This is a genomic window from Sporosarcina sp. NCCP-2716 (genome assembly GCF_023707985.1).
Classification (GTDB): domain Bacteria; phylum Bacillota; class Bacilli; order Bacillales_A; family Planococcaceae; genus Sporosarcina.
In genome coordinates, this window is record NZ_BRCF01000005.1 from 1 (window position 1) to 57671 (window position 57671).

General features: G+C 56.4%; 48 protein-coding genes (1 of these 48 running past the window's edge). 36 read left to right on the forward strand and 12 right to left on the reverse strand.

Annotated features, from left to right (window positions below; all coding sequences use genetic code 11):
• The 4 genes from NFU03_RS08615 to NFU03_RS08630 all read left to right on the forward strand — a co-directional run.
• Nucleotides 1–224 (forward strand): hypothetical protein (locus tag NFU03_RS08615; RefSeq protein WP_251637882.1); only part of this gene is annotated, 224 nt, incomplete at its 5' end.
• A 219-nt stretch (nucleotides 225–443) separates the two neighbouring features.
• Complete coding sequence (locus NFU03_RS08620; protein ID WP_251637884.1) at nucleotides 444–2111, forward strand: ATP-binding protein; 1668 nt, start codon at nucleotides 444–446, stop codon at nucleotides 2109–2111.
• On the forward strand, nucleotides 2104–2805 hold the full coding sequence (locus tag NFU03_RS08625; protein WP_251637885.1) for a response regulator: 702 nt from the start codon (nucleotides 2104–2106) through the stop codon (nucleotides 2803–2805). Before NFU03_RS08620 ends, NFU03_RS08625 begins: the two co-directional genes overlap by 8 nt.
• 180 nt (nucleotides 2806–2985) lie before the next feature.
• Nucleotides 2986–4320 (forward strand): CitMHS family transporter, encoded by a 1335-nt coding sequence (locus NFU03_RS08630; protein WP_251637887.1) that lies wholly within the window; start codon nucleotides 2986–2988, stop codon nucleotides 4318–4320.
• A 248-nt stretch (nucleotides 4321–4568) separates the two neighbouring features.
• On the opposite strand, the gene NFU03_RS08635 is transcribed toward NFU03_RS08630, so the two are convergent.
• Entirely contained in the window at nucleotides 4569–5243 is a 675-nt protein-coding gene (locus NFU03_RS08635; RefSeq protein ID WP_251637889.1) for a YoaK family protein, read from the reverse strand.
• Between the two features lie 264 nt (nucleotides 5244–5507).
• Between NFU03_RS08635 and NFU03_RS08640 the strand changes: the two genes are divergently transcribed.
• A complete protein-coding gene (locus tag NFU03_RS08640) occupies nucleotides 5508–6668 on the forward strand; it encodes an oxalate decarboxylase family bicupin (RefSeq protein ID WP_398290073.1) in 1161 nt (386 codons plus the stop codon).
• A 76-nt stretch (nucleotides 6669–6744) separates the two neighbouring features.
• Here the strand turns inward: NFU03_RS08640 and NFU03_RS08645 are convergent, their stop codons facing one another.
• Entirely contained in the window at nucleotides 6745–8229 is a 1485-nt protein-coding gene (locus tag NFU03_RS08645) for an FAD-dependent oxidoreductase (protein ID WP_251637891.1), read from the reverse strand.
• A gap of 292 nt (nucleotides 8230–8521) precedes the next feature.
• Here NFU03_RS08645 and NFU03_RS08650 point away from each other — a divergent pair, with 292 nt between their 5' ends.
• The gene (locus tag NFU03_RS08650) at nucleotides 8522–10216 is read left to right on the forward strand and encodes a methyl-accepting chemotaxis protein (protein WP_251637893.1); all 1695 of its coding nucleotides are present in this window, start codon (nucleotides 8522–8524) and stop codon (nucleotides 10214–10216) included.
• Between the two features lie 188 nt (nucleotides 10217–10404).
• Here NFU03_RS08650 and NFU03_RS08655 read toward each other — a convergent pair whose 3' ends face one another.
• Entirely contained in the window at nucleotides 10405–10947 is a 543-nt protein-coding gene (locus NFU03_RS08655) for a GbsR/MarR family transcriptional regulator (RefSeq protein ID WP_251637895.1), read from the reverse strand.
• 198 nt (nucleotides 10948–11145) lie between these two features.
• On the opposite strand from NFU03_RS08655, the gene NFU03_RS08660 reads away from it, so the two are divergent.
• The 5 genes from NFU03_RS08660 (at nucleotide 11146) to NFU03_RS08680 (ending at nucleotide 17739) form a co-directional block, all read left to right on the forward strand.
• Nucleotides 11146–12408, forward strand: a complete 1263-nt coding sequence (locus tag NFU03_RS08660; RefSeq protein ID WP_251637897.1) for a quaternary amine ABC transporter ATP-binding protein — start codon at nucleotides 11146–11148, stop codon at nucleotides 12406–12408.
• Nucleotides 12401–13252 carry an ABC transporter permease gene (locus tag NFU03_RS08665; RefSeq protein WP_251637899.1) on the forward strand — a complete coding sequence of 284 codons (852 nt, stop codon included), beginning with the start codon at nucleotides 12401–12403 and terminating at the stop codon, nucleotides 13250–13252. The genes NFU03_RS08660 and NFU03_RS08665 overlap by 8 nt, the downstream gene beginning before the upstream one ends.
• Entirely contained in the window at nucleotides 13249–14151 is a 903-nt protein-coding gene (locus NFU03_RS08670) for a glycine betaine ABC transporter substrate-binding protein (RefSeq protein ID WP_251637900.1), read from the forward strand. Before NFU03_RS08665 ends, NFU03_RS08670 begins: the two co-directional genes overlap by 4 nt.
• A 212-nt stretch (nucleotides 14152–14363) precedes the next feature.
• A complete protein-coding gene (locus tag NFU03_RS08675) occupies nucleotides 14364–16586 on the forward strand; it encodes a HelD family protein (RefSeq protein WP_251637902.1) in 2223 nt (740 codons plus the stop codon).
• Nucleotides 16587–16908: 322 nt separating this feature from the next.
• Nucleotides 16909–17739 carry a tryptophan-rich sensory protein gene (locus tag NFU03_RS08680; RefSeq protein ID WP_251637904.1) on the forward strand — a complete coding sequence of 277 codons (831 nt, stop codon included), beginning with the start codon at nucleotides 16909–16911 and terminating at the stop codon, nucleotides 17737–17739.
• Nucleotides 17740–17782: 43 nt separating this feature from the next.
• On the opposite strand, the gene NFU03_RS08685 is transcribed toward NFU03_RS08680, so the two are convergent.
• Entirely contained in the window at nucleotides 17783–18700 is a 918-nt protein-coding gene (locus NFU03_RS08685; protein WP_251637907.1) for an NAD(P)/FAD-dependent oxidoreductase, read from the reverse strand.
• A gap of 147 nt (nucleotides 18701–18847) precedes the next feature.
• Between NFU03_RS08685 and NFU03_RS08690 the strand changes: the two genes are divergently transcribed.
• Both NFU03_RS08690 and NFU03_RS08695 read left to right on the forward strand, forming a co-directional pair.
• Complete coding sequence (locus tag NFU03_RS08690; protein ID WP_251637909.1) at nucleotides 18848–19693, forward strand: STAS domain-containing protein; 846 nt, start codon at nucleotides 18848–18850, stop codon at nucleotides 19691–19693.
• A gap of 565 nt (nucleotides 19694–20258) precedes the next feature.
• Nucleotides 20259–21581: an S-layer homology domain-containing protein gene (locus NFU03_RS08695; RefSeq protein ID WP_251637911.1), complete on the forward strand. Its 1323-nt coding sequence runs from the start codon at nucleotides 20259–20261 to the stop codon at nucleotides 21579–21581.
• Between the two features lie 78 nt (nucleotides 21582–21659).
• Here NFU03_RS08695 and NFU03_RS08700 read toward each other — a convergent pair whose 3' ends face one another.
• Complete coding sequence (locus NFU03_RS08700; RefSeq protein WP_251637913.1) at nucleotides 21660–22229, reverse strand: manganese efflux pump; 570 nt, start codon at nucleotides 22227–22229, stop codon at nucleotides 21660–21662.
• Nucleotides 22230–22587: 358 nt separating this feature from the next.
• Between NFU03_RS08700 and rbsK the strand changes: the two genes are divergently transcribed.
• The 4 genes from rbsK to NFU03_RS08720 all read left to right on the forward strand — a co-directional run bounded on the left by rbsK (nucleotide 22588) and on the right by NFU03_RS08720 (nucleotide 27019).
• Nucleotides 22588–23490 carry a ribokinase gene (rbsK, locus tag NFU03_RS08705; protein ID WP_251637915.1) on the forward strand — a complete coding sequence of 301 codons (903 nt, stop codon included), beginning with the start codon at nucleotides 22588–22590 and terminating at the stop codon, nucleotides 23488–23490.
• Nucleotides 23491–23539: 49 nt separating this feature from the next.
• Nucleotides 23540–24739 (forward strand): M20 metallopeptidase family protein, encoded by a 1200-nt coding sequence (locus NFU03_RS08710; RefSeq protein ID WP_251637917.1) that lies wholly within the window; start codon nucleotides 23540–23542, stop codon nucleotides 24737–24739.
• Entirely contained in the window at nucleotides 24736–25656 is a 921-nt protein-coding gene (locus NFU03_RS08715) for a nucleoside hydrolase (protein ID WP_251637919.1), read from the forward strand. Before NFU03_RS08710 ends, NFU03_RS08715 begins: the two co-directional genes overlap by 4 nt.
• Nucleotides 25657–25735: 79 nt before the next feature.
• A complete protein-coding gene (locus tag NFU03_RS08720; RefSeq protein WP_251637921.1) occupies nucleotides 25736–27019 on the forward strand; it encodes a uracil/xanthine transporter in 1284 nt (427 codons plus the stop codon).
• Between the two features lie 24 nt (nucleotides 27020–27043).
• Here the strand turns inward: NFU03_RS08720 and NFU03_RS08725 are convergent, their stop codons facing one another.
• The gene (locus tag NFU03_RS08725; RefSeq protein ID WP_251637923.1) at nucleotides 27044–28033 is read right to left on the reverse strand and encodes a LacI family DNA-binding transcriptional regulator; all 990 of its coding nucleotides are present in this window, start codon (nucleotides 28031–28033) and stop codon (nucleotides 27044–27046) included.
• A 177-nt stretch (nucleotides 28034–28210) separates the two neighbouring features.
• On the opposite strand from NFU03_RS08725, the gene NFU03_RS08730 reads away from it, so the two are divergent.
• The 4 genes from NFU03_RS08730 (at nucleotide 28211) to NFU03_RS08745 (ending at nucleotide 31732) form a co-directional block, all read left to right on the forward strand.
• Complete coding sequence (locus tag NFU03_RS08730) at nucleotides 28211–29440, forward strand: NupC/NupG family nucleoside CNT transporter (protein ID WP_251637925.1); 1230 nt, start codon at nucleotides 28211–28213, stop codon at nucleotides 29438–29440.
• A gap of 319 nt (nucleotides 29441–29759) precedes the next feature.
• The gene (locus NFU03_RS08735; protein WP_251637928.1) at nucleotides 29760–30953 is read left to right on the forward strand and encodes a substrate-binding domain-containing protein; all 1194 of its coding nucleotides are present in this window, start codon (nucleotides 29760–29762) and stop codon (nucleotides 30951–30953) included.
• 27 nt (nucleotides 30954–30980) lie between these two features.
• Nucleotides 30981–31382 carry a hypothetical protein gene (locus NFU03_RS08740; protein ID WP_251637930.1) on the forward strand — a complete coding sequence of 134 codons (402 nt, stop codon included), beginning with the start codon at nucleotides 30981–30983 and terminating at the stop codon, nucleotides 31380–31382.
• Nucleotides 31379–31732 (forward strand): hypothetical protein, encoded by a 354-nt coding sequence (locus NFU03_RS08745; protein WP_251637932.1) that lies wholly within the window; start codon nucleotides 31379–31381, stop codon nucleotides 31730–31732. The genes NFU03_RS08740 and NFU03_RS08745 overlap by 4 nt, the downstream gene beginning before the upstream one ends.
• Before the next feature lie 103 nt (nucleotides 31733–31835).
• Here the strand turns inward: NFU03_RS08745 and NFU03_RS08750 are convergent, their stop codons facing one another.
• Entirely contained in the window at nucleotides 31836–32657 is an 822-nt protein-coding gene (locus NFU03_RS08750) for a GNAT family N-acetyltransferase (protein WP_251637934.1), read from the reverse strand.
• 152 nt (nucleotides 32658–32809) lie between these two features.
• Here NFU03_RS08750 and NFU03_RS08755 point away from each other — a divergent pair, with 152 nt between their 5' ends.
• The 3 genes from NFU03_RS08755 (at nucleotide 32810) to NFU03_RS08765 (ending at nucleotide 35763) form a co-directional block, all read left to right on the forward strand.
• Nucleotides 32810–33373: a hypothetical protein gene (locus NFU03_RS08755; protein WP_251637936.1), complete on the forward strand. Its 564-nt coding sequence runs from the start codon at nucleotides 32810–32812 to the stop codon at nucleotides 33371–33373.
• A gap of 125 nt (nucleotides 33374–33498) precedes the next feature.
• Nucleotides 33499–34236 (forward strand): sulfite exporter TauE/SafE family protein, encoded by a 738-nt coding sequence (locus NFU03_RS08760; RefSeq protein WP_251637938.1) that lies wholly within the window; start codon nucleotides 33499–33501, stop codon nucleotides 34234–34236.
• A 78-nt stretch (nucleotides 34237–34314) separates the two neighbouring features.
• Nucleotides 34315–35763, forward strand: a complete 1449-nt coding sequence (locus tag NFU03_RS08765) for an IS1096 element passenger TnpR family protein (protein WP_251637940.1) — start codon at nucleotides 34315–34317, stop codon at nucleotides 35761–35763.
• Between the two features lie 66 nt (nucleotides 35764–35829).
• Here the strand turns inward: NFU03_RS08765 and NFU03_RS08770 are convergent, their stop codons facing one another.
• On the reverse strand, nucleotides 35830–37131 hold the full coding sequence (locus NFU03_RS08770; protein WP_251637942.1) for an aminotransferase class V-fold PLP-dependent enzyme: 1302 nt from the start codon (nucleotides 37129–37131) through the stop codon (nucleotides 35830–35832).
• A gap of 130 nt (nucleotides 37132–37261) precedes the next feature.
• Here NFU03_RS08770 and NFU03_RS08775 point away from each other — a divergent pair, with 130 nt between their 5' ends.
• Complete coding sequence (locus NFU03_RS08775; protein ID WP_251637944.1) at nucleotides 37262–38422, forward strand: tetratricopeptide repeat protein; 1161 nt, start codon at nucleotides 37262–37264, stop codon at nucleotides 38420–38422.
• Entirely contained in the window at nucleotides 38419–39381 is a 963-nt protein-coding gene (locus NFU03_RS08780) for a carbohydrate kinase family protein (protein ID WP_251637946.1), read from the forward strand. Before NFU03_RS08775 ends, NFU03_RS08780 begins: the two co-directional genes overlap by 4 nt.
• 30 nt (nucleotides 39382–39411) lie before the next feature.
• On the opposite strand, the gene NFU03_RS08785 is transcribed toward NFU03_RS08780, so the two are convergent.
• The 4 genes from NFU03_RS08785 to hutG all read right to left on the reverse strand — a co-directional run bounded on the left by NFU03_RS08785 (nucleotide 39412) and on the right by hutG (nucleotide 44910).
• Entirely contained in the window at nucleotides 39412–41031 is a 1620-nt protein-coding gene (locus NFU03_RS08785) for a putative bifunctional diguanylate cyclase/phosphodiesterase (RefSeq protein ID WP_251637947.1), read from the reverse strand.
• A gap of 499 nt (nucleotides 41032–41530) precedes the next feature.
• Complete coding sequence (locus tag NFU03_RS08790) at nucleotides 41531–42637, reverse strand: M24 family metallopeptidase (RefSeq protein WP_251637949.1); 1107 nt, start codon at nucleotides 42635–42637, stop codon at nucleotides 41531–41533.
• Between the two features lie 120 nt (nucleotides 42638–42757).
• Entirely contained in the window at nucleotides 42758–43951 is a 1194-nt protein-coding gene (gene gltS, locus NFU03_RS08795; RefSeq protein ID WP_251637950.1) for a sodium/glutamate symporter, read from the reverse strand.
• Entirely contained in the window at nucleotides 43948–44910 is a 963-nt protein-coding gene (hutG, locus tag NFU03_RS08800; protein ID WP_251637953.1) for a formimidoylglutamase, read from the reverse strand. The genes gltS and hutG overlap by 4 nt, the downstream gene beginning before the upstream one ends.
• A 134-nt stretch (nucleotides 44911–45044) precedes the next feature.
• On the opposite strand from hutG, the gene NFU03_RS08805 reads away from it, so the two are divergent.
• The 10 genes from NFU03_RS08805 to NFU03_RS08850 all read left to right on the forward strand — a co-directional run.
• Nucleotides 45045–45923 (forward strand): LysR family transcriptional regulator, encoded by an 879-nt coding sequence (locus NFU03_RS08805; protein WP_251637954.1) that lies wholly within the window; start codon nucleotides 45045–45047, stop codon nucleotides 45921–45923.
• 149 nt (nucleotides 45924–46072) lie between these two features.
• The gene (locus NFU03_RS08810; RefSeq protein ID WP_251637956.1) at nucleotides 46073–47914 is read left to right on the forward strand and encodes a S8 family peptidase; all 1842 of its coding nucleotides are present in this window, start codon (nucleotides 46073–46075) and stop codon (nucleotides 47912–47914) included.
• A gap of 217 nt (nucleotides 47915–48131) precedes the next feature.
• Entirely contained in the window at nucleotides 48132–48860 is a 729-nt protein-coding gene (locus tag NFU03_RS08815) for a polysaccharide deacetylase family protein (protein WP_251637957.1), read from the forward strand.
• The gene (locus tag NFU03_RS08820; RefSeq protein ID WP_251637959.1) at nucleotides 48857–49453 is read left to right on the forward strand and encodes a DedA family protein; all 597 of its coding nucleotides are present in this window, start codon (nucleotides 48857–48859) and stop codon (nucleotides 49451–49453) included. Before NFU03_RS08815 ends, NFU03_RS08820 begins: the two co-directional genes overlap by 4 nt.
• Before the next feature lie 27 nt (nucleotides 49454–49480).
• Nucleotides 49481–50659 (forward strand): MGDG synthase family glycosyltransferase, encoded by a 1179-nt coding sequence (locus NFU03_RS08825; RefSeq protein WP_251637961.1) that lies wholly within the window; start codon nucleotides 49481–49483, stop codon nucleotides 50657–50659.
• Between the two features lie 611 nt (nucleotides 50660–51270).
• Entirely contained in the window at nucleotides 51271–52437 is a 1167-nt protein-coding gene (locus NFU03_RS08830; RefSeq protein WP_251637963.1) for a hypothetical protein, read from the forward strand.
• Between the two features lie 15 nt (nucleotides 52438–52452).
• A complete protein-coding gene (locus NFU03_RS08835; RefSeq protein WP_251637965.1) occupies nucleotides 52453–53694 on the forward strand; it encodes a metal-dependent hydrolase family protein in 1242 nt (413 codons plus the stop codon).
• Nucleotides 53695–54105: 411 nt separating this feature from the next.
• Nucleotides 54106–55533: an amidohydrolase gene (locus tag NFU03_RS08840; RefSeq protein ID WP_285835437.1), complete on the forward strand. Its 1428-nt coding sequence runs from the start codon at nucleotides 54106–54108 to the stop codon at nucleotides 55531–55533.
• Nucleotides 55534–55553: 20 nt separating this feature from the next.
• Nucleotides 55554–57077, forward strand: a complete 1524-nt coding sequence (locus NFU03_RS08845) for an AbgT family transporter (protein WP_251637966.1) — start codon at nucleotides 55554–55556, stop codon at nucleotides 57075–57077.
• Nucleotides 57078–57095: 18 nt separating this feature from the next.
• Nucleotides 57096–57671: the 5' end (the start) of an amidohydrolase gene (locus tag NFU03_RS08850; RefSeq protein WP_251637967.1), read on the forward strand. It continues 711 nt past the right edge of the window; only the first 576 of its 1287 coding nucleotides appear in the window; it begins with the start codon at nucleotides 57096–57098; its stop codon lies off the right edge, out of view.

The window sequence follows — 57671 nt, forward strand, 5'->3', positions numbered from 1 at the left end:
TAGGCACGTTGCAGGAGTACTTATTCAACACCCTCAGCAGGTTGGAAAAAGATTTCAACCGACCTTTGCGTAAGAGTAATGGCCGTCAGAAAATCCCTGATAAGGCGAGGAAATCGCGAGATTTCGGTGAGGATAATGCGATAGTCAGTCCAATCAACCGTCAGCACTTTATAGATTTAGAAAAAGAAAAAAAGAGAAAAAAAGCGCTTGAAAAAGAGAAGTAAATATATATCCAAAAAAAGGGAACTGGTTAGTCTATATAACCTTGTTCCCTTTTTTTGTTTGCATTCGCTATATCCGTTGGTAATTTAAAACAGTATTGTATAATTTTAAATTCCATGCAACGCTAGTGTGTGACGCACAGGTACCGTCTTTTCCGAATTCGGTCTTCCTGATGATGCGGCGCATGATATGATAACAGCAATAGAAGGCGGGGTGGAGGGATGATCCGGATCCGGAAAGAGGACTTGGCGGCGCATCGGCTGCCGAAGCGGACGTTTTTGAATCTGCATTTGAAGATGATCGGGCTGATCGGTGCACTGGTGGCGGCCATGGTTGTGCTGATCGGCGGATTTCTTAGTTATTTCATGGAGAAAACGCTGGAGGACCAGATCGGCGAGCGGGCGCTGAGTGTGGCGGTGAGTGTGGCGCAGATTCCGGAAGTGGAGGAGGCGTTCCGGTCCGATGATCCGACGAGCATCATCCAGCCGATCGTCGCGCGGATCCAGGATAAGACGGATGCAGAGTTCATCGTCGTCGGCAACATGGAGGAGATCCGGTATGCGCATCCGAACCCTGACCGGATCGGGAAGCGGATGGTCGGGGAGGATAATGAGCGGGCGCTGCAGAAGGGCGAGTCCTATGTGTCCGAATCGACGGGGACGCTCGGCAATTCGCTGCGGGCGAAAGTGCCTGTCTACTTGGACGGCGATATTGTCGGCGTCGTGTCCGTCGGCTTTCTGGCGGATAATATCCGGTCGGTGATCTGGTCGTACAGCAAGGAGATATGGATGGTGCTGTCTGCTGTGCTGGCGGCGGCGGTGCTCGGAGCAATCGGGATCTCGAATTATATTAAGAAAGCATTATTCGGGCTGGAGCCGGAGGAGATTTCCCATCTGCTCGTACAGAAGGAGACGATTCTGCACTCCATCCACGAAGGGATCGTCGCGGTGAATGAGGAAGGACGGATCACGATGATCAACCCGGCGGCCTTGCAGCTGCTGACGGGGAAAGAGAGCAATGGGGAACAATGGGTCGGTAAATCGGCGGACACGAGCTTTCCGGACTCCGATCTGCTCGGCGTGCTGGAAAGCGGGAAGGCGATGTATGATGTAGAGAAACAGGCGGGCGGTCATCTCATATACGTGAATACGGTGCCGATCGTCTATGAAAATCTGAACATGGGAGCGGTTTCGACGTTCCGCAACAAGACCGAAATCGAGCGGCTGACGAAGCGGCTTGCCGACGTCCAGCAGTATGCCGACGCCTTGCGGGCGCAGACTCACGAGTTTTCGAACAAGCTGTATACGATTCTCGGCCTGACCCGGCTCGGGAATTATGATGAAGTGCTTGAATTCATCGAATCCGAAACGGCTGTCCAGGATGGGTGGGTCCAGGCGGTGATCGATGATGTGGCGGATCCATACGTGAGCGGCCTTCTGATCGGCAAGCTGCATCAGGCCAGTGAGCTCCGGATCGCGGTGAACGTCCAGCCGGGCAGTCAGCTGACGTCCGAGCTGACGGGACGCACCCGGCAGGCACTCCTGACGGCCATCGGCAACTTGCTCGATAATGCGTTTGACGCTGTGTATGATGAACGTGCAGCTGATAAGGCGATCTCCCTCTTTTACACGGATGCAGGCCGCGATATCCTCTTTGAAGTGGATGACGCAGGACCGGGTCTCGCGGACTCCGTCGCGGAAAATCTGTTCGAGGAGGGCGTGTCGACGAAAGGGGAGAACGGCCGGGGATTCGGGCTTGCCATCACGAAACAGGAGCTGGAAGCGGCGGGCGGCGGGCTGCTGCTGGAAGAGGGCGAGCTCGGGGGCGCATGCTTCGTGGTGCTGATACCGAAGGGGACGCTTGGGGAAGAGGGGGAAAAGGATGGGTGAGTTGACAGTTTTCATTATCGAAGATGATTTCCGTGTGGCGGACGTGAACCGTCAGCAGGTCGAACAGCTGCCGGGCTACCGTGTGGCGGGCTGTGCGAAGACGATGGCCGAGGCTTTTGATATATTGGAAGATACCCAGCTGCAGCCGGATCTGTTCTTGCTGGATGTCTACATTCCGGACAGTCCGGGACTTGCGCTGTTCCGGGAGCTGCGTATCCGTTTTCCGGAAGCGGGCATTGTTTTCCTGACTGCCGCGAAGGAGACAGGGACAATCGGGGAGGCGCTCCGGGGCGGGGCGTTCGATTACTTGCTGAAGCCCGTGTCGTTCGAGCGGCTGCAGCAGACGTTCTCCCGTTTCCGGCAGCAGCACGTCCTGCTGTCGACGCGGACCGAGCTGTTCCAGCAGGAGATCGACCTGATGCGGACGGGCGGGGATGCTGCGAGGAACTCGGCGCAGACGGAGGGACAGCTGCCGAAAGGGATCGACCGGCTGACGCTTGACCGCATTGCGGACATCATCCGGAAGAGTCCGGCGGGCGGCATGAATGCAAGTGACGTCGGGACGGCGGCTGGCGTGAGCCGGTCGACGGCGCGGCGCTACCTGGAACATCTGACAGCTGCAGGACAAGTGAAGGCCCAGTTGAATTATGGCGACGTCGGCAGACCCGAACGCAAATACATTCCGTCTGAGTGACTTGCGCAGACGGTTTTTTTCTTGTGATCAAAACGAACAAAACGAACCCTATGAACAGTATCGGATTAACTTCCATTACCTATTTCGCCCGTTTCCTGCGTGGTATAGTGTGAGAGTCATTTAAGAGAGTTTTCGGACTATTCATTATGTATCCGCTTACAACTAACGAGGAGGGTTCTTATGTTAAGTATTATCGGACTGCTGATCATCGCCGTCATCGTCGCGCTTTTGATCAGCGGGAGGATTACGCCGATTGTCGGCCTGGTCATTGTGCCGATCATCGGTGCGTTCGCTGCAGGATTCAGTTTCAAGGAGATCGGCGACTTCTTCACAGGGGGGATCGAGTCGGTCATCAGCGTTGTCATCATGTTCATCTTCGCTATCCTGTTTTTCGGTCTCATGCAGGACGCAGGGGTGTTCGACCCGCTGATCGGTAAAATGATCACACTGTCGCGCGGAAATGTTATGGCAGTGGCGATGGCGACAGTGGTCATCGCAGCGATTGCTCAGCTCGACGGGTCAGGCGCCTCGACTTTCCTGATCACCATTCCAGCGCTGCTGCCGCTTTATAAGAAGCTGAAGATGAATCCCTACCTGCTTCTGCTGCTTGTCGGGACGTCTGCCAGTATCGTCAATATGGTGCCGTGGGGCGGGCCGCTCGGACGTGCCGCAGCTGTGCTCGAGATGGATGTCACGGAATTGTGGCGCCCGCTCATCAAAATCCAGATCATCGGACTTGTGCTGCTGGTTGCGCTCGCCTACGTGCTCGGTCTCCGAGAACGCCGTCTGATCCGGAAACGGACGGCAGCGGTTGCGGAAGAGCCGGAAGATGTGGCGGCAAGTGAAGAGGAAATCCGGAAGAAGGAGGAGGCCGAACAACAGGCGGCATCCTTACGCCGGCCGAAACTGCTCTGGCTCAACGTGCTGCTCGCGCTCGGCGTCGTCGCTTTGCTCGTATGGGGAATCGTGCCGGCCGGCCTGACGTTCATGATCGGTTTCAGCATCGCGCTGCCGCTCAATTACCGGTCAGTCGACGAGCAGATGGAGCGCATCAAAGCCCATGCGCCGAACGCGCTCATGATGGCGGCGATCATTCTTGGGGCAGGGTCGTTCCTCGGTATATTGAAGGGGACTAATATGCTCGACTCCATCGCAACGGACCTCGTCCACGTGCTGCCTGCAATGGTTGTACCGTATCTGCACATCATCATCGGATTTTTCGGTGTACCGTTCGACATGCTCCTGAGCACTGACGCGTATTACTTTGCGCTGCTGCCGATTGTCGAGCAGGTCGTATCAGGCTTTGGTGTAAGCGGGGTATCTACGGCCTATGCGCTGATCGTCGGGAACTTCATCGGGACGTTCGTCAGCCCGTTCTCCCCGGCACTCTGGCTCGCACTCGGGCTGGCCGGCCTGGAGATGGGCAAGCACATCCGCTACTCATTCATGACGATGTGGGGCTTCAGTATCGTGCTGTTCCTCATCGCCATGGCACTCGGCGTCATCACGATTTAATGGTTAAGAAAAGCAGCCCATCCTTCGAGGATCGGGCTGCTTTGTGTCGTGTGGCGGGGGTGCAGTGGCCGGAATCGGACGAATGGCGTGTGGAATCGGCCAGATCGGCGTCAGAATCGGACGAATGGAGGGAGAAATCGGCCAAATCACGCCGACAATCGGCCAAACCACCGAGTTAATCGGCAAACGGACACGATTCAGAATCGTGTCCGAATTGTGTGGCGCACAGGTACCGAACTTTCCGCACCTTACGTCGGGCGGCCGGAGCGGGCGGTGGCCCAGGCGAAGGCAGCGAGTGCGATGGCGAAGGCGGTCCACAGGTTGTAGCTGGCGTTCAGCTGGATGATGAGTGTGCCGGCGCCTGCTCCGAGGATGAAGATGACGACGGTGGACAGGAGATCCGCGGCGTGCGCTTGCGCTTTCTTGTCACCGTTGAATACGAACTGGTAGAGATGGTTCATCAGATTTTTCGTATTGCCCGTCATGATGCCGTTGTTGACGGAGGTTCCCCGGAATTTACGGAACGTCGTCAGTTCGTAGCCGGCGAGGGCGCCGAGGGTGAGCAGCATGAGGTTGCCGGTGAGCTGGTTCTGGAAGATGGCGAGAAGGAACAGCACGATGGCCTGGATGAGCAAGTAGTAGCGGTACCGCTTGATGCCTTTGTCTTCCGTCCGCTCGATCACCGCTTCGCCGGCAAATGCGCCGATCGCGAAGCCTGCGAAGACCCAGACGTGTCCCATCGCTTCTTTAAAGTTGCCGGAGAACAGCTTCGCGCTAAGGCTCACGAGGTTGCCTGTCTGGGCACTCGCGAACGATCCGCCCTGCTGCAGGAACGTATACGCGTCGATGAATCCCATGAGGAACGTCGAGAGTACGGTCAGTCCGGTTCCGAGGACATAGGGGGTGTCTTGTTTAGGTGTCATCGTGCCGCAGCACTCCTTTCATATAGTGATAGTCTAGGGATTTCCTGACGGGTGCCAATACTAGTGGCTTACCCTCCAATCGTTCTAGAAAACGGAAAACTCTTAGTTTTATCCAAAAGTAACGGGGTACAGTTCAAATAGGCATCGAATACCAGGACGCGAGAAACAGATGGAGAGAAGTTCGAACGAGTGGGCCGATGTGATGCCATTGTCCGTAACTCATCGATCATGTCTCGCAAATTATAGAAAGGAGATTGACAGTACATGACGACAGACCGTACACAGTCACACAACCCGCAGCCGATGAAAGAGGATAGGGGAGGCAGGATCTGGGGCGCGCAGAATCCGGAAATCTCCCGGCAGAACCCGGATATTCTCGTGCCGCCGGACACGGATAGCGGAACTTTGCCGAACCTTAAGTATCCATATGCACTCACCCATACCCGTGTGGAGCATGGCGGCTGGTCGCGTGAAGTGACCGTCCGCGAAATGCCGGTATCCAAGACATTCGCCGGTGTCAATATGCATCTAGAGCCGGGCGGCGTCCGGGAGCTGCACTGGCACAAGGAGGCCGAATGGTCGTACATGATCAAAGGCAAGGCGCGGATCACTGCCATATCACCGGATGGCCGCCAATTCGTGGATGACGTGGAAGAAGGGGATCTGTGGTATTTCCCGTCAGGTGTACCGCATTCCATCAAGGGATTGAGCGAAGGCGCTGAATTCATCCTCGTGTTCGACGACGGGGCGTTCTCAGAAAACAGTACGTTCTCCATCACGGACTGGTTCTCCAGCACTCCGAAAGACATCCTTGCCGCGAACTTTGGTGTGTCGGAGAAAGAGTTCGATAACATTCCAAAGGGCGAACTGTACATGTACCAGGGCGAAGTGCCCGGGCCGATTGCGCAGGGACTGCCGGAAGATTCCAATGAATTCGTGGAGAATCCGTACAGTTTCAGACTGCGGGATGTCGCTCCGGTTGAATCATCCGGCGGGAAGGTCTGGATTGCAGACTCGGACAACTTCAAAGTGTCCAAGACCGTGGCGGCCGGACTGGTCGAAGTGGAGCCAGGCGGCATGCGTGAACTCCATTGGCATCCGAACGAGGATGAATGGCAGTATTACTTGCAGGGCCAGGGGAAGATGACGGTCTTCGCGTCAGGCGGGAAAGCGAGGACATACGACTATCAGGCGGGAGATGTCGGTTACGTCCCGTTTGCGATGGGCCATTACATCCAGAACACCGGTGATACGCCGCTTGTGTTCCTGGAAATGTTCCGCAGCGATCACTTCGCGGATGTTTCGCTCAACCAGTGGATGTCCCAGACGCCGCCGGAACTGCTGAAGGAGCACTTGCCGCTCAGTGATGAATTCATTAAGAATGCACTCCACAGCGACAAGCGGCCGAATGTGAAATACGAATAAGCAAGGTAAAAATGAAAGACCTCTGGCCATGATACGTCAGAGGTCTTTTGCTGCTCTTCTATCTAGTAAAAAGCTATCAGAACGGGCGTATCGGCTTGAGCGGCAGTTTGGCCGGCCCGGCAATGACGCCGCCGGAGCCTTCGAAGACGGAACCGTGGCACGGGCAGTCCCATGTTTCATCCCCGTCATTCCAGCCGACTTCACAGCCGAGATGCGTGCAGGCGAGGTCGAGGAAATGCAGCTCGCCGGTTTCATCCCGGTACATGCCTGCCGGTTTGCCGTCCTGCTCGAACTTGCGCGCTTCCCCGTTCTTCAGCCGTGCTGCGTCGTCCAGGACGGAATTACCGGATGTGCCGTCGTCCTGCTTCCAGCTGGACAGGTCACGCCCGGGGCTGAGCAGTCCGGTGTGCCGGTTGTCCCGGCCGGTGATCAGGTCGGTGATCAGCCGCGAAGCTGTGCCTGAAAAAGCGAACCCCCACTTGTTGTAGCCGGTCATGACGTATATTTTGTCATCACCTTTTTCGATCGGACCGATGAACGGCCGGCGGTCAGGTGTCATCATGTCGTGCTCCGACCAGCCGTTCCGTATGCCCGTGATGCCGAACTCGCGCTGTGCGAAGTTGCGGATCGACTCATATTTTGCATCCGTCGACTCGCCGTTCCCGGTCGGATGCGTCTTGCCGCCGATGACGAGGATCGGCTCGCCGTCTTCATACGTGCTGCGGAACGTGAACATCGGATCGTCGACGTTGATGAACATCCCATGGGTGAGTGATTCCGGTGCCGGGATGGCGGTCAGGTGGGTCGTCATCGGTTTCAGTGTATCCGAATAGAACGAATGCGGGTCTTCCACCGGGAACAGCGTCGCGAGCACCGCCTGTCTGCAGGTGATCGTGAAGTTCGTGTCGGTCGTGAGCAGCAGACCGCTGTCCGTGTAGTCTTTATCCATATAGCGTGTGTGCTGGTAAATGTGGCCGCCCATCGATTTGAATTCCCGCAGGAGACCGTGAAGGAACTTGAGTGGATGGAACTGGGCCTGTCCATGCATCATGAGTGCGCCTTCCGTGTCGAGCGGCAGCGGGATGTCGTCGGTCATGCCGCCGTCGATGCCGATCTGCCTATACGCGTCCGCCTCTTTACGGAGTTCTGCCACATTGGCATGTTCCTGTGTGAATACGAAGGCATCCATCTCCTTGAAGTCGCAGTCGACGCCGTGTTCCTCGACGATCTTCCCGATGTGCCGGATGCCTTCCATATTTGCCTCGTAGTATTGTTTCGCAATGTCCAGACCTTCCCGCTCGATCAGCTCCGCGTAAATGAGCTGATGCTGCGCCGACAGTTTCGCCGTCGTGCCGCCCGTGCAGCCGTTGCCGATCTCCCGTGCCTCCACGAGCGCGACGGATTGGCCCTCCTTCGCCAGCAGATACGCAGTCAGCACCCCTGAGATCCCCCCTCCGATGACCGCCGTATCGACTTCAATATCCTGCGCAAGACGCGGATAGCTCACCCCGCCCCCGGTCGTCTTCCAAATCGAATGCTGTTTCACATCTTCGTTCTCCATTTACACAACCTCCCAAATTAGTCTCTACATTACCTTCCTACCTTCCGAGTGGGATGATAAACATTAGAGACAGCGGGTGATGGGCTAATCCAGTTGAATGACAGGGCTGCAGAGGATATCCTGGCATGACTATACGCAGGATGGTAGATGAAAAGGAGGGTTGCAGGGGAGAGACTATTAAAAATTCATTAAACGTAGTGACTTTGGTCTCTTACAGTACTATAATAATAACGGTACTAAAGTCGTTAGTAATAGGCAGTATTACATAATTTGGTTGGAGAAGGGGATTTGGATGAAGAGAGTAAGAGGGTTTAAAAGTGTGAAGAGCCGGCTGCTGACAGCGTTCGGCGCAGTTGTGGTGCTGGTAGCGGCGCTTGGGATCTATACACTCGTGTCGGTCAACGCGGTCAACAACAAGACGAATGAGATCGTTGAGACCGATACGAAACTGATGGCGGTCGACCTGAAGCTTGCGAATACGATGGCGGGCCGGCTGTCTGCGGTGCGTGCATATGTGCTGTTCGGGGATGAAAAATATAAGAAGGAATTTCTGGATCTGACGGAGCAGGGGATCGCCCTCCAGGCGGAAGCTGAAAAAATCGGCAGTTCCGGTGAATTCGGCGAACTTGTCGACCAGATGATCAATTGGCGGAAGAAACTGACTGTGGATGTCATCGACATGTACGACCAGAACCGTCCTGAGCGGGCGGCGAAAAATTTGGAGACCCTTTCCGTCGAGGGCAATAAGCTGATCGGGGAGTACCATAAGATCGCGGAAAAGCGCGAACAGCTGACGCAGACGCACGGGCAGGAGATCATCCGGAGTGGTGAGGAGACGCTGACATGGATTTCGGTCGTCGTTCTGCTCGTGCTCGTTGTGAGCACGGCGGCTGCTTTATTCACCGCGCGTATCATTACGCTGCCGATCAAACGGGTGATGGAGCGCATGAAGTCGATTGCGGACGGCGATTTGAGCCACGAACCGCTTGCTGTTAATTCACGTGACGAAGTGGGCCAGCTGGCTGCGGCGACGAACGAAATGAGTGCACGGACGCGTGAGATGCTGAATGAAATCAACGGCGTGTCTTCATCCGTATCGGCGCACTCTGAGGAGCTGACGCAGTCTTCGAATGAAGTGAATGCGGCCTCGCGCCAGATTGCGGTGACGATGCAGGAATTGACGTCAGGCATCGAAAGCGAAGCGAACACGGCGACGGATCTGGCGATGGTGATGGAACGGTTCGCGGAGCGTGTCGGGGATGCGAATGCACGCGGGGAAGCGATCCAGGAAGCGTCGCATAACGTGCTCGGCCAAACGGTGAACGGCTCTGAACTGATGGCCGTTTCGGCGGAACAGATGCAGCGGATCGACGGGATCGTCCAGGAAGCCGTCGCGAAGATCAAAGGACTGGATGTCCAGTCGCAGGAAATTTCGAAGCTCGTCGTCGTCATCAAGGACATCGCCGATCAGACGAACCTGCTGGCGCTGAACGCTGCAATCGAGGCGGCGCGTGCTGGGGAACACGGCAAAGGATTTGCGGTAGTCGCGGAGGAAGTGCGCAAACTGGCCGAGCAGGTCGCTGTGTCTGTCACCGATATCACCGGCATCGTCGGCACGATCCAGCACGAATCAAGCAGCGTTGCGGGGTCGCTCGAGGCAGGGTATGCGGAAGTGGAAAAAGGCACCACCCAGCTGAAGACGACACAGGCGACCTTCGAAGAGATCCGCCAGGCGGTCGAGCATATGGCGGATGACATCGGTGTCATATCACAAAGCCTGGAGGACATTACAGCTGGCAGCGAAGAGATGAGCGAATCGATCGAAGAGATCGCCGCGATTTCCGAGCAGTCGGCGGCGGGTGTCCAGGAAACGTCGGCAGCTTCTCAGCAGACGAGCAGTTCGATGGAAGAAGTAGCCGGCAGCTCCGCGCAACTCGCCCAGCTGGCGGAGGACTTGAATGGATTGGTCCGGGCGTTCAAGCTGTAAATTGAAGATAGATCGTCCGTCCGTATGCCGCTAGGCGTGCGGACGGATTTTTTAGGTGCCTGTTTTTTTAGGTGCCTGTGCGTCGCGCAACTTGGACACTATTTTGAATTGTCTCTGAGTTGTGTGGCGCACAGGTACCAGCAAAATTGAAAAGACGGGGTCCGCCCGGAAGCGGACCCCGTCTTTTTTTACATATCTTCCTCATCCAACGGCACCAATTCGAAGATTTTCTGATCTTCGAATGCGTCGATGAGGCGGTCAAGCCAGTCATAGTAAGTACGAATGTATTCTAGTCTTTCAATGTCATTGCTGATAGTGGCGAGAAGTTCAGGAGAAAGGGAACCCTCCTGTTTGAGTTCTTTCAACTCACTCAAGGATTTCCGGATTGCTGCGGTGTGCAGCGAAACGGCACGTCTCCATTTGACGGTGAACATATCAATGAAGATCTGGTACCAATCGTCTTTCACCTTGTAAAGGTCTTTACGCACGCCGCGTTCCCAGACTCGTTCGACAAGTTTAGCATCGGACATCGCCCGGATGGAGGTGCTCATACTCGTTTTACTCATGCCGAGTTCGGCGGACATGTCATCCAGTGTCAGCGGACGATCCTCAAAGAACATCATGCCGAATTGTCTGCCGGCAGATGGCGGCAGGCCGTACAGATGGATATTCTGTGCGATTGACTCCGTAATTCGTTTACGGGACTTTTCTAACTTCTGTTCTGCATCCATGGTGGAAGACCCTCCTCGCGGTGCCCCATTTACTGCCTGATCTAGCCGCTAAGTATAGCTTAAAACAGCGGAGTGTGTAAAGCAAACCTTTTGTACAGAAAAAACTGTACGTACTAAAAATAAAGTAAATACCTTGTATTACGAATTTGTTACAGCTATACTTGTTGGCATCGGTAAAAAATGAATCGGGGGGTCTATATGACAGACACGGGAAGAAAAAAGAAAGTGGAAGTGAAAAACGTCTCGAAAATATTCGGGAAATCGAGCAAGCGTGCAGCGCAACTTTTGCACGAAGGTAAGTCCAAAAAGGACATATTGAAAGTGACGGGTGCGACCGTAGGAGTGAACGCCGCAACGTTCGACGTTCTCGACGGGGAAATCTTCGTCATCATGGGTCTTTCAGGAAGCGGGAAGTCAACACTCGTTCGTATGCTGAACCGGTTGATCGAGCCGACTTCTGGCCAGGTCCTGATCGATGGGGAAGATATTGTAAAGATGAACAAAGAGCAGCTCCGGAACGTGCGCCGGAAAAAGATCGGTATGGTCTTCCAGAACTTTGCGCTGTTCCCGCATAGGACCATTCTGCAGAATACGGAATACGGGCTGGAAATCCAAGGTACTGACAAAGAGGCAAGGAAGAAGCAGGCGCTTGAATCGCTTGCGCTCGTCGGTCTCGCAGGATACGAATCGCAGTATCCGGGCCAGCTGAGCGGCGGCATGCAGCAGCGTGTCGGGCTTGCGCGCGCGCTCGCAAACGATCCGGACATTCTGCTGATGGACGAGGCTTTCAGTGCGCTTGACCCGCTCATCCGGAAAGACATGCAGGATGAGCTGCTGCAGCTCCACGAGACGATGGGGAAGACGTTCATCTTCATCACTCATGATCTGGATGAAGCATTGCGGATCGGCGATCGGATCGCTCTCATGAAAGACGGGGAAATCGTTCAGCTCGGTACGCCGGAAGAAATTCTGATGAATCCTTCCAACGACTATGTCGAGCGCTTTGTCGAAGATGTCGATTTATCGAAAGTGCTGACAGCAGCCCATATCATGAAGCATGCAGATACGGTCCGGATCGACAGAGGGCCGCGTGTTGCGCTGCGTTTAATGGAGAATTTACGTATTTCCTCCATCTATGTGGTCGACAAAAGCGGTCGGCTGATGGGTGCCCTGACTGCCCAGGACGCGATGCGGGCGGCTGAGAAGAACTTGCCGATCGAAGAGGTGCTCATCCATGACGTCATCACCGTTCCGGGTGAGAGCGTTCTGACTGACCTCTTCGACGTGGTATCGACCGCGACCATACCAGTAGCTGTCGTCGATGAGGCGAATCGGCTGAAAGGAATCATTATTCGCGGCGCATTGATCGGTGCGCTGGCAGGAGATAATGATTTCATCAACGAAAATGGGACGATCGAACAAGAGCCGGTCGAGGAAGGGGAGGTGAAGGTCCATGAATGAGCTGCTGCCCCGCCTGCCGTTTGCTGACTGGATCGACACAGGAGTCGATTGGCTGGTCGATGTGTTCGGACCGGTGTTCGACGGAATTGCGACTGGACTGGAAACGACGGTTGAGACATTCGTCGACATTTTGGATATCCCGCCATCGATCCTGCTTGCGGTCATCTTCGCTTTACTTGCATGGTGGCTGTCGACAAAGAAAATCGCGGCATTCACGCTGATCGGTTTTCTGTTCATCGACTACTTGGGCTATTGGTACCCGATGCTGCAGATGCTTGCACTCGTGCTCACATCCGTAGCGATTGCCATCATCATCGGTGTGCCGATCGGCATCTGGATGTCCCAGCAGGTCGCTGCACGCCGGATCATCACGCCGATACTTGACCTGATGCAGACGATGCCGGCGTTCGTCTATTTGATCCCGGCAATCTTCTTCTTCAATATCGGTGTCGTGCCGGGACTCGTCGCATCGATCATCTTCGCCATGCCGCCGACGATCCGGCTGACGATGCTCGGTATTGAGCAAGTGCCGGCAGACTTGATCGAAGCGACGGAAGCGTTCGGTTCGACAACGTGGCAGCGTCTGCTGAAAGTGCAGATTCCGCTCGCGAAGCCGAATATCATGGCCGGTGTCAACCAGAGCATCATGCTGTCGCTTTCGATGGTCGTCATCGCCTCGATGGTCGGTGCGCCTGGACTTGGAACGAAAGTGTATCAGGCGGTCACACAGCTGAAAACAGGGGTCGGGGTAGAAACGGGTGTCGCCATCGTGCTCGTCGCCATCATCCTCGACCGTATCACGCAACACGCAGGACGATCTAAACAAGGGGGAAAAGAATCATGAATTTCACAAAAAAATTAGCAAGTGTAAGCGCAGTTTCACTACTCGCACTCGGACTCGCAGCATGCGGTGATTCGGATAAGGACAAAGGCAGTGCCGGGTCCGACAAGTCGATCGGCGAGCAAGTCGATTACAAAATCACAGGGATCGACCCGGGTGCCGGCATCATGGAAGCGACAGAGCGCGCGATTGACGACTACGGTCTCGATAAGTGGACACTCACCTCCGGCTCGAGCGCTGCGATGACTGCTGCGCTGAAGAAAGCATATGACAAAGAAAAGCCGATCATCATCACCGGTTGGACGCCGCACTGGATGTTCACCAAATATGATCTGAAATATTTGGATGACCCGGAAGGTTCTTACGGCGGGGCAGAGGAAATCCATACAATCGGACGTCTGGATCTGGAGAAAGACCATCCGGAAGCTTACCAGATCCTCCAAAACTTCAAGTGGGATGAAGAGGACATGGGAACGGTGATGGTCGATATCATTGACGGGGAAGAAGCGGAGGCTGCCGCGGAGAAATGGGTGGAAGACAACCAAGATAAAGTGGCAGAGTGGACGGAAGGCGTCGACAAAGTAGATGGCGAAGAGATCACGCTCGCGTATGTCGCATGGGATAGTGAAATTGCAAGTACGAATGTCATGGCCAAAGTGCTGGAAGACCAAGGCTTCAAAGTGAAGATGTCCCAGGTGGAAGCTGGGCCGATGTGGACAGCTGTCGCAGACGGCAGTGCGGATGCTTTGCTCGCGGGCTGGCTGCCGGTGACCCACAAAACGTATGCCGAAAAGTATGACGGCAAGTATGAAGATCTGGGCACGAGCATGACCGGTGTGAAAATCGGCTTGACGGTTCCGGAATATATGGATATCGACTCAATTGAAGATTTGAAGGAATAACCGAGACGCCCTCGGCAGCCGAGTAATCGGCCGCCAGGGCTTTTTTGTTTTGGCGGTGCCTGTGCGTCATACAACTTAGACGCTATTTTGAGTTGTTTCTGAATTGTGTGACGCACAGGCACCTCTTTTGTGGTACAATCGTCTTCTGTTTAAATTTTCCTAACGAACTTCCGGAAACGACAGGACAAATTCCAGGAACGGAGGATCTGTACATGCAGAGACACCCCGATTTTGAGTTTGAGGCTGAGCGTCTGGAGTACACCATCCAATACATGCAGCGGCTGCTGGTGCAGTCGCAGCGAAATGTGGACGCCTCTCAGGAAGAGATCCGCCATTCGATGGCCGATCTCGATTCCTTGGACTCCAGTATTAGCTACATCAATATTTTGACGAACACCCGGTTTTTTGAAATGGCGCGGTCGCAGAAAGAGACGTTCGAGGCGGTGCAGCAAAAGCCGTATTTTGCGCGCATTCACTTCCAGCCGGACGGGGAGAAGGATCAGCTGCTGTACATCGGCAAGACGTCGGTGTTCCATCAGGAGACGCAGGATCCGATCATCGTGGACTGGCGGTCGCCTGTTGCGAACGTCTATTACGATGGACGGCTCGGGGAGCTGTCGTATGATGTGCGCGGCGAGGAAGTGAGCGGCTGTCTTCATTCGAAGCGGCAGTACCGCATTGAGGACGGCGAGCTGCTGGATGTCCGGGATATCGACTTGACGACGAATGATGAACTGCTGCAGGAGGCGCTGGCCGGTAAGGCGGATGTGCGGCTGACGGAGATCATCTCGACGATCCAGACGGAGCAGAATGACATCATCCGGGCGAGTCTCCACAAGCCGATCATCGTGCAGGGGGCGGCGGGCAGCGGCAAGACGACGATCGCTCTGCACCGGATTTCGTATTTCCTGTATACGATGGGAACCGATTTCCCGGCGGACAAGCTGATGATTTTAGCGCCGAGCAGGCTGTTCATGGACTATATCGCAGATGTGCTTCCGGAACTGGGTGTCGGTGCGATCCGGCAGACGACGTATGAAGAATATGTGCTGGGAGCGACCGGCCTGAAGCTGAAAATGAACGATCCGAACGGAAAGCTGGAACACTTGGCATCCGCAGGTTCACTGGATGAAACGGCAATTGCAATTGCCCGGCTGAAAGGGACCGCTTCGTACCGTTCAATCATGGACCGCTATGTGGCGAAGCTGGAATCTGCAACGGCGGCTCTGTTTGAAGATGTTTTCATTGATAAATATAGAATTATCGGGGCAAAGCGTCTGCGTAAGCTGTTTCTGGAGGACTTCGGCTATTTACCGATCGAGAAACGGCTGGACCGCATCCGGCTCGTCATGAATGCGGAAGTGAACCGCCAGCGGAAACAGCTGTACACGCTGCTGTCAGACAAGTATGAAGAGGCGCTCGATAAGGCGCTCTACGGCATCAAGGACGATGAAAAACGCCGCAGCCGTATCACGAAAATCATGGATGAACGCGATGAGCGGCTCCCTGCAGTGGAGGCTGAAGGGAAGCGGAAGGTTTCATCTTATATGAAGAGATTTAAAAAGTTCAATGTGAAATCACTGTACCGCGCCTGGCTGACGGACGCCGATCTGCAGGGGGCGCTCGCGCCCGGCTGGACGGCGGAATTCCGGGAAGAGTTCCGGCGGGCGCACGCGAAACCCGTCTGGGAGTCGGAAGACCTGGCGGCGCTGTATGATCTGCATGTCCGGCTGAAGGGGCTCGGCGCTGAGTGGAAAGTGCGCGCGGTGTTCATCGATGAGGCTCAGGATTACAGCGAGTATCAGCTGACGGCGCTGCATGACGGTCTCGGGACGGATCTGTTCACGCTGGTCGGGGACTTGGCGCAGGGGATCCACAGTTACCGCGCGCTGACGTCATGGCAGCCGGTGCTCGACATGCTGCCGGAGGCGACGTACGCAACGCTGCAGAAAAGCTATCGGACGACGGTCGAGATCATGCAGCTCGCCAATACGGTGCTCGCGCAGATGGAGGAGGATCTTCCGCTTGTCGAACCGGTCGTCCGGCACGGCATCCCGCCGGTGTTCCATGAAATGGAGCGGCTGGATGTGCCGCAGCTGAGGCGGATCACAGAGGAGATCGCCGCCCGCGGGCACCGGTCCGTCGCGCTCATCTGCAAGACGAATGCTGAAGCGGAGCGGCTGCACGGGCAGCTGGCGGCGTCCGGGATGCGTGTGCAGCTGCTCGCACCGGACAGTGATATCGACGATACATGCCTGCTGATCGTACCGAGCGTGCTGTCGAAAGGTCTCGAGTTCGACGTCGTCCTGATCGCCGCGTTCGACAATCCGTTCCGCAATACGGACATCGACCGGAAGCTGCTGTACGTTGCGATGACGCGGCCGATGCACGAGCTGCATTTGCTCGGGGGAGCGGCTGGAGGAGTGCTGGACTAGCATGATCAAATCCTGTGTGGCGATGATGCCGTGCAGGATATTTGTATGCGCTGGTTTTGTGGGGGCGGCCGGAGGAATCGGCCAAATCGGTGGAGTTATCGGCCGAATGGGACGTGGAATCGGCCAAATGCGCGGAAGAATCGGACGATCGAAACCAACAATCGGCCAATCCAGCGAGCTAATCGGCAACTGGGAACTATTCCGAATAGTGCCTGAATTGTGTGACGCACAGGTACCATCTTTCCCAGGCAGGACGTTTGGGGAGAAGGGCGGACAGGAATGGTATAGTAGGAAGAGAAAGTCGCGGAAATGGGGTGGCGGAATGAACAGAAGGAAGAAATTCAGTAAACTCGGGCTGGCGGTGCTGGTCACATATGTACTTATGATTCTCATGAATTACCTGGCAAACGCGCTGCCGCTGAACGGGCGGACGACGGGGGAAGTGTCGGATCTGTACAGCAACCTGTTCGCGCCCGCGGGGTATACATTTGCGATATGGGGCGTCATCTACGTGCTGCTCGCGTTCCATACGGTTTATCAGCTCGGATTCTTCCGGGTCGGTGAGCGGTCGGAAGTGCGGGAGACGGCGGATAAGACCGCACTGTATTTCATCATCTCGTCGATTGCGAATGCGCTGTGGATTGTGGCGTGGCATTACGGAAAGCTCGGGATTTCGGTCGTGCTGATGGCGGTGATCCTCGTCTGTCTGATTTTCATTAATCTGCGGACGGCGAAGGCCGATCTGTCAGTAAAAGAGAAGTTTTTCATCCGGCTGCCGTTCAGTGTATACTTCGGCTGGATCACGGTGGCGACGATCGCGAATGTGACGGCGTTCCTCGTGAAGGCGGAGTGGAGCGGGTTCGGCTTGTCGGGTGCAGCGTGGACGGTCATCCTGCTGCTTGTAGGGACGGTCATTGGCGTGCTGACGCTGCTGAAGATCTGGAGTGCGCCGTATGGGTTCACGCTCGTCTGGGCGTTCATCGGCATCTACAGCAAGCATGTGTCGCCGGACGGCTGGAATGAGCAGTATCCAGGGATCATTCTGACAGTGTCAATCTGCATTTTGGTGCTCGCCGCCCTCAGTTTGTGGGTGCTCATCAAACGGCCGAAACGCCGCCAGCGCGGCTATCAGAGCGGTGCGTATCGGTTCTGAATGCAAATAAAGACCCGCGGCTGCGGGTCTTTTTTGCTTGGTTTCATTTCGGCAGCGGCTTACCGAAGAATTCATTCGTCAGGTCGCCGTTGATGCCGATGGCGGCGGCGCTCCCGCTGCCGGCGGCGACGATGAGCTGAGCAGGGACGATATTCGCGGTGTCGCCGGCTGCATAGACGTTCCAGACATTCGTCCTGCCGTATTCGTCGGTCTTTATACCGCCATATTCGTTAAGTTCACAGCCGAGCGATTCCGCGAAGTGATCGCCGTGCGACCAGAGCGGTGTGACGAAGCCGAAGGAGCGGTCGATGAGGGTGCCGTCCTCGAGGCGCACGCGCTCGAGCTGGCCGTCCCTCCCTTCGAGCCCTGAAATGATGTCTTCGACGACTTGGATGCCGTAGGATTCGAGCAGTTCGCGTTCATCCAGTTCAAGCCGCCCTTCGCCGTTCGTAAAGACAATCAGGTCGCGGCTCCATGTGAAGACTTCCTTTGCGAGTTTCGCGACGTTCTTGTCGGCGATGACGGCGAGCGGCTTATCCCGGACTTCCCAGCCGTCGCAGTACGGGCAGCTGAACAGGCTCGTGCCGTAGAACCGCTCGATGCCCGGGACGTTCGGCTGTTCGTCTTTCAGGCCGGTTGCGAGCAGGATCTTCGTGCACCGGAAGCTGAGGGCGGATGCTGTCGTCACTTCGTAATGGGTCTCCGTCAGACGTTTGACTGCGGTGACTTTGTCCTGATGCAGCTCGACGGACGGATAGGCCGCCAGTTCTTCGTGAGCGAGGCGCCGGAGCTCGGACGGACAGATCCCGTCACGCGTCAGGAAGCCGTGCGATTCCCGGACGACGTGGTTGCGGGCGTCGTCGTTATCGAACAGCACGACATGGCGGCGGCAGCGCCCGAGCACGAGAGCTGCATTCAGCCCGGCCGGACCGCCGCCGATGATGGCACAGTCATAGGTCATGTGAAATTCCCTTCTTTCATAGGTTGCGCATACAGTCACTGTACCCAGATGGGGCGGATTTAAGCCAAGAACCTGGCGCAGGAAAAGAGGACATCCGCCGTTCGTTGCTGTATACTGATAGCAAGAAATTGACAGGGTGTGAGACGAATGGAAAGAAACGAGCAAATGATCCAGTACTTTACCGACCATGCCGAAGACCTGGCAGCAGAGATAGTTGAGCGCGTCTGCGAAGTGCTGCCGGATGAAATTCCGGAAGATGAAAAGCGGCAGGCTCACGGGATGTACGTGGAATTCTGGAAGACGCTGGCGGAAATGATGCGGACGGGTGTACTGAGTATCCCTGAGTCATTACTGCAGTGGAGCCGTGCCAACGCAGCGATGCAGACGAAGCATAACGGATCGATCTCCGTCATCGCTGACCGTTATCCGCCGTCCCGGGAGGCGCTAGTGGACTTGCTGGTGGAAATCGGGGAGGAATTGGATGTCTCGCTGTCCGACTACGCGCAGGCAGTGAAGCTGATGAACCGGGTGCTCGACTACAGTCTGAGCGAAACATATTATGCGTTCGAGCGGCTGTCCGAACTCTACAAGTCGGATACCGAAGAGGAGCTCGCAGAACTGTCTGCTCCTCTCGTCCCGGTCTACGACGGCATCGTCATCATACCGTTCATCGGCCGGATCACCGACGAACGGGCCTCCGCAATCATGGAAAAGGTCCTGCCGCGGATCGCCGCTTTGAATGTCAGCTGCACTATCGCGGACTTCTCGGGACTCGCCGCTGTCGACGACCATGTCCTCCGTTCCCTGCAGCAGATCGAAGGGGCGCTCGGCCTGATGGGTGTCGAGGTCATCTCGACTGGAATGAGGCCGGAACTCGCCAGGAAAATCGCGGACTCCGGCGTGGATCTGGCGGGCAAACGCTATTATGGCACAGTGAAACTCGCGCTCGAAAGCATGCTGCGTGGTGAAACTCCGGCAGCGGATCCCGAGTGATAATTAGTGGAATGAAAAAAGCCGGCTTCCTTCTGGGAGGCCGGCTTTACGTAATATGTATGAGTTCGGTCAGCTGAACGAACTGTGTGATTTGTACGACAGGAGCCTGTTCTGAACGGTAAGTTCGTCTTCCGTCAACAGACCGGATTCCCGTAAACTCCGGATCCGTTCTAGCTCTGCAGCTCTGAATTGCTGCTGGGAAACGGGAGATCCACCCAGCCGTTTCGCTGACCTGACAGTGCGTTTTCGATATGCAGTGAAGGTTACTTTCAGGATGAGGCATGCCGCTAGGAGAAGAACTCCGAGCAAAACCGATTTTGTGAATCCCCATGTGACTAAAAGGACAATAATGCCAATAACAGACCAGCTCATCTAGTTCAACCTCCACTGCTTGATGAGTCTATTTTATCTGATGAAATCCAGAAAGTACACAGGATGAAAGGCCTATAAGTGGCTTTTGGATGAAGATCCATCCGGCTGATTCAACAGGAGCTGTTCAGACCGCCGGACGGCTGCCGATATTTCCTATAAAGGGCAGTCAATCGAGATACAGGGGGAACGAAAATTGAAGACGATCAAAACTTTGCTGAAGCGCTGGGGCACAGGGATAGCGGCGGTCGTGCTGCTGGCGGCGGTCATTCCGCATTATGCTGCAGCCGATGAATTTCGCGATGTCTCGCCGGCCTACGCGGAAGCGGTCCATTATCTTACGAACCAGCAATTTACGAACGGGGTTGCCCCGAATTTATTCGGAACGGATCAGCAAATCACAAGAGGCAGTGCAGCAGTCATATTGGCGAGGGCACTGCGGCTGCCGATGCCGGCCCCCGGTGATCGGGAGTTTTCGGACGTCCCATCGCGGGCAGGTCAGGCAGTGGCCGCGCTGAAGCGGGCGGGGATCATCCAAGGCAAGCGTCCTGGGTATTTCGGCTTTGAAGAACCGGTCAGACGCGGCGAAATGGCGCTGATGCTGAGCAACGAAGAGGCTTATGCACTCGAAGCGGATGGCGGGAATCTTGCATTCCGTGACGTGAACTCGCGGTACAGCCGCGCTGTAGCCGGTCTTGTGGCGGCCGGCATTACAAAAGGCAAATCAGCGGAAGCGTACGGCACGGACGATCTGCTGAAGCGGGGCGAGTTTGCGGTCCTCCTCTACCGGGCCGAGATGGACCGGGTGACGAAGGCACTGCCGGCTTCATCCGATAAACTGGCATTGAAGCTGAACAGCGGGCGGGTGACGTCGGTAAAGCTGATCGGCGACAGCATTTCCGCAGGTATGGGAGCGGATGGTTTCAGCGTGCCGGAGGATGCACGCATCATCTTGAAAGACGGTGCGTACGTGTACCGGGAAGCTTCCGCGGAAGCCGATTCATGGGCGAATGCATTCCGGCGGTATGTGCAGCAGCCCGAGTTCGGCCAACCCGGTGACATCGACTTCTTCAATGCCGGCGTGAGCGGGAAGACGGCGAAATGGGCGCTTGAGCGGGCGGATCTGCTGCTGAAGCCGGACGAGGATGTCGTCTTCGTCATGATCGGCACGAACGACCGGCTCATCGGCAGCCTGGAAGACTATGAACGGACCGTCCGGAAACTGCTTGAGAAAGCTGATGCACAGTCCGAACTCCTCGTCGTCATGGCGCCGCCGCCTTCCGTCAATGCGATCGCCAATTACCGGTTCGCCCCGGAGAGCATCAATAACGTATTGAAACGGATCAGTCTAGAAAAGGGCTATCTTTTCATCTCCCAGTTTGACGGGATGAACACCTACCTCGCGGAGCATCCGGACGTGTCCTACTCCGACCTGATGGAAACGGACAGTCCGCATCCGACGAGCCGGGGCTACGCCGTCATGTGGGAGACGATCCGGCAGGCGCTGAAATTGAATTGAACGGCAAAAGCCCGCATTTCTGCGATTATGCAGAAGCGGGCTTTTCTGTGCGGCCGGATAACCGCGGACCCAGATGGCTCATATGACGATTTCAGCAAAACCGATCAGCACGAGCAGGCCGCCGGCGATCGCGGCGGGATACTTGCCGATCCACGTCTCGGCAAGCAGCAGGCCGAACCGGTGGCTGCCCCCGATCGTGATGAACGAAAAGAAGCCGACCGACAAGACGGTTCCGGCCATAGAGCTGCCGCTGACCCCCATGCCGAACCCGGCGGCGAGACAGTTCGCAGCGAGGACGAACCCGAGCGGCACAGCCTCCCGCACGGATATGACCCGGTCGCCATCCGTATCCGCGACGGCGGCGTCTTCATACGTGCTCACTTGCCCGAATTGCGGCTGGCACAGCATCCAGACGCCGATCCCGCACAGCAGCAGGCCGCCGATCCAATCCGCGGTTTCGGGTGAGATGACCGACGCGATCCGGTCGCCCGCAAGCATCGCGAAACACGTGACAGCCATCGAAATGGCAGCGATCGTCACGTTCGAACGCAGCGGGATTTTCGTCTTCTGGATGCCATACGCCAGTCCGATCCCCAAGTTATCCAAGTTGGCAGCGATGCCGAGAATAATCACCAGTAACAGCTTCATGCAAGGCGCCTCCTCCGTGTACCCCGCAGTATATGCCCGCAGACACCCCGGCGCCTGGACATTCGGGAAACCAGAAAACCGGAAAACCAGGAAACCAGAAAACCAGAAAACCAGAAAACCAGAAAACCAGAAAACCAGAAAACCAGAAAACCAGTACCTGTGCGTCACACAACTTGGAGACGATTCCGAATAGTACCTGAATTGTGTTACGCACAGGTACCGTCCGGAAAACGGGAGCCGGCTAAAATGAAGATTCCGTTGATGTGATCGATGCGGTATGATATTCTGAGGATGTGTAATCGGTTACACATCGGAGTTTACGTGAAGCAACCTACTACTTGAAATAGGGGATACCTACATGAGCAAACGTATTGTCGTAGTCGGCAGTTTAAATATGGATATTATCATTTCGACAGACCGTCTGCCGCAGATCGGTGAGACGATCCTCGGCGAGAGTGTGAGTTACATGCCTGGCGGTAAAGGCGCGAACCAGGCGGTGAGCGCGGCGCGGCTCGGCGGTGACGTGACGATGGTCGGTGCGGTCGGCAAGGATGAATTCGGCAGTACGCTGCTTGAACAGATGGAGAAGAACCAGGTGAATACCGCCCATATCGGACGGGCTGCGGAAGTGAAGACCGGAATCGCGGATATTTTCCACGTAGCGCACGATAACTGCATCGTCGTCGTGCCGGGGGCGAATTATTCGCTGACGCCTGATAAGATCACGCCGGAGGTCGAGGCGCTGATCGGGGGGGCGGATGTTGTGCTTGCCCAGTTGGAGATTCCGGTTGAGACGGTGCACCGGGTGATGGAAATTGCTCGGCATCATAATGTCACGACGATCCTGAATCCGGCACCTGCCCAGACGCTTTCCGGCGAACTTCTGAAACTCGTCGACTATCTGACGCCGAATGAGACGGAATTCGCGATGCTTGCGGAGCGGTCGTTTACGTCGGACAACGAGCTGGAAGCGCTGATGATCGAGTGGGAGGCGGCCTATCGCCATAAGCTCATTGTCACGCTCGGTTCACGCGGCAGCGCGTTCCTGGATGACGGCAGCCTGGTGATCACGCCGGCGGAAATGGTCGAAGCGGTCGATACGACGGGCGCGGGGGATGCCTACAACGGGGCGCTCGCTGTGGCGGCTGCAGAACAGCGGACACTCGCAGAAATGACCAGGTTCGCAACCCGGGTGGCGGCCCGTGCGGTCACGAAATTCGGCGCGCAGGACGGCATGCCGTACCGGGAAGAACTGAACTGAATTGGATTGAATTGGACTGAACTGATTTGAACGGAAGGGAATGATGGCAATGGAAACGATCACTGTTAAATGGATTGAAGAACGGCTCGACCCGTACCTCCGCAGCACTTACAAGCATCTGCACCAGCACCCGGAACTGAGCAAGGAAGAAGTCGGCACGCAGCGGTTCATCCAGCAGGAACTGGACCGGATCGGCATCGAACATAAAGCGATGGCCGATACAGGAGTCTGCGCGCAGATCACGGGTTCGGCGCCGGGGCGGACAGTGCTCATGCGCTGTGATATCGACGCGCTGCCGATCGAGGAAGATACCGGTCTCGACTACAGTTCGCTGAACCCGGGTGTCATGCACGCATGCGGCCATGATGCGCATACGACGATCGGACTTGCCATCCTGACAATCCTGAAAGAACACCGATCCGAATGGCAGGGGACCGTCAAGATCATGTTCCAGCCGACGGAAGAGGCACAGCCGGGCGGCGCCAAGCCGATGATCGAAGAAGGGATCCTCGAGAATCCAGCCGTCGACGCAGCGCTCTGCCTGCATACGAATCCGTATTTGAAGCCCGGCGTCTTCGAGATGAAACCCGGTTACATGCTCGCGAATACGGACCGCGTCTATGTATCGCTGATCGGCAAAGGCGGCCACGCAGCGGCACCCCAGCAGGGCATCGATGCGATCGCAATGGCCGGCCAGTTTGTGACGGGCGTGCAGTCCATCGTCTCCCGCCAGACATCCCCGCTCGATCATGCCGTCATCACATTCGGCACGATCAGCGGCGGGACGGCATCGAACGTGTTGTGCGGCCGGGTCGACCTGAGCGGCACCGTGCGGACGATCCGGACGGAAACGCAGGAGGACATCATATCCAAACTGGAAGCGCTGCTCAAGTCCGTCACGGAATTCTGGGGCGGCACGTACGAATACACGTACAGCAAGGGCTATCCGGCAAGCTGGAATGACCCTGCGCTCACAGCGGCCCTGACGGTTTCATTGACAGAAACTTTTGGGGAAGGGACGGTTGCGGTCAATGAACACCCGTATATGAGCGGCGATGATTTCTCGGTCGTCGCGAAAGAAGTGCCGTCGGTGTTCATGTACTGGGGGACGGGTTCATCAGATAAGGAGAATTTCCCGTGGCACAACGCCCAGTACCATGTGAACCTCGATGCTTTGAAACACGGCGCTGCAGCCGGGCTCCACTGCATCCTTGAACTTTTACAAACCGGAAAGGCGGGACAGGCATGAAAAAAGTGATAATCGACGTAGATACGGGCATTGACGACGCAATCGGAATTCTGCTCGCGGAAAAAAGCGGGATGGCCGACATTCTCGGCATCACGACGGTGAACGGCAATACGTCGCTTGACCAGGCGACGCGCAACACGCGTAAGATTACGAAACTGCTCGGTCGGGATGATCTGAAAGTCGTACAGGGAGCGGCACGTCCGCTGCTGCGCGATCCGTATTTTGAAGTGAGTGTACACGGCAATGACGGGATCGGCGGGGCGCTCCGTGATATGGAAGTGGAGATCCGGGATGAAGGATTTGCACCGGACTTCATCATCGAACAGGCGAAGCAGCATCCGGGGGAGATTACGGTCATTCTGCTCGCGCCGCTGACGAACATGGCGCTTGCCATCCGCAAGGAACCGCGGCTGAAGGAGTGGCTGAAGGAGCTCGTCATCATGGGTGGGGCGTTCGACCACCGCGGCAACATTACGCCGACAGCGGAATATAACATGTACATCGATCCGGAAGCGGCGAAGATCGTCGTCCATTCGGGCATCCCGATCACGATGGTCGGCCTCGACGTGACGTCCCAGACGCTGCTGACGAAAGCGGACGTCGAAGCGATCCGTCCCGGCGCTGCACGTGATTTCATAGAAGAAGCGACCGTCCATTACATGAACCATTACTTCAGCCGGAACGGCAAGCAGGCGTGTGCAATGCACGATCCGCTCGCTGTCGGCGCGGCGCTCGATCGATCTCTCGTTGAGACGAAGAAGTATTACGTCGATATCGAGACGAACAGTGATCTGTGCGACGGCCAGACGGTGTGCGATTTCACGAACTGGCACAAGAAAGAGCCGAATGTCGACGTCTGTGTCGGCGTTGACCGGGAGCGGTTCATCCGCATGCTCGTCGATACGTTAGGGAAATGATCGGATGGAGAGTCTGGCCGAAATGGCGCCGGGCTCTTCTTCATTTACCAGCGATTTTACAAAGAAAGCAGGAATTATCATGCCTCGTTTATCCGCTCCGAAATTGTCTCTCGCAGGCATCCAATGGCTGTTTTTCATGGTCGTCAATACGGTTGTCGTGCCGCTGTCAGTCAGTCAGGCGTTCGGACTGACCGATGTGGCGACTGCCGGCATCATCCGGACATCGTTCGTCGTGACAGGGCTCGTCAGCCTGGCGCAGGCGCTGTTCGGACACCGCTACCCGATGCTCGAGGGGCACGGTGGAATCTGGTGGGGGCTCGTGCTCAGTCTGTGTGCATCCGCACCCGCGATGGGCGTGACGTATGCTGAACTCGGCGGCAGCCTCGCGCTCGGCATGCTGCTCGCCGGAGTCGTCACGGCTGTGCTCGGCGCTGTCGGATTCACCGGGCTGCTCCAGCGCATCTTCAATCCTGTCGTGCTGACGGTCTACCTGTTCCTGCTGTCCGTCCAGCTGATTTTCATCTTCTTCAAAGGGATGCTCGGAATCGCAGAAGGTGGGGCAGTCAACATACCGGTCGGCGTGCTGTCACTTGTGATTGTCGCAGCTGTCCTCCTCATGTGCACAGCGGGAAAGGGGAGCATTGCCAACTTTTCGGTGCTCATCGGGATGCTCGGCGGCTGGATCGGCTACGTTTTGTTCTTTGGAAATGAATCCCCGGTCACAGGCGGCGGATCCCTGTTCCGGCTGTTCCCGCTCGGGGGTGTGCACGTGCATGCCGGCATCCTGATCACAGCATTCGCCGCCGGGCTCATCAACATGGCGAACTCGCTCGTCGCAATCTCAACGGTCGAGAAGCTGTACAGGGAACGGACGGGGAAGCTGCGGTTCACGGCATCATATTTCGTGACGGGTGCCGGTACGGTGGCGGCCGGCCTGTTCGGCCTCGTGCCGTTCGGTCCGTATTCGTCGTCAATCGGGTTCCTGCAGAGCACGAAGATCTATGAGCGCGGTCCGTTCGTGCTCGGCAGCGTGCTGTTTGCCGTCCTCGGTCTCGTGCCGGCGCTCGGCGGCTTCTTTTCGGGACTGCCCGAGACCGTCGGCGATGCCGTCCTGTTCGTCGCGTACGTCCAGCTGTTCGGCACCGCTGTTCGCAATCTCCGCAGTCTGCCGTTCGAATCGATGTCGCTCTACCGGCTCACGATCCCGCTGCTCGTCGGCCTCAGTATCCTGAATGTCCCGGCTGACACGTTCAGCGGGTTTCCTGTCCTGCTGCAGCCGCTCATCAGCAACGGCCTGCTGGTCGGTGTGCTGCTGTCGGCGCTGATGGAATTCGGATCACGCAAAAAGAAGCTTCCTCTTTAGATGAGGGAGCTCCTTTTTGGTGTTTCATCCGACAGTCGACTGTTTCGCGGTCAGCGTAACGGGGAAGACCTGGTCCGTTTCGATGCCTGTCTCCTTGCCGATCAATGCCACGAGGACGTCCATCGCCGTCTTGCCGAGCTCATAGATCGGCTGGGCGATCGTCGACAGCTCAGGCGACAGCATTTCAAGGCCGATGCCGTCGAATCCGATGACTTTGACGTCCTCCGGAACGCAGCGACCGGCTTCCGAGAGTGCTTTCAAGGCGCCTGCCGCCATAAGGTCATTGCTCGCGAAGACACCGTCGAGATCCGGATGGTCGGCGAGCAGTTTTTTCATCGTGCGATATCCGCCGCTGACGGTGAAGTCGCTGTAGCCGATCAAGCTAGGCGTGAACCAGTCCGTGCCGGCGCTGACGGCTTCGAAACCGGCTGTGCGGTCCCGGGAAGAAGTGATCGACAGCGGCCCGCAAATATGTGCGATCTTGCGGCAGCCGAGTTCCAGCAGATGCTCAGCCGCCAGTTCGCCGCCTCTCTTGTTCTCCACGGTGAGCGACACAACGGAGTCGCTCGAGAACACATTATCGAGCAGGACGACCGGAATCCCGGCTTTCTGCAGGCCGCTCAAGTGTCCGGGCTGGATCGTATACGACGAAATGATAATACCGTCCACCTGCTTATGCAGCAGCGTTTCGATATAGCGCTGCTCTTTTGCCGGGTCATTGTCCGTGTTGCACAGCATGACCGTGTACCCGTATGTATTCGCGGCGTCCTCGATTGCACGCGCAAGTTCGGGGAAGAACGGATTCAGGATGTCCGGCACCATTAGGCCGACCGTCGCCGTCTTCTTGCCGGCGAGGCTGCGGGCGATTGTATTCGGACGGTAATTCAGTTTCTCGATCACTTCAGCGATTGCGAGTTCTGCTTCCTTGCTGACGTACCCATTTTTGTTCAAGTAGCGGGACACAGTTGCGACGGATACTCCCGCCAGCTTGCTTACGTCTTTGATTGTCGCCATGGTGACAGCTCCTCTTGTGTGATCGTTTACACAAATATACCAATACTAGGGGAATCATTCAAGACGGCTTTAATAGTATGTCACATATTAGTTATTGACGCTCCTAAATGCTCTGTGGTAAGTTATGTGTAACCGATTACACATAGTTTCATATTCCATTTACAAGAGGAGTTACTGATGAATATACTCACTGGATTGCTCGGATGCCTCGTCATCCTGTTCATTGCGTTTTTGCTGTCCGATAACAAACGGAAGATCAACTACCGCGTTGTCGGCATTGGGGTTGTTATGCAGATCCTGTTTGGCTATCTCGTCTTGAAGTCTTCGGGCGGCCGTGCCGTCATCGAGAAGTTTTCAGGCGGTATTCAGAATATTATCCATTACGGCAATGAAGGACTTGCCTTCGTCTTCGGCAGTCTTGCAGATTCATCGGCACCGACAGGGTTCATCTTTGGGATCCGTGTTGCTGCCATGGCGATCTTCGTTACGGCGCTCATTTCTTTGCTGTATCATTTCGGCATCATGCAGTTTTTCGTTAAGATCATCGGGGGAGGTCTTGCGAAACTCCTCGGTACGAGCAAGCCGGAGTCGCTGACAGCGGCGTCCAACATCTTCCTCGGACTGCAAGAAGCGCCGGTCATCATCAAGCCATACATCAAGACCTTGACCCGTTCCGAACTGTTCGCGGTCATGGTCGGCGGACTCGCCTCCGTCGCGGGCGGTACGATGCTCGCCTATGCAGCGCTCGGCATCCCGATCAACTACTTGCTATCTGCCAGTTTCATGGCTGCACCGGCGGGCCTCGTGTTCGCGAAAATCCTGATTCCGGAAACGGAAGTGCCGGTCAATGCTGTCGACGAAGCGCCGAAAGAACTGATCGGTGAAGGCGGCGTTAAACCGGGAGCGATCGATGCGGTCACGAAAGGTGCCGCGGAAGGTCTCAAGATGGCAGGTCTCATTATCGCCATGCTCATCGCCTTCATCTCGCTGCTTGCAATGGTAAACGGGATCCTCGGCGGCATCGGCGGCTGGTTCGGACACCCTGACATCTCACTCGAACAGATTCTCGGGTACGTCTTCTCGCCGCTCGCCTTCGTCATGGGTGTTCCATGGTCGGAAGCGATGACCGCAGGAAACCTTCTCGGCCAGAAAGTGATTCTGAACGAAATGGTCGCCTTCACGGCGTTCCAGCCGATGATCGACGTCCTGTCCGAGAAGACCGTCGCCATCCTGACGTTCTCGCTGTGCGGCTTCGCGAACATCGGCTCGCTCGGCATCCTGATTGCCAGCATGACCGCGTTCGCCGACAACCAGCGCGCAGTCGTAGCGAAACTCGGCTTCAAAGCCGTCATCGCCGGCACGCTCGCCAACCTCATGAGCGGCACAATCGCCGGCATGTTCATGTAAATAGGGAAATATCAAAAACATCCGCCGCGTGCGGATGTTTTTTTAGCGTGAGTTGTGTCTGATTGCCGATTAATTCATCCATCTGGCCGATAGTTGAGGACATTTGGCCGATTCATCACGGCATTTGTCCGATTCCACGCTCCGCTTGGCCGGTAACTCCCCGCGTTTGGCCGATTCACATTAACGGAGACGACTCCCCAGCCAGCACCCCCCTCTCGCCACGGGGGAGTCCTTCAGCTAATTAACTTCAGAAACATATTGACCATTTGAACTTATAGTGTAATAATACACTATAAGATACTAATCGGAGGTTTTAGAAATGGGTGCTTTCCTAGGTTATCTCGCTTTCCTGATATCTGCTGCCACTATATTGTTTTCAATGTTTGCCATGGTGATTGCTGTATTGAACGGATCTGCATTTGCGATTCCGTTCCTCCTCACGGTGCCGGCGATCGTAATAACAGGTCTCACTCTGCTGTTGAAAAACTATTTCACTACAAAAAAGCGGACGGCGGCCTTCCTCGCAATTTCGGCGGCTGCGCTGCTCATTACCGGATATGCACCCGCCACCCATTGGCATGAAGAATCGTTGTCGAGAGTGCCGGAGCAGGCAGACCCGTTAAATTACGAATCGTTCGCTCCTCATACGGCAGCGGCGAAACTCGATGCTCCAGCGTCGCTCCGTCTTACAGAGCCGCTCCCAAAGCTGGACAGCGCGACAGATGCGTACCCGATCGTGGCGTCATTTGTCCGGGAGGTTTATCCGGAAAACGACTATACAGGGTTTACAGGGGACGGCATAGTGCTGGAGGAGCATCCGAGATATGCCTACCACCGGATTATCACGGGGGAGCGGGATATCATTTTCGGACCGCCGCCGACTGCTGAGCAGCTGAAAAAAGCAGAACAAGCAGGCGTTACGCTCAAGGTGACACCGATTGCGAAGGAGGCGTTTGTCTTTTACGTCAACCAAAGCAATCCCGTTTCCGATCTGACCGAAGCGGACATTCAAGCGATATACGCCGGGAAGAAAACAGAATGGAGCGATATTGGCGGGCGTGAAAAGCCGATCATCGCCTATCAGCGCAAGCCGGACAGCCGCAGCCAGCAGGAGATGGAACGGATTATGGATGGAACAGCGTTCGCTGCCCCGCCGACCGAGCCCATCTCCGAGTTCTCGAACGGCATTGTCCGTGAGCTGTCCGAATACCGGAATGAGCGGAATGCGCTCGGGTATTCTTATCGGAACACGGTCCAGCCATTTGCCGATGAACGGAAGGTCAAGCTGCTGGCGGTGGATGGGGTAGCACCCGGGGACAAGGAAATCAGATCCGGGAAGTATCCGTACACCGCTGAGATCTGCGCGGTGACTGCCGGGACGGAGCACCCGGATGCCGAACGGTTCATTGATTGGATGCTGTCGGATGAAGGGCAGCAGCTCGTGAAGAAGTCAGGGTTCACCCCGATCCGCGAGGTGGAAGATAAAAATGTGAGGAGTACGTCATCCCGGTGAATTCATCCGAAAAGGAGTGTTTCTACCATGAAAAAGTCAACGATCGTCCTGTCGCTCGTGCTGTTCGCAAGCCTTCTCCTCAATGCATACTTGGCGGTTGACCGGTCCACATACCGGTCCTTCTCACCGAATCTCGAAGACCAGGCGATACTCGGCGAAATGACGATGATGGTGCTTGACAGTCCGCAATATAAGGGAATTACCGAAAAAGAGACCGTCTATGCTGTAAAACAGGGTGTCGATCGGTACAACAGCGGCAATCCGGCCTCGATTCACAACTATGAAATCACCGTCGTCACCGACCAGCAGGCGTATGGATTCACGTGTGACGATGAAGCGTGCACAAGCGTATCGAACGGCAGATGGGGCGGCGATCTTTACACTGAATCGCACCCGATCCTTCCGCTGAAAGGGGCGGGGGAGGAGTGATCGCACCAAAAAGAGTGGAAGGCTCACGAATGCAGTATTCCAAGATAGCAGTCAGCATTGCATTCGTAACTGCTTCGTTCTTACTGGGATACGGACAGCAGCTCGGCTATTTTCTCACCGATCATTTTCCGCTATTTCCGCTCACATTTTACACAGTTGTCCGAATCATGCTGATCAGTATACTATTCGGCTTCGCCCTCGTCGCTGGAAACCGTATTATTCGGCGGCGTGACGTGATATCAGGAAACACATCCTTCTGTTTCATGATCTCAGCCATTTGGGCAATTGCAGGCAGCACGTTGCAAATCGGAGCGTACCTGCTGATGATGTGGATGCAGATCGAGGGTTGACTGAAATGAAAACAGCCCGCGCCAAGTCAACGGCACAGGCTGTTCGAGCATTAAAAGTTCTAATATTTTGAATAGTGTTCGAATTGTGTGACGCACAGGCACCTCACAAGGGGAGCTCGTAGTAGTCCTGCTGCTGTTTGCGGATGAAACCGATCCGTTCATACAGTTTCAGTGCGTTGGCATTCCGGGTTTCGACGTCCAGGCAGATCGCGTTTCCTGTAGGGGCTTCCTGCTGGACGGCCCAGCGGAGTGCCTGACCGCCGATTCCCTGACCGCGCAGTGCTGAAGAAATCGCGAACCCGGATAGGTAGGACTTGCTGTCCGCACGCGCGACGCGGATTTTGCCCGCAGGCCTGCCGTTGGTCTCGATGATGTAGCGGCGTTCGTCCTCTCTCGTCAGCCGCTGGTCATAATAGTCTTCCGCGTCTGCCAGCGTCAGGGAGAAGGCTTCGGCGTCGAGTGCGACTTCGAATGGTTTATCGCGAGGTTCCGACAATCGCATCGTAATGTCGTATCCCTCTTCCAGCGCCTGTTCCTTCCATTGCATATGGAACTCGGAGAACTCGTATGTACACGGCTGCCCGGTGAGCCATCCCTTCGCCGATTCAGAGGCGCCCGGGGCATTCAGCAGCACTTTCCGGAATCCGCGCTCAGCTACTGCTGCTTTTGCTTCCTTCCATAAAGCAGTGAAGTGCCCTTGTCTCCGTTCAGATGGCTTCACCATCCCGCACACTTCCACTGTAGATCCGAACGCGTATAAGGCCAAGTAGGCAACGAGCTCCTCCTCCTGCCAGACGAAGAAATCTTCTGCTGTACCTTCCCGGTTTTTCAGCATGTCCCAATTCAATTTCAATTCAATTCCATCGTGCTGTTCGCACGTTTGCTGCAGCTGCTGTATTGCATGAAGCTGTTGTGATGTCAGCATGGATTCCCTCCTGTCTTGAGTCAGATCCGTACTCTTTCCGATATCTGAATACTGTTTCAACTGTAGCGGCCGCTCGGGAAGATGTCAACGGCCAAACTAGCAGTATGCTATACTACCCAGAAGACCAATCCATCAGGAAAGAAGGATGAATGATGAAAAAAGACATGCGGTACATTTGCTATCCGTTCATGAGAGAAGCGGCGTCGACGGTTGACTTTGAAATCCGGACGGACTCGCTGACGACCCGGATCGGCGAAGCGCTTTCGCTTACAGAAGACATTGAAAAAGTGCAGACGGACTTGCGCTGGCTGCAGCCGCTTGCGTATCATCTGAACGGTTCGGTCCGCGGCAAACTCGCGATCACGCCGGCAGATCTGCAGCAGCTGAGTGATTTGTACGACGATTATGTCGGCGAGCTCGGTGAACTGGTGGAGCAGTTCGTTCTGCCACAAGGCACCCATGCAGCAACGGTTCTCCACGTCTGCCGCAGTGAAGCGAAGAAATCCGTACGTGCGCTGCACAAAGTTTCAATCGAGCGGGACGTGCCGGAAATCCTGTTTGATTTCGCCCAGCTGATGGCGAACGTCCTGTTCGTCATGGCGGTCTATACGAACAAAATGCACGGAGTGGACGAAATCCCGTTCATCAGCAAATCGTACCCTGTCCGCAAGAAGAAGGCGGCGGAGCGCAGCAGCAAAGGTGCGACAGCCGAATAACAGCAAGGGCCCCCGCGTAAAGGAGGCCCTTTTATAATGAAAACTTATCAAGTTCGTTTCTATCTATCAAATTAACTTATGAGGCGATGAGGCGTATACTGAAGGAAGAAAGAGGTGGATAACATATGGAATACATTTTCCTTTCGATAACTGCAATGGTCGCCATGATGCTCGGTACGCTTGCAGGAGGCGGCGGGCTCATCACGATGCCGGCGATGCTGCTGATGGGGATTCCGATCCACTCGACGATCGGTGCGAGCAAGATTTCCACAACGATCAGTTCGTTCTCCACATTCCTGACCGTGCTCATGAAAAAACAGATCACTTTCCGGGAAGCGTGGTGGATCCTGCCCGTTTCGCTGTCAGGCGGCCTGCTCGGCGGTTTCATTGCGACCCATATCCCCGAGCGGCTGCTGTTCCAGATCGCCATCTTCCTGCTCATCGCCGCTTTCCTCACTTCATTCCTCTCCAAGGCGGATTTCAGCGGAGAAGCCGCACTTGCTCCGAGAAAGAGCGGGATTGCCGGTCTGCTCGGCATCGGGTTGTATGACGGGCTGTTCGGGCCGGGGCAGGGGACGCTGCTCCTGTTCCTGTTCAACCATCTCCGAGTCTCCTATTTACGCGCCATCGGATTCATGCGGCTCGCGACGTTTTCGAGCGGTTTCGGGGCGGCGGTCAGTTACATTGCGATGGGAAAAGTGATCTGGCCGGTCGCGCTCGCGCTCGTCATCGGCTCGCTGTCCGGCGCGCAGATCGGGGTTCGTATTGCGGAACGGCTGAATCCGCGGCATGTGCGCATCCTGCTGCGGGTCGTCATCGTCGGCCTGCTCATCCAGCTGCTCATCGAGGCCCTGCTGAAGTGAACACGGGCGCCCGGCAAGTTGACGCGGTATGGTACACTTATTGAAGTGCAATCTACCAAGTACGAGTTGAGGTGACGTATGAAATCCTATATTTTAACATTCACCATGCTGGACATGCCCCATCCGGTCTGGCGCCGGGTCATCATGCCTGAAGGCGCGACGTTCAACCGGCTGCATTCCGTCATCCAGGATGTAACGAATTTCCAGAGCTACTATACGGACTCGCCGTATCACTTTTTCGAGATCAACGTGGACGGGCTGTGCATCACGGATAACCCTATCCGCCGGGACGAACTGAAAGGCACGCCGGGCATCACGCCGAAGCAGCCGACGCGGCTGAAGATCGACGAGATCCTTGAAAATCATAACGAACTGATCTATGAGTACGATCTGGGCGACGGCTGGCGGTTCCTCATCGAGCTGGATTCGATTGTGGAAAACTATCATTTCGGCTTCCCGACACTCCTCGACGGGGAAGGGGAGGCGCCGCCGGAAGACGTCGGCGGACCGCCGGGCTATGCGGCATTCCTCGAAACGATCGCAAACCCGGACGACCCCGAGTACGACCATATGATCACCTGGGCGCGCAGCAATGGCTACCGTCCTTATAACAAAGACCGCATCAACCAGCGTTTGAAGTCGGTTAAATACCAGAAGACCGACTGGGATCAAATCGATCACGTGAACCACAAGATCGTGAGCGATCCGTACCGGGATCCGGAAATCAGCTCAGAGGGCGCAGGAAGCCTTCCGCCGTCAGCCCCGAAGGCAGAAGCCGAGGCGCAGACCGGGGAAAAGCCCGCCGCTCCTCTGACCGATGAAGAAAAAGAGCTGGAGCAGTACATCCGGGCGATGGTGAACCTGTACGGATTCACCGAAGCGGATCACGTTGGGTCATTATACAGCAGGCAGAACGGCAAGGCGCTGACAGGTGGGGAGCTAGTGCAGCGAGTCGCTTCTTCGGCGCTGGAATCGCGTCTGCAGGAAGACGTCATCCTGGTGAGGAACAACCATTTCCTCGGGCCGAAACTCGCACATATCGATCCCGATCTGTTTTTCAAGGAGATCGCCGGCAAGCCGTATTACGAACCGGCGAAAGAACAGCTCCTCCGGTACGCCGAAGCCGGTTATTATGACAGGACACCGGAGCTCGAGCAGCTGGAGGAACTGTTCCTCCAAGAGCATATCCCGCAGCTTCAGATCGACCGGATGCTGCACGGATTCATGCACAATCTCTCGGTCTGGCACGCGAACTTCATGGATGCAGTCAGCCGTCTCATGGACCAAGCCGGCCCGCTGGCGGAGGAAAGTGTCAACCGGATCATTTCGGCAGCTGTCCTCGTTTCGAATAATGTCCGGCTCATCGAAAACCGCGGGTTCACTCCGCAGGAACTGCACCAGCTCGGCATCATGCACTCAGCGCCGCAGTCGGGTGCACCGGTGCAGCCGTCCGGCAAAATAGGACGCAACGACCCGTGCCCATGCGGCAGCGGGAAAAAATACAAAAAATGCTGCGGACGCTACTAAAGAAAGTTCCCTCCCGATTCACTTGGGGAGCGGAACTTTCTTTTTTCATTTCACATATGGAATGCGTCAGCGGGACAGCTTGTGCAGACAGTCCTTCACGATGCCGAAGAATTTGTCGATCTCTTCGATTGTGTTGTAATGGACGAGGCTGATGCGCAGGGCGCCCCCACCGAAATCCCCGGCGAGACGGTCCATTAGCCGGATGGCGAGGTAATTGCCGGTCCGCGCCTCCACGCCCGCTTTGTTCAATGCGTGGCCGAGGGCATCTGTATCGATCCCTTCGATATTGAACGAGAAGACGGGGAGCCGTTCCTCCGCCGAGGCAGCGCCTTTGCCATACAGGACGACGCCTTCGATTTCAGCCAGACGGTCCAAGAAGTGACGGGTGAGCTGCTGCTCGTACAGATGGGCGAAGTGCATGGCGCCGGCGAGTTCCTGCCGTTTCGGACGGGCAGTGCTGAGCGTGGTGCCGGCAAGCGACAGGCCATTCTGCTCCGCGTCCCGGTACACTTGTGCCAAATACTCCATCGAGCCGATGAACCCTTCGATCCCTTCGTGGTTCTGGGAGCCGACTTCGAAAAAGTATGCGTCCTCAATAAGCTCACGGCCGATCTTCCATCCGTCTAACCGGTCCAGCCGGTCACGGTTGAAATAGCCGAATCCCATATGTGGGCCGAAGATCTTGTACGTCGAGAACGCCGCAAAGTCGACATCCGCCTCTTTCACGTCTATCGCCATATGGCTAGCCGCCTGCACGCCGTCCGCGACGACGAATGCACCTGCCGCATGGGCGAGGGAGGCGATCTCCTTCATCGGATGGATCGTCCCGGTCGCGTTCGATGCCCAGCCGGCTGCGACGACTTTCGGCTTCAGGGCGAGCAGCTCCCGGTAGTGCGCCATGTCGAGATTGCCTTCATCATCCACCTGCCACGTGTGGACATGGATTCCCTGTTCGGCGAGTTCGAGCCACGGATTGACGTTCGCGTGGTGATCTGCCTCCGTGATGATGATATGATCGCCTGCCGCGAGATCGCGGCCGAGATGGTGGGCGAACAGATGGAAGAAGTTCGTCGCGTTCTGTCCGAAAGCGATTTCGCGGTGGTCCGCAGCGCCGATCAGGTCCGCCGCGAGCTGGCGGGCGTCGACGATCACCTGCTGCATATCCGCTGTCCGTTTGAAGATCGTCCCTTTCTGGGCATTCCGGTGGATATAATAATCCGTCACCCGGTCGATGACGAACTTGGAAACTTGCGCGCCCGCCGAATTATCGAAGAACAGGACAGGGTGCCCGCCGTATGTACTGCCGAGGCTCGGAAAATAGCTCCTTGCGTGTATGAACGTCTCTTGAAGCGCTGTGTGTGAATTCATCCAATCATCCTTTCGTTCTGGAACTGTTGTCCACCAACTATAGCACGCGCAGTCGATTTAAGAGGAAATAAACATTGGATTCAAGTATATTGGTTAGAAGGACAATCGATATCGAAAAGGGGACAGGCGGATGGACGGAAACGCATTATTGGAAGCGGTACGGGATGGGAACGCAGAACGGCTTGCGGAATTGCTGGAAAAAAGGGCCGATGTCGGCGCAACAGACGCGGAAGGGCGGACGGCGCTGTTCCTTGCTGTGCAGAAGAACGATACGGCATGCATTGCTCAGCTGCTTGCAGCGGGGAGCGACCCGAACCGCCGCGATGTGACGGAACTGACGCCGTTCATCTGCGCGGGGGCGAACGGTTTTTCGGAAGCGCTCCGGCTGATGGCGGAATCCGGTGCCGATCCGGCGAGTGTCAACCGGTTCGGCGGCACGGCACTGCTGCCGGCGTCGGAAAAAGGGTATTTGCGCACCGTACAGGCGTGCCTTGAGGCTGGAGTCCCGGTCGATCACGTCAATTATCTCGGCTGGTCGGCGCTGCTCGAAGCGGTCATTTTAGGCGACGGCGGCCGGCTGTATTCCGATGTCATCCAGAAGCTGTTCGAGGCGGGTGCTTCGCCTCACTTGGCGGACTTCGACGGAAAATCGGCAGTCATGCATGCCGACGAGCTGAAGCAGGACCGTGTGCTTGCCATGCTGACGGGGACGCTCGAAGACCCGCAGCATCCGGCGGTCGAAGACGCGAAGGCACTTGCTTCAGCCGGCAGGTGGGAAGACGCTTCCGAGACAGTGGAGCAGGCGCTCGCCCTAGACAGCGACAACTTGGATCTGCTCTATTATGCAGGCTATTTCCTCGCTGAACAGGGCCGCTGCGCGGAAGCCGTCGCATTTTACCGGCAGGCGCTCACCGTGGAGCCTGCCGCGCTTGAGTTCCATTATTATCTTGCGCTCTGCTTCCGATCAATGGGACAGACGGACGATGCGCTGCGGGAGTTCGATGAGGGCGATGCCAGGTCGGATGAAAACCCGTTCTTCCTTTATCATAAGTCGAACTATTTGCGGGAGCTCGGACGCCACGAAGACGCGGTGCAGATCATGGAGACACTCGTCAGCCGCCAGCCGGCGCGCTACGATTTCTGGTTCCACCTGGCGAACAGCCTGCGGTCGCTCGGGCGGCATGCCGAAGCGATCGAGGTGATCGGCCACGCGGTGCGACTCCAGCCGGACAACCCGCTCTACCGCGATCATCTGGAGCGGTCGGAGAAGCTGCTGGAGTCGGGGGAATGAAAGGAGAGGACGCAACCGGCATGGGGAAGAACATTCTGATCTACGGCGATGTGTTCGTCGACCATATCGCCGACGACCCGTCGAACATGTCGTTCCGGACATACCTCGGCGGTGCGACAGTGAATGTGGCGGCGGGAACGGCCCGTCTCGGCGCGCCTGTGTCGTTCATCACGGTGACGGGGGATGATGAAACGTCAGCATTCGTCCGATCCGAGCTCGAGAAGGAGGGCGTCGATCTGTCGTCCGCTGTGCTTGAGCCGGCCAAACGGGTGAACGGTGTGTACGTTCATCTGACGCCGGACCATGACCGGGTGTTTGCGAATTACGAGAACGACACACCCGATATTCAGGTGACCACGGATAATCTGCAGCCGGACGCGTTTCATCGTGCCTCCGTGTTCCACTTCTGTTCCGGCACGATGTTCCACCCGACTGCGCGGAACACGACGGAGTGCGCCGTCCGGCTTGCAGGAGAAGCGGGGGCCCTTCTGTCGTACGATGCGAATATACGGCCGCTCCGCTGGGACAGTGAAGACGAGTGCCGCCGGACGACGGTTTCGTTCCTGGCTTCGGCGGACATCGTGAAACTGACGGAGGACGAGCTGACGTTCATGATGGAGGCGGAGTCGGTCGAAGAAGGGCTGCAGCATCTCGCGGCATACGATATACCGGTCGTCCTGCTGACCCGCGGGGTGAACGGCACGCTCGCGATCATAGGTGGAGAACGGCTGGACGTCCCGTCGGTTCCCGTGGAAGCCGTCGACACGACAGGCGCCGGCGATGCGTTCACAGCCGGCATCCTCAGCCGGATCCATGCGGACGGGCTGCCGGACGAGCCGGAAGCGTGGCGGGAGATCATCCGCTTCGGCAACCGGCTCGGCGCACTCTGCGTGACGAAACCCGGCGCACTGTCCGCCATGCCGTATGCGCACGAACTGCAGGAAGACGTGAACGAATAGACGAACCGGCAAAAAAGCTGCCGCTGCCACTCATGGAAGAGTGACGGCGGCAGCTTTTTCAGTGACATCTGAAGCTGTCGGATAGTTTCCGATTGCAGGGGAAAGGCCATATGCCCGTTCGATCGTTTCCGGCTCTTGCGGCTTGCTGTACAAGTAGCCCTGGCCGAACTGGCAGCCGCCTTCTTTCAGCAGGACAGACTGCTGCTCCTCTTCGATCCCTTCTGCAATGAGGGCGATATTCAAGTTGCGCCCCATGTCGATGATCGTCTGGACGATCGACTGCATCGGCGGATGGGTGAGCATCTCCGACGTGAACGACCTGTCGATCTTCAAATAGTCGATCGGCAGGAAACCGAGTTTGCTGAGGGACGAATAGCCTGTCCCGAAGTCGTCGATCGCGATTTTCACACCGAGCGAACGGATATCCTGTATCGTTCTGCGGGACTCAACATCGTCCTGCATCATCGATTCCGTAATTTCGAGAATGAGCCGCTTTGCCGGGAACTGTGTGATTTCGAGCACTTCGCGGACGACGGCAGGAAAGTCCGGGTTGCGGAACTGCCGGATGGAGACGTTGACCGCGAGCCGCAGGGACAGATCCTTGCGGTGCCACTCGTGCATTTGCCGGCAGGCCGTCTCGAGCACCCACGTGCCGATGTCGTTGATGAGACTGGAACGTTCAGCAACGGGGATGAAGTCCGCAGGCGAGACGAGGCCGAGCTCCGGATGCTCCCAGCGGATCAAAGCCTCGCATCCTTCCAGCTTGTTTGTCTTCAAATCAATGACCGGCTGATAGTGGAGCGTCAGCTGATCTTTCTCGAGAGCTTTCCGCAAGTCGCTTTCAATCCGCATCTGCTTTTCGTCAATATCGATGGAGGCGCGGCAGAAGACCTGGAATGTGTTGCCACCCTGTTCCTTCGCCCTGTACATCGCTTTGTCTGCGTTCTTGATGAGCGAAGCGGCGTCCGCTCCGTGTTCGGGCAGATGGCTGATGCCGATGCTGGCCGAAGTATAGAGCTTCGTATCATTGACGATGAACGGCTCCCGGAAAGCCGCGAGCACGTTCCCCGCCACTTCGGCAGCCCGGTCATTCGGCAGTTCGGAGAGGATGACGAATTCGTCGCCGCCATGGCGGAAGACTTCCGTGCCGAGCGGCAGTGACTGCCTGAGCCGGATGCTGACGAGTTTGATGAATCGGTCGCCGGACAGATGGCCCATCGTGTCGTTGATGGTCTTGAAGCGGTCAAGGTCAAGGAACAGGATGCTGAGCTCCGTCCGTTCGGCCGCCTTTTTGTCCAGCACCCGGAACAGCTTGAAACGGTTCGGCAGCCCTGTCAGATAATCATGCGCTGCATTGTATTCGAGCTCGATATTGGAAAGGGCCAGCTGCCGCTGGATCGTTTCGTTCATGTCGAGCTGACGCTGCAGATGCAGTTCGGTCCGCCTGCTAGTTTTATAGACGTACAGCATGGCGGGGGTTGAGAAAACGATCAGAATGACTGCACTCAGGGCCGCCTCGACAAATTTACCGCCTGCGCCGATGCCGGTGATGCTGATCAGCAGTTCCTCAAAGATGATGGACAGGGTGATGATGCCTATGACAGCTGCGAGGAGCCGTCCGTATTTGGTCCGCTGAGTAGTCAGGTCCATGAAGCAACCGCCATTTCTATAGTGGGATGAGTGGATTGGAAAAAATGGTAAATTAACCAGTTGGAGTGTTCGTCCTTTATATCGACAATTTTCGCGCTTTCTCAATAGGAAAGAAGGAGAAAATGTGAAAAAGATAGTGACTGCAAGTGCTGGAAATTGCCGCGGGATGCGGACAGCTATAAGGAAGGGGGGATTCCAGTATGACTGAACCGGCTGGCGGTTTCAACGGAAACGGTGAAGGTGCGGGGGGAGTAGTTGTTGGCGTGGCGCGGGTTTATGAGCGCTTTTTTGGATTTATGAGCGTTTTTCAGGATTTATGAGCGCTTTCTGGGATTTATGAGCGCTTTCCGGGATTTATGAGCGGTTTTCCGCGTTTTATGAGCGCTTCCCATGATTTATGAGCGATCCCGCCGATTTATGATCACCAACACCGCCTGTAATCCCATCCCACACCAATCCACAAAAAAGCGGTCCCGTTCAACGGGACCGCCAAGTAAATTCAGCCTAGGATGCGCAGTTCGCGCGGGAACGTGGAGAGCACTTCGGCTTCGCCTTGTTCGTTGATGTAGACGGTGTCTTCGATGCGGACGCCGCCTTCATCCGGAATGTAGATGCCGGGTTCGATCGTGAAGACGAGACCGGGTTCAGCGATTTCCTCATTGTTCTGGTGGATGGACGGCTCCTCGTGCACTTCGATGCCGAGGCCGTGGCCGACACGGTTATTGAAGTAGTCCCCGAAGCCGGCGTCAATGATGACGCTGCGGGCCGCGATGTCGAATTCCTTGACCGGACGGCCGGCACGGACGGCCTGGATGCCGGCTTGGTTCGACGCGAGCACCGTATCATAGATGAGCTGCTGGCGCTCGGTCGCTTCGCCGATGATGAACGTCCGTGTCGTGTCGGACACATAGCCGTCCTTCGCCACGCCGAAATCGATGAGCAGGTAATCGCCGTTCCGGAGTTTGCGTTCCCCAGGTTCACCGTGCGGCAGTGCCGCTTTCTCTCCGGACAGGACGATCGACGAGAACGACGGGCCGTCCGCGCCGAATTTCCGCATGAGATACTCGAGTTCCGCCGTCAGTTCGGACTCGGTCATGCCGACTTTGACAAGTTTCGTCCCTTCCTCCAGCACGCGTTCGATGATTTCGATCGGTTTTCTCATCGCTTCGATCTCTTCGCGTGTTTTCCGTTTGCGCAGACTGTTGACGAACGGCTGCACGTCCGCCGCTTCCGCTTCAGGGAAAGCACCGCGCAATTCGTTGTAACGGTAGAAACTGACAGCTTTCGCTTCGATCCCGACTTTACCGCTGAGCGTCCCGACAGTTTCCCGGATGACGTCGAACCACAGCTGTTCATCGGAAATCGGTACGATCGACGGCACGTCCGAACTTTGCTGGGCCGCTTCTTTGTCGAGGGCTGGCGTGAACAGAACAGTCTTTCCGACCGCCGCTTCGACAAATAATCCGAGGAACCGCTCGTGCGGATCGGAGTGGAACCCGGTGAAGTAGAATACGTTTGCCGGATCGGTGATCAGCCCCGCCGCATATCCGTTCTCCTGCAAATGGCTGCGCAGCGCCGCGCGCCGGTTTTCATACATAGTCGTCATAAAACATTCCTCCATCATATATAGCATACGTATACAGTATGACGCATTTCAGCCGCTGAAAACAGGAGTTTGCACGGGGGAACAACAAAAAATCCGGCTGCAGGGAGCCGGATTTTTGCGTTAACCGAAAATATTGATGGTCGTAATGATGATCGGCATCGAGACGACGTCTATCAGGAATGCGCCGACAATGGGCACGATCAGATACGCCGTCCGTGACGGACCGTAGCGCTCGGTGACAGCGGCCATGTTCGCCATGGCGTTCGGCGTGGCACCGAGACCGTGTCCGGCAAAACCGGCACACATGACGGCGGCGTCGTAGTTCTTGCCAAGGATGCGGAACAGTACGAAGATCGCGAACAGGACGAGGAAGACGACCTGGACGAAAACGATGACGAGCAGCGGCAGGGCAAGACCTGCGACTTCCCAGAGCTTGATGCTCATGAGGGCCATCGACAGGAAGATCCCGAGCGCGACATCGCCGATCAGCGTGATGCTGCGCATGTGGATAATGTTGCCGTTGAACCGGTCGATGACGTTGCGGATGATGACCGCGACGAACATTGCTCCAACGTAGTTCGGCAGCGCGATGCCATTGGTGAGGGACGTGAACGCTTCGCCAAGCAGAGATCCGCCCGCCATCGATGCGATGATGAGGAACGCCTGCATTGTGAAGTTGTCGACGGAAATGGCTGGTTCGTGCATTTCCGCATTATATTCGAATGAATCCTCGGTTTCCGTCGATTTCAAGTTGTATTTGTTGATGAGGAACTTGACGAGCGGTCCGCCGACCAATCCGCCGGCGACAAGGCCGAACGTGGCGGCGGCGATCCCGATCGAGAAAGCTGAGTCGATGCCCATCGCTTCGACGGTCGTCCCGTAAGCTGTAGCTCCGCCGTGGCCGCCTTCCATCGAAACGGCGCCCGCCATCATGCCGATCAGAGGGTGGATGTCGAACAAGTAAGACATGGACACACCGATGACGTTCTGCATGAGCGCAAGGAACGCACACGCGATCCAGTAGATGATGAGCAGTTTGCCGCCGAGTTTGATAAGCGCAAAACTCGCCCCGAGGCCGACTGTCGAGAAGAATGTCAGCATGAACAAGTTCTGCAGCGACGTGTCGAGTGTGAAATCGACCACGCCTGTTGTTTTCAAAATGGTCGCGAGGATGGCGAACAGCAGGCCGCCGACGACCGGAGCGGGAATGCAGAACTTCTGCAGGATCCCGATTTTGCGGACGAGCCAGTTCCCGAGCAGCAGCAAGGCCATCGCGAGGAACAGGGTCGTCACCTGATTCAATTCAATCGTCATGTATGGTTCCCTCCAAGCAGTGAAACAATCGCTTCATTTGTTAAGTAGGCGCCGAGCTTGACCGTCCGGCCGCCTTCGTCGAGCGATGGGTTCACTTCCGATATGTCAAATGAAAGCGTTTTCTGTGAAGATGCAATGAAGCGGATCAGTTCCCGGACCAGTTTCGGCGAAAGTCCGAATGGCGACGGGGCACTGACACCGGGTGCTGCGGCAGCGTCAAGGACGTCCGAGCAGAGCGTCAGCATGATGATATCATGTTCATCGATGAACTGCTGCAGACGTGCTGTGACCTCGGTGAAATCGAGTACTTCAAGCTCCCGTTCCGTGAACCACTGCACGCCGAGCCGCTCCGCTTCGTCGAACAGCAGCTGTGTGTTGCCGAATTCCTGGATGCCGGCAACAAAATAGGAGACCGGACCATCGCCTTCGAGCATCTGCTTAAACATCGTCCCGGAAGACGGCTGTTCGGCATAGCTGCGCAAGTCGAAATGTGCGTCGATGTTGACGACACCGATCTTCGCATCTGGGCCCACAAACTCACGCACCCCTAAGTAATGCCCGTAAGCGGTTTCATGGCCGCCCCCGAGAATGACTGTGTTTTGACCGGCGGACAGGCTTAAGGCAATTTCCCGTCCCAGTTCCTGCTGGGCCTCTTCGAGACGGCCGCCTTCGCAGACGACTGTGCCGAGATCGGCGAGCTGCTGGGATACCGGCTGCCGCCACGGCAGTTTCGCCAGTTCCTTCCGCAAAGCGTCAGGACCTTCGGCTGCCCCGGTGCGCCCATTGTTGCGCCGGACCCCTTCGTCAGATGAAAACCCGATCAGCGCGCATGTCTCCTCATTGGGAACGCTTTCTTTCTGCGGATTCAGCTGGACAACCTGGTGGAGACGGTACGCCGCACGGTTGGATGCATCATCTATTCGGCCTTGCCAATTTTCAGGAGTTGCTGCGTTGATCATGAAAATCATCCTTTCGACATTATTTGCAATACGCTCCATTATACGAGCGGTCATTTATTATTTCAAATACCAATCATTCATTTACTTATGCCTTCGGGTTATAATTGAAGTGAAAAGGGAAGAGGGCGGTCTGGATGGACATCAAACAGTTGCGCTATTTTAAGGCGGTCGTGACGGAAGGAGGCTTCTCAGGGGCGGCAGCGAAACTCCACCTGTCGCAGCCGTCACTCAGCAAAGCGATCCGGACGCTCGAGGGGCAGATCGGTTTCCAGCTGTTCGAGCGGACGACAAAACGTGTGGATCTGACGGAGTCGGGGCGGGTGTTCTACGAACGCGCGGTGAAGGTGCTTGCGGAGATGGACATTTTCGAAAAGGAAGTCATTGAAGTGAAGGCGGCGGGGAGCGGCGAGGTCCGGCTCGGTATGATCGAGTCTGTGAAAAACTGGATCCCCGACGTGCTCGGATGGTACCGGACAGCCTATCCCGACATGCGCGTCGTCCTGAAGGAAGTGCTCGGCCGCGCGGATATCGAATATGCCCTCCGCAATCATGACGTCCACGCTTGCCTGACGAATGAGCGGATCGACGAACCCGATATCGTCACGCAGCCGCTTTATACGGAGAAACTGGTGCTTGTCATGCACGCGGAGCACCGGCTTGCATCACAGCCTGATGTCCGGCTTGCGGACGTGGCGGAAGAGCCGTTCATCATCACCGGGAAAGGATTCCAGACGCGGTCGAATATTTTGCAGGCGTTCGAAGAGGAAGGCCTGGAGTTAAACCTCTGCTGCGACGCGGACCGCTTTGAAACGATCCTGACACTCGTGGAAGCCGGAATCGGTGTATCGATCATCCCGCGGAACTACCTCGGTGAATCGGTACCCGATACGGTCGCCATCCGTGAACTGGCGAGTGCGAGCCTCGACCGCACCGTCTACCTGGCCTCGATCCGAAGCCGCTACCGTCCGCCGGCGGTCGAGGCATTGCTGAGGAGAATGGGCGGGGAAGGATGATGCGGCGTGACATGAAGGTACAAAGCAGCGGAGCCGGGCAACTGAGGTTTCCTTTATCAAGTCAAAGTTTTTTTGATAAAACTAGTAAACCAGGCCTGGCATGCAGCCGATAGTAACCATGACTTTACTATCGGAAAGAAGGAACATTCATGGGCAAATCCCGTCTTCTGCTGTCGTCCCTGCTGTCTGTGCTGCTATTGTCTTCCGGCAGAGCAACTTTACTTCCTTCAGCGGCAGCTGCGGCCGGAGAGCCCGGCACCCGAACGGTCACGGCACCTGACCTCCAAACTGACGAAACACCGAGCGAACTGCTCGTGCATTATACAGAACTGCCACGCTCCGTCGCGACTGTCCCTTCGCTCCCTTCCGAAACAGGGAATGCGGAATCGATCGCTCCGTCCGTGCAGCTGCTGACATTCGATACGCTGCAAGCGTGCGAGAAGGCGGCGGAGAAACTGGAGAACAATCCGCTCGTCGAAACGGTGGAACCGAATTATACACGGACTGCCGACGCGGTTCCGAATGATCCGTATTACACGGATCAGTGGTGGCTGAGCCACGTCAAAGCACCGTCGCTCTGGCCGCTCGCTGCGAAACAGACGAAACCCATCGTCGTCGCGGTGATCGACTCCGGTATCGACAGTTCGATCCTTGATTTTGCGGGCCGCATTGCGCCGGGCGGCTACAATTTCACGGATAGCAGCCAGGACGTGCGGGATACGAACGGTCACGGAACGAGCGTGTCCGGTGTCATCGCTGCTACGTTGAACAATGGATACGGCATCGCAGGGGTAACGGGTCCGTTCGATGTCAGGATCCTGCCGCTGAAGACAATCCGGCAGGACGGCACCGGCACGGTCGCGATGAACGTCCAGGCGATCGACTATGCGATCCGCCAGCATGCCGATGTCATCAACATTAGCCAGGGCGGGGTGTCCGCGTCGTCGTTCGAACAGCAGGCGATTCAGCGGGCAGCGGACGCCGGCATCCTGATTGTTGCATCTGCCGGGAATGACGCGGATAAAGGCAATCCGGTCATTTACCCGGCGGCTTACAGCCAAGTGCTCTCCGTCGCATCCGTCAACCGGTACAACGAGCATTCCGCGTTCTCCACGTATAATGAGGAAGTCGATCTGAGCGCACCGGGTGAAAAAATCGTGACGAACTGGCCTGGCGGGAAGTTCATGTCCATGTCAGGCACGTCGTTCTCGGCGCCGATTGCAGCCGGCGCTGCCGCAATGATCCAAGCGGAACTGCCGGGGCTGCCTCCGCAAGAGACAAAGACGCTGCTCATGGAGACAGCGAAAGATCTCGGTGCACCGGGCCGTGACCCAATCTACGGGGCAGGCGTCCTGGACATGGAAAAACTGTCTGCAGCATTGGCGGTGCGTCTGGAAAAGGCGAAAACTGTCCCTGTCACCGGCATCCAGTTGGATCAGCAGATGATGAACCTGACAATCGGGAATCCGGCCACGGCATCGGGCGGACAGCTGACCGCCCGTGTGCTGCCGGACAATGCCGCGAACCGGGCGGTCACATGGAACTCGTCCGATCCGCTCGTCGCGAAAGTGGATCAGACGGGAGCGGTCACCGCTGTCTCAAAAGGACAGGCGGTCATCACGGCGAAGACAGCTGACGGCGGGTTCACTGCGTCGGTTTCTGTCACAGTCACAGCCATCGCGCCGTTCACTGGCGATTTCCCTGACATGGAGATCGACGATGCAAAAATCTTCGCCATCAAGTTCAATACTGCTCTGAAACCGGACTTCGATTACACTGGCTATGTCCAAGTCGCTGCGCAGCCGGACAGCACGGCATCCATTGCAGGCACCGCTGTCCAGGCGGATCCGTCCGACCCGCGTATGCTGTACGTGGCGAAACCGTCACATTGGGCGAAAGGGACCTACTACCTGACCATCAAGAAAGGGCTGCCGGCGCAGTCCGGCAAACGGCTGAACCGCGACACCAGACTGAAATTCACTGTCCGCTGACCATCGTCAGCCAGCGGACGTTCCCGTGCATCCATGGAGGGTGCGCGGTTTTTTTATGTGCAGACAAGCGACAACCTATGCATGTGCCCAACTTAAGAAACTCTTCATAATTATGATAGGGAAACGGAAAGAAACGGCTGTCATACTTATAAATGTTCGATTGTCGGAAGAATGGGTAAATGATAATATACGAGAAAAGAAAAAAGGAGCGAGACGTATGAAGAGAGGGGTCTGGCGGGCTGCAGCAGCGACCGCATTCATCTGCGGCTCGTACACGGCAGGAACAACGCTGTTCATGCGGCTGACAGGAGCCGGTATTGTCAGGAGGGCGGCGGCCGGAACAGGGATCATCCTTACGTTCGATGACGGGCCGAACCCGCTATATACCCCGAAGCTGCTCGACCTGCTCGGCGAATATGGCGTCAAAGCGATTTTCTTCGTCGTCGGACGCCACGCGGAGCAGCATCCGGAACTGCTGCGCCGCATGCAGCGGGAAGGCCATTTGATCGGCATCCACCACTATCATCACCGGTCAGCATGGCGGCTGACACCGCGGCAGACGAAGCGGGAGATCCGGCGCACGGCGGCGGTCATCGAACGGATCACGGGAAACAAGCCGCATTTCTACCGCCCGCCATACGGTAAGCTGAATGCAGCCGTCCCTTTCGTGTCCGACCCTTTCATCACTGTCATATGGACCCATATACTGGGTGACTGGAAGGTCCGCACATGCGATCGCGACTTGCTGGGGCGGATGATGGCAGTCCCGGCAGACGGTTCCGTCGTCGTCCTTCATGATGACGGCAGCAACAAGGGGGCCGATGACGCGGCTCCGGGGCATATGCTGCCCGTCCTGCGGCAATATTTGGGGCACTGCAGGGAACACGGCATCGAGCTGCTGCATCCGGGCAGCCTCGTGAATGACAGCAGAGGCGTTCGCATATGACGATCGAAACACTGACGGACACCGTCCTCCGATATGGCAGCCTCATCATTTTCGTCCTCCTGTTCTTCGGGATCGTCGGCATCCCGTCCCCTGAAGAATCGCTTACGTTCCTGATCGGCGTCCTCATTGCCGAGCATCAGCTTTCGGCCATCCCTTCAGCGGCGGCCGCAGTGGCAGGTGCCTGGAGCGGCATGCTGACGGCATATGCAGGCGGCCGGTTCATCGGCTATCCGCTGCTGCATAAGATCGGCCGGTTCATCGGCCTGACGAAGGAACGGTGGGAGAAAGCGGAGCAGTCCTTTAAGAGGAGACGGAGGCGCACGATCCTGTTCGGGATCTTCATGCCGGGCATCCGTCAGATCAGCCCGTATTTCGCAGGACTTACGAAAATGCCATTTTATGAATTCGCTATACTTGGCGGTGCTGCATCTGCAAGTTGGGTGCTCCCCTTCCTGCTCGCCGGCTACTTCCTCGGCCGTTCGTTCGATGTCAATCCGAGCTATGTAGCGCTGGTCGGCGTCGTCTTCCTCTCCATCATGATCGGATGGTTCATCTACAAGAAAGTGCGTGCGAAACAGCGTGTCCAAAATTGAGCGTTGCCTGAATGGGAGGTGCAACTGATGACGAAAATCTTGTTTTTTCCGCATTTACAAATGCAGTCGGGCCACCACCAGGCCGCGGAGGCGCTGATGGACCTGATCCGTGAGCGGTACCCGGATTCGAATGTGAAGAAGATCGATCTGCTGTCGGAAACGAACCAGCTGCTGGAGAAAGTGATCCAGACCGGTTATCTGCAGTGGATCAAACTCGCTCCGCGTCTGTACAGCAGGGCATACAAACGGCTCTATTTCTGCAAAGAACCGCTCGACGGCCAATACATCTGGCACCAGTCGCTGTTCCTCCACAAATTGAAACAGCTCCTGAAAGAGGAGCAGCCCGATCTGATTTTCTGCACACACAGTCTGCCGTCCTGCATGCTCAGCAAACTGAAGATGGCCGGAAATTGCGATGTGCCTGTGGTCAATGTATATACCGATTTCTTCGTGCACGACTACTGGGGCCACCGCGGAATCGATGCCCATTTCCTGCCGACCGCCGAGGCGAAGGAGCAGATGCAGGATGATCCGCACGTGCCGGGCCGCCTGATCGTCACCGGAATCCCGGTGCACCGGGCCATCCGCCGACCGCAGCAGGGGAAAGCCCGGTCAGGATCGGCAGACAAACCGGTTGTCCTGCTGGCGGGCGGCAACAGCGGGCTTGGGTGTCCGTCCCGGATGTTCCAGGAACTGGAGGGGGCGGAGGATATGCAATTCGTCGTCCTGTGCGGGCACAATAAACGGTTGTACCGAAAAATCCAGTCGTGGAACCTCCCTCATATCCAGGCGCTGCCGTACATCGATTCCCGGGAGGAGATGAATGCCCTCTATGACAGGGCGGATGCTCTCGTCACGAAACCGGGCGGCATCACAGTGAGCGAGGGCTTGCGGAAACGGCTTCCGATGTTCATCCATTCCGCACTGCCGGGCCAGGAGGAGATGAATCTCGAGACACTCGTTCCGAAAGGGCTTATCACAGTGCTGGAAAAAGGGAGGCCGCTCGGGGACCAGCTGCGCACGGCACTAAGCGACCGCGTCCGCATGCAGCGGTGGCGGCGTGCGATGGATACCTACGCCGGCGAGCTGGCCGTGCAGTCGGATGACCAGCTGCTCGCAGTCGTCGAGGATCTACTGAAACCGGCGGACCAGAAAGCCAGCGCAGAAGCCCGTGCCGCGAAACGCCGGTCGTTCGTTACGACATGAGCCGATGCTGCTAGGATGCTTGGAATACTTGTGAACCTGTGATCGCCGTGGAGGCGTTGCAGGTTTTTTGTGTTGTGGGGGATGGGGGAGTGAGATGGGGGTGTATTCTGAGCGGTGTTGTGGGGTTATGAGCGTTTTTTAGGATTTATGAGCGGAATTCTGGGTTTAAGAGCGTTTTCTGAGATTTATGAGCGGTATTCCTGTTTTATGAGCGCTTTTTGGGATTTATGAGCGTTATTCCAGTTTTATGAGCGCTTTTTGGGATTTATGAGCGTTATTCCAGTTTTATGAGCGCTTCCCAAGATTTATGAGCGCTTTCCCGATTTTATGAGCACAAACCACCACCAACCTTCTTACTCTCCTTCCAATTAAGCCAATATCTCCAAATGTGCCCCTGCCACCTGGGCTGTTCCTCGAATAAATTCAAAAATACAGCCAAATCGACAAATCCCGCCGTTGTCAGATAGTAAGCGATTACAAAGTAATCATGATGACAGAAAAATTGAAAACTATCAAAAATACTGTGTACAGCTCGAATTCTAAGTGATATATTGGATACCTCGTAAGTTTTGAATTGCGAAATAATTACAACTTAGAAGAGGGTGAGCCGTATGCTTTCAAATCCATTAATCGCAACTGTACTCGTATTCGCGCTGATTGCCTTGGGCGAATGGCTCTCCATCGTATCCAGGGCGCGCGTTCCGATGCTGCTCACTGCCATGGTCGGCTTTCTGATCTTGACATGGACAGGCATCTTCCCGAAAGACATTTTGGAAAAGTCCCAGTTCGCGGCGCTCGGTGCCATCCTGATCGGTCCGGCCATCGTCCATATGGGCACTATGATTCCATTTTCCCTTGTTAAAACCCAATACAAAGCGGTGCTGATTGCGCTCAGCGGTGTCATCGTCTCGGCGATCCTGATCCTGCTGATCGTGCCGCTCCTGTTCGATTATCCGACAGCGGTAGCGGGTGTCGGCCCTATAAGCGGCGGCATCATCGCCCTTCTGATCACATCCGAAAAGCTGAAGGAGATCGGTATGACGTCCATCGTCATCATCCCGGCGCTCGTCGTCGCGTTCCAAGGCGTTGTCGGCATGCCGCTCGCAATGCATTTCATGAAAAAGTATGCAAAAGTCATCCAGGCGCAGCTCGACGACGGCACATTCGTTTCGATGGGCGGCCTTGAAGAGGAATCGGAAGTGACAGCCGCGGCCAAGAAGAATCCGCTTCGCTCAAGCGCGGTGCTGAAGCTGTTCTTCGTCTTTGCAGGAGCAGGAATCGGTACGCTGCTCGGTTCGGTCACGCCGATCCACTACACGCTCTGGTGCCTGCTGATCGGGATTGTCGGCTTGAAGCTCGGCGTATTCCAGTCGAGCGAACTTGAGCGGGCCAATTCGTTCACGATCACGATGATCGGCATCATTTTCGTCGTCATTGGCACGATGGCAGGCGTGACGCCGGGGCAGGTGCTCACGAATCTGCCGGCGATCATTGCCATCCTGGCCATCGGCAGCATCGGCATCTCGATCGGCGGTTACACTATGGCGAAGCTGCTGAAGTGGCACCCGTTCAAAGGAATGCCTGTTGCGCTCACCGCGCTGTTCGGCTTCCCGGGGGATTATATTCTCTGTGAAGAAGTGAGCCGCAGCTGTGCACGCAATGAGAAGGAAGAAAAACTGATTTTCAATGAACTGCTCGCGCCGATGGTCATCGGCGGCTTCACGACAGTGACGGTCGCTTCCGTGATCATCGCGGGTGTTTTGATCAAAACATTATAATCTGGAGGGATTTTCATGACGAAAACTATAATTGAAAACGGACTGCTCATCGACGGGACCGGCAGTGAACCGAAAGAAGGGCACATCGTCGTCATCGACGGCAGCCGGATTGCCTATACAGGGGCGGCGGACGCGTATACGAAAGACGGCACGGAGACGGTCATCGACGCGAAAGGCGGCACCGTCGTCCCGGGGTTCATCGATACGCATGTGCATATGATGATGGAGTATTCCTCCGTTGCCGACCGGCTCGCGACCCCGTTTTCGTTCATGTACTACCAGGCGATGGAGTACTTGAAGACGACGCTGCACGCGGGTGTCACATCTGTCCGTGATGCGCTCGGCACGGACTTGGGCGTCAAGAAGGCAGTGGAGGACGGACTGATCTCCGGTCCGCGCATGCAGCTGAGCATCAACGCTCTCACGACGACGGGCGGCCACGGGGACGGCTATACGGTGTCGGGCCAGACGGTCGATCTGCTGCCGTCGGATTACCCGGGGATGCCGGGTGGTATGTGTGACGGCGTGGAAGAGGTCCGCAAGAAGACGCGCGAAATGCTGCGGGCGGGCGCGGAAGTCATTAAAGTTCACGCAACCGGCGGTGTCCTGAGCGCGACCGACCATCCTGAATTCACCCAGTTTTCGCTGGAAGAACTGAAAGTCATTGTCGAAGAAGGGAAGTTCCGCAAGAACACCCGCGTCATGGCGCACGCTCAAGGCGCGGAAGGCATCAAGAACGCAGTGCGGGCGGGCATCCACTCGATCGAACACGGGATTTTCATCGATGACGAAGCGATCGACCTCATGATCGAGAACGGCACCTTCCTCGTTCCGACATTGCTGGCACCGGTTGCTGTGCTGGAAACAGCAGAGGAAACCGGCATGCCGGAGAGCGCAGTCCGGAAATCAGAAGAAGTCATCGACCACCATATTGCGAGCTTCAAGAAAGCGTACGACGCGGGTGTCAAGATCGCGATGGGAACGGATGCGGGTGTGTTCAAGCACGGCACGAACCTGCGCGAGCTCGAACTCATGTGCAATGCAGGCATGACGCCGCTCGACGCAATCGTTGCTTCGACGAAGACCGCTGCGGAATGCCTCGGCTGGGAAGACGAAGTCGGGACGATCGAGACCGGTAAGCTCGCGGACATCGTCATCGTCAAAGGCAACCCGCTTGAGGATATCGCTTCTCTCAAAGACCATGAAACAATCCAAGTCGTCATCAAAGACGGCAAAATTGAAAAAGACATCCGATAACCAACGCTCCTCCATGCAATCCGCCATGGAGGAGTTTTTTTTTGGTGTTCGTTTTTTGATGATCTTTTTTTCCGGTACCTGTGCGTCACACAACTTGGGCACTATTCGGAATAGTGTACGTTTGCCGATTAACTCTGCCAACTGGCCGATTGTTGGATTCATTTGGCCGATTCATGCTGCCGAATGGCCGATAACCGCTGCCATCTGGCCGATTCATCCCACGATTTGGCCGATTCCACGAAAAGTCCCCATGTCTTTATCTGAGACACCACATACACACTGCAAAAATCTACCAATCCTGAAAGATTAGCAAAAACCGTGTCGGCTATTGACGAATAGGAGAATAATCCTTACGATGTAATCAGTATATTTTTAGTATTCAATATATTAAAGGGGGAAACGGTTGTGAGTTTGCAGGCATTCACGAAAGAGTATATGGCACAGCACGCAGCGTATTTCGAAGAAGTGAGCCGATTCATCTTTCATCATCCGGAAACACGTTTCGAAGAATATGAGTCTGCGAAGTATTTGGCGGACCAGTGCGAAGCGCATGGGTTCATCGTCGAGCGGGGGGTCGGCGGAATTGAAACCGCCTTCACGGCGACTTACGGGGAAGGGCATCCGGTCATCGGGTTTCTGGGGGAGTTCGATGCGCTGCCTGAACTGAGCCAGGAGCCTGGCAGCACGGAGGAAAAACGGTGGGACCGTCATATCGGCCACGGGTGCGGGCATAACCTGCTCGGAACCGGGGCGTTTGCAGCGGCGTGTGCAGCAAAAGCGTACATGGAGGCACACGACTTGCCCGGCACAGTGAAATTCTTCGGCTGCCCGGGGGAGGAGGGGGGCTCCGGCAAGACGTTCATGGTGCGGGAAGGGGTGTTCGACGGGACCGACCTCGCGCTCACCTGGCATCCGTCGCCGTCGAACAGCATCATGAGTGTCAGCACGCTTGCAAATATCCAAGTGTTCTACCGGTTCAAAGGCGTGCCATCACACGCCGCCAATTCGCCTCATCTGGGACGCAGTGCGCTCGATGCCGTCGAGCTCATGAATTCCGGCGTTCAGTATTTGCGCGAGCATATGCCCGATCAGGCGCGCATCCACTATGCAATCACGAACACTGGGGGCTTTGCGCCGAACGTCGTCCAGGCGAATGCGGAAGTTCTCTATCTGATACGGGACGTCACGACGGAACGCGTCATGGCATTGTTCGAGCGGGTGAACAAAGTGGCGCAGGGGGCTGCTCTCATGACGGAGACGGACGTCACGTTCGAGATCGACAAGGCGTGTTCGAACTACATCCCGAACCGCGCGCTTGAGCGGATCCTGTATGACAGCCTGACGGAAATCGGCATCGAACCGCCGACGGAAGACGAAAAGCGGTACGCCCAGGGGATCTTCGAATCGATGTCGGAGGCGGAGCAGAAGGACTACCTCGGGGTGATGAAAGGATTCGGTTACGTCGGTGACGGATCCGAGTTCGCCGGCAAATACGTATCGGACTCCATATCGCCGTATGAGATCCCCACAGAGATCCTGACCGCATCTACGGACGTGTCGGACGTGAGCTGGATCATGCCGACCGCACAGCTGTCGACATCGACTTCGGCGCTCGGCACGCCGCTCCATACGTGGCAGATGACGAGCCAGGGGATTTCATCGAACGCGCATAAGGGGATGCTGCGCGCCGGGGCGTCGATGGCTTTGACGGCGCTCAAGATCTTCGAGAACACGGACCTGCTGGCGCCGATCCGGGATGAATTCACGGCCTTCTCGCAGGAGAATCCGTACACGTGCCCGATTCCGGAGGACGTCAAGCCGTCGCCGCTCAGCAAGTAATCTGATTAGGGGGAATGGGTATGGAAACTAAAACAGCAAACAGAGGGTTTTTCAACAAAATGCTGAACGGCATCGAGCGCGTCGGGAACCGGCTGCCGGATCCGTTCATCCTGTTCGTCTTCCTGGCCGCAGCGGTCATGGTCGCTTCACTCATCTTCAGCCTGTTCGGCGCCCAAGTGAAACACCCGGGCACCGGTGAAACGCTGCCGATCAACAACCTGCTTTCAGGAGAAGGACTGCAGTACATCCTAGAATCAATGATCACGAACTTCACCGGTTTCGCACCGCTCGGCATCGTCCTTGCGATGATGCTCGGTATCGGACTGACCGAAAAAGTCGGCCTGCTCGATTATGCCATCAAGAAAACGATCCTGAAGTCGCCGGCATGGCTGCTGACATACGCTGTTGCATTTGTCGGAGTCATGGGGAACATCGCGTCGGACGCTGCGATGCTGCTCATCCCACCGCTCGCTGCAATGATCTTCTATAAGGTCGGACGGCATCCGCTCGCAGGTCTCGCGGTCGGCTACGCTTCCGCCGGCGCCGGTTTCACGGCGAACTTGTTCATCGTCGGGACGGACGCCTTGCTTTCCGGGATTTCCACGGAAGCGGCTAAAATCGTCGATGATTCGATCGTCGTCACACCTGTCGACAACTGGTATTTCAACATCGTTTCCGTTTTCATGCTCACATTGCTCGCCGGATTCATTACGACGAAATTCATCGAACCGCGTCTCGGGAAATATACCGGGGAAGCCGTCGACGTCGACATGGACGAGGACGATCCGCGTGCAGCGAAAGCGTTCCGCAACGCGGTGCTCGCGGGACTTGCGTACATCGCCATTCTCGTAATAGGTATCTTCTGGCCGGACAGTCCGCTGCGTAACGAAGACGGCAAGCTGATCCCTTCACCATTCATCTCAGGCATCGTGCCGATCATCCTGTTCCTGTTCCTCACCGTCGGAATCGCGTACGGAATCACCGTCGGGAAGATCAAGAGCGGGAAAGACATCGCAGGCTATATGGCTGAAGCGATGAAAGATATGTCCGGATATATCGTCCTTATTTTCGCGATTTCGCAGTTCATCGCCTACTTCAACTGGTCGAATATCGGTACGTGGATCGCGGTCAACGGCGCAGAGTTCCTGGAATCGGTGAACTTCACCGGCATCGGACTGATCATTGCGTATATCATTTTTACTGCACTCATGAACTTCCTGATTACTTCCGGCTCCGCCAAGTGGGCGCTCGAAGCACCGATCTTTGTGCCGCTTTTCATGCAGCTGAATTACCACCCGGCGTTCACGCAAGTGGCGTACCGGATTGCGGATTCGTCGACGAATATCGTGACGCCGCTGCTGCCGTACATGGTCGTCGTGCTGACGTTCATGCAGAAATACGATAAGAAAGCGGGTATCGGCACGCTCATCTCCCTGATGCTGCCGTTCTCGATCTGCTTCCTGATCGCCTGGATTATACTGCTACTTGTATTCTTCTATGCAGGCATCCCGTTCGGACCGGGAATCACACCATTTTTGAAATAAACAGTAGGAGGCCATCCGATGAGCTATCCATTGGAAGAAAAGTTGAAACAGTGGCGGCGTGACCTGCACCGCCATCCGGAACAGGGATTCCTCGAGATGCGGACGGCTTCGAAAGTGGCGGCTGAACTGACACGTCTCGGCTTTGCCGTCCGCCTCGGAGAGGAAGTGATGATGGCGGACGAACGGATGGGTGTCCCGCCGCAGCGTATGCTTGACGCGCACGCAGACTGGGCGCTCGAACACGGGGCGGATCAGGAGTTCCTGCCTCGGCTGATGAACGGCTTCACCGCTGTAACGGCCGAATGGGACACCGGGAGGCCGGGGCCGGTCACTATCTTCCGGGTCGATATGGACGCGCTGCCGATCCGGGAATCGGATGATGCGGATCATGTGCCGAGAAAGCTCGGCTTCCGGTCGGTCAACGACGGTTCCATGCATGCGTGCGGGCACGATGCCCACACATCGATCGGTATCGGCCTCGCGACGCGCATTGCAGAGGATCCGGACGCTTTCAACGGAACGATCCGCATCCTGTTCCAGCCGGCAGAAGAAGGGACCCGTGGCGCGAAGTCGATGATGGCAGCTGGCGTCGTG

Coding starts and splice junctions, on each gene's coding strand:
- NFU03_RS08680 (WP_251637904.1), top strand. CDS start 16,909: ATGAACAGAAGGAAGAAATTCAGTAAACTCGGGCTGGCGGTGCTGGTC.
- NFU03_RS08690 (WP_251637909.1), top strand. CDS start 18,848: ATGGAAAGAAACGAGCAAATGATCCAGTACTTTACCGACCATGCCGAA.
- NFU03_RS08760 (WP_251637938.1), top strand. CDS start 33,499: ATGGAATACATTTTCCTTTCGATAACTGCAATGGTCGCCATGATGCTC.
- gltS (WP_251637950.1), bottom strand. CDS start 43,951: ATGACGATTGAATTGAATCAGGTGACGACCCTGTTCCTCGCGATGGCC.
- NFU03_RS08820 (WP_251637959.1), top strand. CDS start 48,857: ATGACGATCGAAACACTGACGGACACCGTCCTCCGATATGGCAGCCTC.
- NFU03_RS08735 (WP_251637928.1), top strand. CDS start 29,760: ATGGGTGCTTTCCTAGGTTATCTCGCTTTCCTGATATCTGCTGCCACT.
- NFU03_RS08645 (WP_251637891.1), bottom strand. CDS start 8,229: ATGGAGAACGAAGATGTGAAACAGCATTCGATTTGGAAGACGACCGGG.
- rbsK (WP_251637915.1), top strand. CDS start 22,588: ATGAGCAAACGTATTGTCGTAGTCGGCAGTTTAAATATGGATATTATC.
- NFU03_RS08805 (WP_251637954.1), top strand. CDS start 45,045: ATGGACATCAAACAGTTGCGCTATTTTAAGGCGGTCGTGACGGAAGGA.
- NFU03_RS08845 (WP_251637966.1), top strand. CDS start 55,554: ATGGAAACTAAAACAGCAAACAGAGGGTTTTTCAACAAAATGCTGAAC.
- NFU03_RS08790 (WP_251637949.1), bottom strand. CDS start 42,637: ATGACGACTATGTATGAAAACCGGCGCGCGGCGCTGCGCAGCCATTTG.
- NFU03_RS08725 (WP_251637923.1), bottom strand. CDS start 28,033: ATGGCGACAATCAAAGACGTAAGCAAGCTGGCGGGAGTATCCGTCGCA.
- NFU03_RS08700 (WP_251637913.1), bottom strand. CDS start 22,229: ATGAAGCTGTTACTGGTGATTATTCTCGGCATCGCTGCCAACTTGGAT.
- NFU03_RS08675 (WP_251637902.1), top strand. CDS start 14,364: ATGCAGAGACACCCCGATTTTGAGTTTGAGGCTGAGCGTCTGGAGTAC.
- NFU03_RS08710 (WP_251637917.1), top strand. CDS start 23,540: ATGGAAACGATCACTGTTAAATGGATTGAAGAACGGCTCGACCCGTAC.
- NFU03_RS08755 (WP_251637936.1), top strand. CDS start 32,810: ATGAAAAAAGACATGCGGTACATTTGCTATCCGTTCATGAGAGAAGCG.
- NFU03_RS08630 (WP_251637887.1), top strand. CDS start 2,986: ATGTTAAGTATTATCGGACTGCTGATCATCGCCGTCATCGTCGCGCTT.
- NFU03_RS08660 (WP_251637897.1), top strand. CDS start 11,146: ATGACAGACACGGGAAGAAAAAAGAAAGTGGAAGTGAAAAACGTCTCG.
- NFU03_RS08620 (WP_251637884.1), top strand. CDS start 444: ATGATCCGGATCCGGAAAGAGGACTTGGCGGCGCATCGGCTGCCGAAG.
- NFU03_RS08770 (WP_251637942.1), bottom strand. CDS start 37,131: ATGAATTCACACACAGCGCTTCAAGAGACGTTCATACACGCAAGGAGC.
- NFU03_RS08835 (WP_251637965.1), top strand. CDS start 52,453: ATGACGAAAACTATAATTGAAAACGGACTGCTCATCGACGGGACCGGC.
- NFU03_RS08715 (WP_251637919.1), top strand. CDS start 24,736: ATGAAAAAAGTGATAATCGACGTAGATACGGGCATTGACGACGCAATC.
- NFU03_RS08665 (WP_251637899.1), top strand. CDS start 12,401: ATGAATGAGCTGCTGCCCCGCCTGCCGTTTGCTGACTGGATCGACACA.
- NFU03_RS08685 (WP_251637907.1), bottom strand. CDS start 18,700: ATGACCTATGACTGTGCCATCATCGGCGGCGGTCCGGCCGGGCTGAAT.
- NFU03_RS08785 (WP_251637947.1), bottom strand. CDS start 41,031: ATGGACCTGACTACTCAGCGGACCAAATACGGACGGCTCCTCGCAGCT.
- NFU03_RS08720 (WP_251637921.1), top strand. CDS start 25,736: ATGCCTCGTTTATCCGCTCCGAAATTGTCTCTCGCAGGCATCCAATGG.
- NFU03_RS08655 (WP_251637895.1), bottom strand. CDS start 10,947: ATGGATGCAGAACAGAAGTTAGAAAAGTCCCGTAAACGAATTACGGAG.
- NFU03_RS08640 (WP_398290073.1), top strand. CDS start 5,508: ATGACGACAGACCGTACACAGTCACACAACCCGCAGCCGATGAAAGAG.
- NFU03_RS08625 (WP_251637885.1), top strand. CDS start 2,104: ATGGGTGAGTTGACAGTTTTCATTATCGAAGATGATTTCCGTGTGGCG.
- NFU03_RS08780 (WP_251637946.1), top strand. CDS start 38,419: ATGAAAGGAGAGGACGCAACCGGCATGGGGAAGAACATTCTGATCTAC.
- NFU03_RS08815 (WP_251637957.1), top strand. CDS start 48,132: ATGAAGAGAGGGGTCTGGCGGGCTGCAGCAGCGACCGCATTCATCTGC.
- NFU03_RS08825 (WP_251637961.1), top strand. CDS start 49,481: ATGACGAAAATCTTGTTTTTTCCGCATTTACAAATGCAGTCGGGCCAC.
- hutG (WP_251637953.1), bottom strand. CDS start 44,910: ATGATCAACGCAGCAACTCCTGAAAATTGGCAAGGCCGAATAGATGAT.
- NFU03_RS08810 (WP_251637956.1), top strand. CDS start 46,073: ATGGGCAAATCCCGTCTTCTGCTGTCGTCCCTGCTGTCTGTGCTGCTA.
- NFU03_RS08635 (WP_251637889.1), bottom strand. CDS start 5,243: ATGACACCTAAACAAGACACCCCCTATGTCCTCGGAACCGGACTGACC.
- NFU03_RS08750 (WP_251637934.1), bottom strand. CDS start 32,657: ATGCTGACATCACAACAGCTTCATGCAATACAGCAGCTGCAGCAAACG.
- NFU03_RS08650 (WP_251637893.1), top strand. CDS start 8,522: ATGAAGAGAGTAAGAGGGTTTAAAAGTGTGAAGAGCCGGCTGCTGACA.
- NFU03_RS08670 (WP_251637900.1), top strand. CDS start 13,249: ATGAATTTCACAAAAAAATTAGCAAGTGTAAGCGCAGTTTCACTACTC.
- NFU03_RS08775 (WP_251637944.1), top strand. CDS start 37,262: ATGGACGGAAACGCATTATTGGAAGCGGTACGGGATGGGAACGCAGAA.
- NFU03_RS08765 (WP_251637940.1), top strand. CDS start 34,315: ATGAAATCCTATATTTTAACATTCACCATGCTGGACATGCCCCATCCG.
- NFU03_RS08740 (WP_251637930.1), top strand. CDS start 30,981: ATGAAAAAGTCAACGATCGTCCTGTCGCTCGTGCTGTTCGCAAGCCTT.
- NFU03_RS08830 (WP_251637963.1), top strand. CDS start 51,271: ATGCTTTCAAATCCATTAATCGCAACTGTACTCGTATTCGCGCTGATT.
- NFU03_RS08730 (WP_251637925.1), top strand. CDS start 28,211: ATGAATATACTCACTGGATTGCTCGGATGCCTCGTCATCCTGTTCATT.